The 55,364-nt window shown below is 70.8% G+C and carries 50 protein-coding genes and 2 pseudogenes; 28 read left to right on the top strand and 24 right to left on the bottom strand.

Going from position 1 to position 55,364, the window contains the following annotated elements; genetic code table 11:
* The first annotated feature begins 89 nt into the window (after window positions 1-89).
* Window positions 90-1,097 (top strand): sensor histidine kinase, encoded by a 1,008-nt coding sequence (locus ACFVYE_RS36530; RefSeq protein WP_389608325.1) that lies wholly within the window; start codon window positions 90-92, stop codon window positions 1,095-1,097.
* A 25-nt stretch (window positions 1,098-1,122) separates the two neighbouring features.
* On the opposite strand, the gene ACFVYE_RS36535 is transcribed toward ACFVYE_RS36530, so the two are convergent.
* Window positions 1,123-1,878, bottom strand: a complete 756-nt coding sequence (locus tag ACFVYE_RS36535; RefSeq protein WP_383979581.1) for an SIS domain-containing protein — start codon at window positions 1,876-1,878, stop codon at window positions 1,123-1,125.
* A 210-nt stretch (window positions 1,879-2,088) separates the two neighbouring features.
* Here ACFVYE_RS36535 and ACFVYE_RS36540 point away from each other — a divergent pair, with 210 nt between their 5' ends.
* Both ACFVYE_RS36540 and ACFVYE_RS36545 read left to right on the top strand, forming a co-directional pair.
* The gene (locus ACFVYE_RS36540; protein ID WP_093899867.1) at window positions 2,089-2,781 is read left to right on the top strand and encodes a metal-dependent transcriptional regulator; all 693 of its coding nucleotides are present in this window, start codon (window positions 2,089-2,091) and stop codon (window positions 2,779-2,781) included.
* A 643-nt stretch (window positions 2,782-3,424) separates the two neighbouring features.
* Entirely contained in the window at window positions 3,425-4,318 is an 894-nt protein-coding gene (locus ACFVYE_RS36545) for an alpha/beta fold hydrolase (protein ID WP_383962783.1), read from the top strand.
* Window positions 4,319-4,345: 27 nt separating this feature from the next.
* On the opposite strand, the gene ACFVYE_RS36550 is transcribed toward ACFVYE_RS36545, so the two are convergent.
* Genes ACFVYE_RS36550 through ACFVYE_RS36560 form a run of 3 tightly spaced genes read right to left on the bottom strand, consistent with a single transcriptional unit; the run spans window position 4,346 to window position 7,544 of the window.
* Entirely contained in the window at window positions 4,346-5,998 is a 1,653-nt protein-coding gene (locus ACFVYE_RS36550; protein WP_383962780.1) for a transporter, read from the bottom strand.
* Complete coding sequence (locus tag ACFVYE_RS36555; protein WP_383962777.1) at window positions 5,995-6,834, bottom strand: ABC transporter ATP-binding protein; 840 nt, start codon at window positions 6,832-6,834, stop codon at window positions 5,995-5,997. The genes ACFVYE_RS36550 and ACFVYE_RS36555 overlap by 4 nt, the downstream gene beginning before the upstream one ends.
* A gap of 53 nt (window positions 6,835-6,887) precedes the next feature.
* Window positions 6,888-7,544, bottom strand: coding sequence for a bifunctional DNA primase/polymerase (locus ACFVYE_RS36560; protein WP_389608326.1), 657 nt, complete (start codon window positions 7,542-7,544; stop codon window positions 6,888-6,890).
* Window positions 7,545-7,875: 331 nt separating this feature from the next.
* Between ACFVYE_RS36560 and ACFVYE_RS36565 the strand changes: the two genes are divergently transcribed.
* Both ACFVYE_RS36565 and ACFVYE_RS36570 read left to right on the top strand, forming a co-directional pair.
* The gene (locus ACFVYE_RS36565) at window positions 7,876-9,258 is read left to right on the top strand and encodes a transcriptional regulator (RefSeq protein WP_383962771.1); all 1,383 of its coding nucleotides are present in this window, start codon (window positions 7,876-7,878) and stop codon (window positions 9,256-9,258) included.
* Window positions 9,259-9,430: 172 nt separating this feature from the next.
* Complete coding sequence (locus ACFVYE_RS36570) at window positions 9,431-10,873, top strand: hypothetical protein (RefSeq protein ID WP_389608327.1); 1,443 nt, start codon at window positions 9,431-9,433, stop codon at window positions 10,871-10,873.
* A gap of 69 nt (window positions 10,874-10,942) precedes the next feature.
* Here ACFVYE_RS36570 and ACFVYE_RS36575 read toward each other — a convergent pair whose 3' ends face one another.
* Window positions 10,943-12,223 carry an ABC transporter substrate-binding protein gene (locus ACFVYE_RS36575; protein ID WP_383962765.1) on the bottom strand — a complete coding sequence of 427 codons (1,281 nt, stop codon included), beginning with the start codon at window positions 12,221-12,223 and terminating at the stop codon, window positions 10,943-10,945.
* A 174-nt stretch (window positions 12,224-12,397) separates the two neighbouring features.
* Between ACFVYE_RS36575 and ACFVYE_RS36580 the strand changes: the two genes are divergently transcribed.
* On the top strand, window positions 12,398-12,844 hold the full coding sequence (locus ACFVYE_RS36580; protein WP_093899874.1) for a hypothetical protein: 447 nt from the start codon (window positions 12,398-12,400) through the stop codon (window positions 12,842-12,844).
* A 28-nt stretch (window positions 12,845-12,872) separates the two neighbouring features.
* Window positions 12,873-13,751 (top strand): formyltetrahydrofolate deformylase, encoded by an 879-nt coding sequence (gene purU, locus ACFVYE_RS36585; RefSeq protein ID WP_383962762.1) that lies wholly within the window; start codon window positions 12,873-12,875, stop codon window positions 13,749-13,751.
* Window positions 13,752-13,784: 33 nt separating this feature from the next.
* On the opposite strand, the gene ACFVYE_RS36590 is transcribed toward purU, so the two are convergent.
* Both ACFVYE_RS36590 and ACFVYE_RS36595 read right to left on the bottom strand, forming a co-directional pair.
* A complete protein-coding gene (locus ACFVYE_RS36590) occupies window positions 13,785-15,140 on the bottom strand; it encodes a zf-HC2 domain-containing protein (protein ID WP_383962759.1) in 1,356 nt (451 codons plus the stop codon).
* Window positions 15,137-15,727, bottom strand: coding sequence for an RNA polymerase sigma factor (locus ACFVYE_RS36595; RefSeq protein ID WP_383962756.1), 591 nt, complete (start codon window positions 15,725-15,727; stop codon window positions 15,137-15,139). The genes ACFVYE_RS36590 and ACFVYE_RS36595 overlap by 4 nt, the downstream gene beginning before the upstream one ends.
* A 334-nt stretch (window positions 15,728-16,061) precedes the next feature.
* On the opposite strand from ACFVYE_RS36595, the gene ACFVYE_RS36600 reads away from it, so the two are divergent.
* Both ACFVYE_RS36600 and ACFVYE_RS36605 read left to right on the top strand, forming a co-directional pair.
* Window positions 16,062-16,430: an STAS domain-containing protein gene (locus ACFVYE_RS36600; RefSeq protein ID WP_383962796.1), complete on the top strand. Its 369-nt coding sequence runs from the start codon at window positions 16,062-16,064 to the stop codon at window positions 16,428-16,430.
* 80 nt (window positions 16,431-16,510) lie between these two features.
* Window positions 16,511-17,032, top strand: coding sequence for an EF-hand domain-containing protein (locus ACFVYE_RS36605; protein WP_383962753.1), 522 nt, complete (start codon window positions 16,511-16,513; stop codon window positions 17,030-17,032).
* Between the two features lie 55 nt (window positions 17,033-17,087).
* Here the strand turns inward: ACFVYE_RS36605 and ACFVYE_RS36610 are convergent, their stop codons facing one another.
* Window positions 17,088-18,683 (bottom strand): class I adenylate-forming enzyme family protein, encoded by a 1,596-nt coding sequence (locus ACFVYE_RS36610; protein ID WP_389608328.1) that lies wholly within the window; start codon window positions 18,681-18,683, stop codon window positions 17,088-17,090.
* A gap of 157 nt (window positions 18,684-18,840) precedes the next feature.
* Between ACFVYE_RS36610 and ACFVYE_RS36615 the strand changes: the two genes are divergently transcribed.
* From ACFVYE_RS36615 to ACFVYE_RS36630, 4 genes are all read left to right on the top strand, one after another.
* A complete protein-coding gene (locus tag ACFVYE_RS36615; protein ID WP_383962748.1) occupies window positions 18,841-20,034 on the top strand; it encodes an amidohydrolase family protein in 1,194 nt (397 codons plus the stop codon).
* A 7-nt stretch (window positions 20,035-20,041) separates the two neighbouring features.
* Entirely contained in the window at window positions 20,042-21,196 is a 1,155-nt protein-coding gene (locus ACFVYE_RS36620; RefSeq protein WP_389608349.1) for an acyl-CoA dehydrogenase, read from the top strand.
* Window positions 21,197-21,203: 7 nt separating this feature from the next.
* Window positions 21,204-22,187, top strand: coding sequence for an acyl-CoA dehydrogenase family protein (locus ACFVYE_RS36625; protein WP_389608329.1), 984 nt, complete (start codon window positions 21,204-21,206; stop codon window positions 22,185-22,187).
* A 518-nt stretch (window positions 22,188-22,705) separates the two neighbouring features.
* Complete coding sequence (locus ACFVYE_RS36630; protein WP_389608330.1) at window positions 22,706-23,242, top strand: ATP-binding protein; 537 nt, start codon at window positions 22,706-22,708, stop codon at window positions 23,240-23,242.
* 50 nt (window positions 23,243-23,292) lie between these two features.
* Here the strand turns inward: ACFVYE_RS36630 and ACFVYE_RS36635 are convergent, their stop codons facing one another.
* Window positions 23,293-24,219 (bottom strand): cyclase family protein, encoded by a 927-nt coding sequence (locus ACFVYE_RS36635; RefSeq protein WP_383962737.1) that lies wholly within the window; start codon window positions 24,217-24,219, stop codon window positions 23,293-23,295.
* 83 nt (window positions 24,220-24,302) lie between these two features.
* Between ACFVYE_RS36635 and ACFVYE_RS36640 the strand changes: the two genes are divergently transcribed.
* The 3 genes from ACFVYE_RS36640 to ACFVYE_RS36650 all read left to right on the top strand — a co-directional run bounded on the left by ACFVYE_RS36640 (window position 24,303) and on the right by ACFVYE_RS36650 (window position 27,500).
* Window positions 24,303-25,217, top strand: coding sequence for an SDR family oxidoreductase (locus ACFVYE_RS36640; RefSeq protein WP_383962734.1), 915 nt, complete (start codon window positions 24,303-24,305; stop codon window positions 25,215-25,217).
* An 82-nt stretch (window positions 25,218-25,299) separates the two neighbouring features.
* On the top strand, window positions 25,300-26,454 hold the full coding sequence (locus ACFVYE_RS36645) for an acyl-CoA dehydrogenase family protein (protein WP_383962731.1): 1,155 nt from the start codon (window positions 25,300-25,302) through the stop codon (window positions 26,452-26,454).
* Window positions 26,451-27,500, top strand: a complete 1,050-nt coding sequence (locus tag ACFVYE_RS36650; protein WP_383962728.1) for a Zn-dependent alcohol dehydrogenase — start codon at window positions 26,451-26,453, stop codon at window positions 27,498-27,500. The genes ACFVYE_RS36645 and ACFVYE_RS36650 overlap by 4 nt, the downstream gene beginning before the upstream one ends.
* Before the next feature lie 104 nt (window positions 27,501-27,604).
* On the opposite strand, the gene ACFVYE_RS36655 is transcribed toward ACFVYE_RS36650, so the two are convergent.
* The 3 genes from ACFVYE_RS36655 to ACFVYE_RS36665 all read right to left on the bottom strand — a co-directional run bounded on the left by ACFVYE_RS36655 (window position 27,605) and on the right by ACFVYE_RS36665 (window position 29,343).
* Window positions 27,605-27,850: a hypothetical protein gene (locus ACFVYE_RS36655; protein WP_383962725.1), complete on the bottom strand. Its 246-nt coding sequence runs from the start codon at window positions 27,848-27,850 to the stop codon at window positions 27,605-27,607.
* The gene (locus tag ACFVYE_RS36660) at window positions 27,834-28,085 is read right to left on the bottom strand and encodes a DUF6400 family protein (protein WP_383962722.1); all 252 of its coding nucleotides are present in this window, start codon (window positions 28,083-28,085) and stop codon (window positions 27,834-27,836) included. The genes ACFVYE_RS36655 and ACFVYE_RS36660 overlap by 17 nt, the downstream gene beginning before the upstream one ends.
* Before the next feature lie 274 nt (window positions 28,086-28,359).
* A complete protein-coding gene (locus ACFVYE_RS36665) occupies window positions 28,360-29,343 on the bottom strand; it encodes a GlxA family transcriptional regulator (protein ID WP_383962719.1) in 984 nt (327 codons plus the stop codon).
* Window positions 29,344-29,485: 142 nt separating this feature from the next.
* Between ACFVYE_RS36665 and ACFVYE_RS36670 the strand changes: the two genes are divergently transcribed.
* Window positions 29,486-30,715 (top strand): MFS transporter, encoded by a 1,230-nt coding sequence (locus ACFVYE_RS36670; RefSeq protein WP_383962716.1) that lies wholly within the window; start codon window positions 29,486-29,488, stop codon window positions 30,713-30,715.
* 27 nt (window positions 30,716-30,742) lie between these two features.
* Here ACFVYE_RS36670 and ACFVYE_RS36675 read toward each other — a convergent pair whose 3' ends face one another.
* Entirely contained in the window at window positions 30,743-31,081 is a 339-nt protein-coding gene (locus ACFVYE_RS36675; RefSeq protein WP_383962713.1) for a hypothetical protein, read from the bottom strand.
* A gap of 188 nt (window positions 31,082-31,269) precedes the next feature.
* Between ACFVYE_RS36675 and ACFVYE_RS36680 the strand changes: the two genes are divergently transcribed.
* Window positions 31,270-32,601: an MFS transporter gene (locus ACFVYE_RS36680; protein ID WP_383962710.1), complete on the top strand. Its 1,332-nt coding sequence runs from the start codon at window positions 31,270-31,272 to the stop codon at window positions 32,599-32,601.
* 13 nt (window positions 32,602-32,614) lie between these two features.
* Here the strand turns inward: ACFVYE_RS36680 and ACFVYE_RS36685 are convergent, their stop codons facing one another.
* A complete protein-coding gene (locus tag ACFVYE_RS36685) occupies window positions 32,615-33,346 on the bottom strand; it encodes a DUF6585 family protein (protein WP_383962707.1) in 732 nt (243 codons plus the stop codon).
* 251 nt (window positions 33,347-33,597) lie between these two features.
* Between ACFVYE_RS36685 and ACFVYE_RS36690 the strand changes: the two genes are divergently transcribed.
* Window positions 33,598-34,497 carry a LysR family transcriptional regulator gene (locus ACFVYE_RS36690; RefSeq protein WP_389608331.1) on the top strand — a complete coding sequence of 300 codons (900 nt, stop codon included), beginning with the start codon at window positions 33,598-33,600 and terminating at the stop codon, window positions 34,495-34,497.
* A 76-nt stretch (window positions 34,498-34,573) separates the two neighbouring features.
* Here the strand turns inward: ACFVYE_RS36690 and ACFVYE_RS36695 are convergent, their stop codons facing one another.
* Window positions 34,574-35,188, bottom strand: coding sequence for a flavin reductase family protein (locus ACFVYE_RS36695; RefSeq protein ID WP_383962792.1), 615 nt, complete (start codon window positions 35,186-35,188; stop codon window positions 34,574-34,576).
* A gap of 261 nt (window positions 35,189-35,449) precedes the next feature.
* Between ACFVYE_RS36695 and ACFVYE_RS36700 the strand changes: the two genes are divergently transcribed.
* The gene (locus tag ACFVYE_RS36700; protein ID WP_389608332.1) at window positions 35,450-35,587 is read left to right on the top strand and encodes a hypothetical protein; all 138 of its coding nucleotides are present in this window, start codon (window positions 35,450-35,452) and stop codon (window positions 35,585-35,587) included.
* Between the two features lie 38 nt (window positions 35,588-35,625).
* Here ACFVYE_RS36700 and ACFVYE_RS36705 read toward each other — a convergent pair whose 3' ends face one another.
* Window positions 35,626-35,835, bottom strand: a complete 210-nt coding sequence (locus ACFVYE_RS36705; protein WP_389608333.1) for a DUF397 domain-containing protein — start codon at window positions 35,833-35,835, stop codon at window positions 35,626-35,628.
* On the bottom strand, window positions 35,832-36,710 hold the full coding sequence (locus ACFVYE_RS36710; RefSeq protein ID WP_389608334.1) for a helix-turn-helix domain-containing protein: 879 nt from the start codon (window positions 36,708-36,710) through the stop codon (window positions 35,832-35,834). The genes ACFVYE_RS36705 and ACFVYE_RS36710 overlap by 4 nt, the downstream gene beginning before the upstream one ends.
* Before the next feature lie 157 nt (window positions 36,711-36,867).
* Between ACFVYE_RS36710 and ACFVYE_RS36715 the strand changes: the two are divergent.
* Window positions 36,868-37,307, top strand: a pseudogene (locus ACFVYE_RS36715) (ATP-binding protein).
* Between the two features lie 340 nt (window positions 37,308-37,647).
* Here the strand turns inward: ACFVYE_RS36715 and ACFVYE_RS36720 are convergent.
* Window positions 37,648-38,340, bottom strand: a complete 693-nt coding sequence (locus ACFVYE_RS36720) for an anti-sigma factor family protein (protein ID WP_383962696.1) — start codon at window positions 38,338-38,340, stop codon at window positions 37,648-37,650.
* Window positions 38,337-38,846, bottom strand: a complete 510-nt coding sequence (locus tag ACFVYE_RS36725) for a sigma-70 family RNA polymerase sigma factor (RefSeq protein ID WP_218105610.1) — start codon at window positions 38,844-38,846, stop codon at window positions 38,337-38,339. The genes ACFVYE_RS36720 and ACFVYE_RS36725 overlap by 4 nt, the downstream gene beginning before the upstream one ends.
* 514 nt (window positions 38,847-39,360) lie before the next feature.
* On the opposite strand from ACFVYE_RS36725, the gene ACFVYE_RS36730 reads away from it, so the two are divergent.
* From ACFVYE_RS36730 to ACFVYE_RS36745, 4 genes and pseudogenes are all read left to right on the top strand, one after another.
* On the top strand, window positions 39,361-40,056 hold the full coding sequence (locus tag ACFVYE_RS36730; protein WP_383962693.1) for a hypothetical protein: 696 nt from the start codon (window positions 39,361-39,363) through the stop codon (window positions 40,054-40,056).
* 667 nt (window positions 40,057-40,723) lie between these two features.
* The gene (locus ACFVYE_RS36735) at window positions 40,724-41,992 is read left to right on the top strand and encodes a vanadium-dependent haloperoxidase (protein WP_389608335.1); all 1,269 of its coding nucleotides are present in this window, start codon (window positions 40,724-40,726) and stop codon (window positions 41,990-41,992) included.
* Between the two features lie 651 nt (window positions 41,993-42,643).
* The gene (locus tag ACFVYE_RS36740; protein WP_383962688.1) at window positions 42,644-43,561 is read left to right on the top strand and encodes a helix-turn-helix domain-containing protein; all 918 of its coding nucleotides are present in this window, start codon (window positions 42,644-42,646) and stop codon (window positions 43,559-43,561) included.
* Window positions 43,562-43,572: 11 nt separating this feature from the next.
* A pseudogene (locus tag ACFVYE_RS36745) lies at window positions 43,573-44,443 on the top strand (hypothetical protein).
* A gap of 115 nt (window positions 44,444-44,558) precedes the next feature.
* Here ACFVYE_RS36745 and ACFVYE_RS36750 read toward each other — a convergent pair.
* The 3 genes from ACFVYE_RS36750 to ACFVYE_RS36760 all read right to left on the bottom strand — a co-directional run bounded on the left by ACFVYE_RS36750 (window position 44,559) and on the right by ACFVYE_RS36760 (window position 48,968).
* Window positions 44,559-45,407: an enoyl-CoA hydratase/isomerase family protein gene (locus ACFVYE_RS36750; protein WP_383962685.1), complete on the bottom strand. Its 849-nt coding sequence runs from the start codon at window positions 45,405-45,407 to the stop codon at window positions 44,559-44,561.
* Window positions 45,408-45,474: 67 nt separating this feature from the next.
* Window positions 45,475-47,703: an acetate--CoA ligase family protein gene (locus ACFVYE_RS36755; RefSeq protein WP_383962682.1), complete on the bottom strand. Its 2,229-nt coding sequence runs from the start codon at window positions 47,701-47,703 to the stop codon at window positions 45,475-45,477.
* Window positions 47,704-47,894: 191 nt separating this feature from the next.
* Window positions 47,895-48,968 carry a serine hydrolase domain-containing protein gene (locus ACFVYE_RS36760; RefSeq protein ID WP_389608336.1) on the bottom strand — a complete coding sequence of 358 codons (1,074 nt, stop codon included), beginning with the start codon at window positions 48,966-48,968 and terminating at the stop codon, window positions 47,895-47,897.
* A gap of 301 nt (window positions 48,969-49,269) precedes the next feature.
* Here ACFVYE_RS36760 and ACFVYE_RS36765 point away from each other — a divergent pair, with 301 nt between their 5' ends.
* Window positions 49,270-50,142, top strand: a complete 873-nt coding sequence (locus ACFVYE_RS36765) for an NAD(P)H-binding protein (RefSeq protein WP_383962676.1) — start codon at window positions 49,270-49,272, stop codon at window positions 50,140-50,142.
* A 16-nt stretch (window positions 50,143-50,158) separates the two neighbouring features.
* On the opposite strand, the gene ACFVYE_RS36770 is transcribed toward ACFVYE_RS36765, so the two are convergent.
* Window positions 50,159-51,142: an AraC family transcriptional regulator gene (locus tag ACFVYE_RS36770; protein WP_383962673.1), complete on the bottom strand. Its 984-nt coding sequence runs from the start codon at window positions 51,140-51,142 to the stop codon at window positions 50,159-50,161.
* Window positions 51,143-51,281: 139 nt separating this feature from the next.
* Here ACFVYE_RS36770 and ACFVYE_RS36775 point away from each other — a divergent pair, with 139 nt between their 5' ends.
* Window positions 51,282-52,646: a hypothetical protein gene (locus tag ACFVYE_RS36775; protein ID WP_389608337.1), complete on the top strand. Its 1,365-nt coding sequence runs from the start codon at window positions 51,282-51,284 to the stop codon at window positions 52,644-52,646.
* 146 nt (window positions 52,647-52,792) lie between these two features.
* On the opposite strand, the gene ACFVYE_RS36780 is transcribed toward ACFVYE_RS36775, so the two are convergent.
* Window positions 52,793-53,509: a TetR/AcrR family transcriptional regulator gene (locus tag ACFVYE_RS36780; protein ID WP_389608350.1), complete on the bottom strand. Its 717-nt coding sequence runs from the start codon at window positions 53,507-53,509 to the stop codon at window positions 52,793-52,795.
* A gap of 99 nt (window positions 53,510-53,608) precedes the next feature.
* Here ACFVYE_RS36780 and ACFVYE_RS36785 point away from each other — a divergent pair, with 99 nt between their 5' ends.
* Window positions 53,609-55,294 (top strand): CocE/NonD family hydrolase, encoded by a 1,686-nt coding sequence (locus ACFVYE_RS36785; RefSeq protein WP_389608338.1) that lies wholly within the window; start codon window positions 53,609-53,611, stop codon window positions 55,292-55,294.
* The last annotated feature ends 70 nt before the right edge of the window (window positions 55,295-55,364 follow it).

The following is a 55,364-nucleotide window of genomic DNA, read 5'->3' on the forward strand; positions in this document are numbered from 1 at the left end:
GCGCACGCCGGCCCCCCCCCTGATTGGAAGTCTCGGGGGGGCGGAGGTGTGTACACGCCGGGGCCACCGCCTCCGCCGTCCGGTCGGGCATGGCCACCGCGCCCGCGCTGCCGTCGTCGGACTGGGCGCAGACCGTGGTCATGCAACCCGGGCAGTACGCGGTGGCGCAGAGGGTCAGTACCGCCGCCGGGGACGCCGCGCTCAACCAGCTGCTGACGGTCTCCGGGGTCTCCCTCGCCGTCTACTCGGCGCTCTCCGTCGCGCTCGCCTGGTGGATGGCGGGCCGGGTGCTGCGGCCGGTCGGCGTCATCACCGCCCGCGCCCGCCGGCTCTCCGGCAGCAACCTGCACGAACGCCTCGCGCTGAAGGCCCCGCCCGGCGAGCTCAAGGAACTGGCCGACACCTTCGACGGGATGCTCGACCGGATCGAGGAGCTGGTCGCCGCCCGGCAGCGGTTCGCCGCCAACGCCGCCCACGAGCTGCGCACCCCGCTCGCCGTGCAGCGGGCCGCAGCCGAGATCGGCCTCGCCGACGACCCGTCGCCCGAGAAGGTCGCCTGGATCCGGTACAAGCTCATCGACACCGCCGCCGACAGCGAGCAGCTCATCGAGGGGCTGCTGCTCCTCGCGGTCTCCGACGAGGGCCTGCGGCGGCGCGAACGGGTCGACCTGGACGCGACCGCGGCCACGGTGACCGAGGCACTGGCGGCGGAGGCGAAGGAACGGTCCATCACCGTCGAGGCGGAGGCCCGGCCGGTGTCGGTCGAGGGCGACCCGGTCCTGCTGGACCACCTCGTGCGCAACCTGTTCGCCAACGCGCTGCGCCACAACCACCCCGGCGGGACAGTAAGGGTCCGGGTGGGGCCGGACGGTCTGGAAGTCGCCAACACCGGGCCGGTGGTGGACCCGGCGACGGTGCCGCTGCTGTTCGAGCCGTTCCGCCGGGCGCAGGCCCGCCGTCACGCTCCCGGTGAGGGGGCCGGTCTGGGGCTCTCCATCGTGGCGTCGATCGCGAGGGCGCACGGCGGCGAGGCGAGTGCGACGGCGAACCCGGGCGGCGGACTGACGGTCCGGGTCGTGTTGCCGACGTGCCCGTAGCGGGGCGGCCGGCGGCCCGGCGCGATCAGTGGCGGTAGAAGATCCGGTCCCGGTACTCCGCCATGATGCGCCCGTTCCACTCGTGACCGCCGTCGACGTTTCCCGACCGCAGCATCGGCGGTTCGACCCCCCGCTCCACGAGCTGCTCCACCGCGGCCGCCATCATCGCCTGCATCACCGCACTGGTGACGACCGTCGACGCGGGTGCGAACGGCGCCTCGACCCCCTCGGCGGTCAGCTCCGCGTCGCCGATGGAGATCTTGCTGTCGAGCACGATGTCGCAGTGGTCCCGCAGGAAGCCGCCCGAGCTGTGCCGGGACCGGGTGCCGTCCGCGTACGCCACCGAAGTGACGCCGATGACCTTCAGGCCGAGCGCCCGCGCATTCATCGCCATCTCCACCGGAAGCGAGTTGCGCCCGGAGAGCGAGATGATCACGAGGACGTCGCCCGCCTTTGCGGGACTGGAGTCGAGCACCGCGCCCGCAAGCCCGTCGACCCGCTCCAGTGCCGAGCCGAGGGTCGCCGGCATGACGTCGACGCCGACGCTCCCGGGCACGGCCAGCAGGTTCATCAGGGCGAGCCCGCCCGCTCGGTAGACGACGTCCTGCGCGGCGAGCGAGGAGTGTCCGGCGCCGAAGGCGAAGAGCCTGCCGCCCGCGGCGACGGTGTCGGCGATCGCGGCACCGGCGGCCGCGATGTTGCCGGACTCCTCGTCGCGTACGCGCTCCAGCAGGCCGATCGCTGCATCGAAGAACTGACCGGCCAGCTTGCTGTCGCTCATCGAGGAGGCCCTTTCCAGCGGGGAGAATTGTCCGTGGGGTGTCCGTGCCGCGGATCACGTTGCGGTCTGGACCAGTGGCCTGTCAATACCGCCCACTCCGCTCCGCTGTACAGCGTTCGGTCGGCACGGCACGGTTGTCGGCGGTATGCGTCAGAATTGGGTCAGGGCCAGCGCACGACGTTTTTCATGTCACAGCATCGAGGGGCACGAATGTCCGGACTGATCGACACCACGGAGATGTATCTCCGCACCATCCTCGAACTCGAAGAGGAAGGCGTGGTCCCCATGCGCGCCCGGATCGCGGAACGGCTGGACCAGAGCGGTCCGACGGTCAGCCAGACGGTGGCGCGCATGGAGCGCGACGGCCTGGTGCAGGTCGCGGGCGACCGCCACCTGGAACTGACCGACGAGGGGCGCCGCCTCGCGACCCGCGTCATGCGCAAGCACCGGCTCGCCGAGTGCCTGCTCGTCGACGTGATCGGCCTGGAGTGGGAGCAGGTCCACGCCGAGGCATGCCGCTGGGAGCATGTGATGAGCGAGGCCGTGGAGCGGCGGGTGCTGGAACTGCTGCGCCACCCGACGGAGTCCCCGTACGGGAATCCGATCCCGGGCCTGGAGGAGCTGGGCGAGAAGGCCGAGGCCGACCCGTTCCTCGACGAGGGCATGGTGAGCCTGTCGGAGCTCGACCCGGGCGCCGAGGGCAAGACGGTGGTCGTGCGCCGGATCGGTGAGCCGATCCAGACGGACGCCCAGCTGATGTACACGCTGCGGCGGGCGGGTGTTCAGCCCGGTTCCGTGGTCAGCGTGACCCAGTCGCCCGGCGGGGTGCTGGTCGGCAGCAGTGGCGAGGCGGCGGAGCTGGACGCCGAGATCGCCTCGCATGTTTTCGTGGCCAAGCGCTGACGGGCGCCGCGACGGGCACCGCTGACGGGCGCCGCCGACAGGGCGCTGAAGCGTAACGTCCGCATTCCGTTTTTCCGCCCGGAATTGCAGCGCCCGGGCGGATCACGTGCCAGGCTGTGGCTGAGGCATACCTGAGAGTGTCGGCCACCTGGTCACGCGGTCGGGGAGGGAGCAGGCGCATGCGCCCGTCGTACTGGCATGTCCGGCATGTCTGGCACGCCCACCGGAAGGTCGCTGCCGCGGCCCCGGCCGCCCACGATCCGCGCCCGGCCGCCCGCGGTACCCGTGCCGCCGCCCGCGAAGGCGTTTCGGCGTCGGCCGCTCCCCGAACGACCGCTCCCCGAACGGCAGAGGGCCCCGGCGCCTTGCGGCGCCGGGGCCTGCCCTCCCCTGTTTCGACCTGGAGCCCCGAGCTCTCAAGGTCGATCCCCACGGGCCCTCATCCCCGAGTGGCCCGCCTCCTGGAGAAGATCTCCCCTCCGGGGCCGCCGTCAATCCTTGGAGCCGGTCACTCGAACGAGGGGTGTTGGATGCCGGAACCCGGTTTTCGAATAAAGGTTCGATAGTCTGGCGTGACGCGACCACACGGTGATCGAGCAGTGATCAAGCGGTGATCGAGGACCAGAAGGAGGTGCCAGAACATATGGTGCGGCGCATCGATGTGACCGGGACCGGCGGCGTACGCCTCGCAGCCTGGGAGTTCGCCGACCCGCCCAAAGGGCGCACGGAGGGCGAACGCGCCCCCGGGGTCTTATTGCTCCACGGGTTGATGGGCCGGGCCTCCCACTGGGCCTCCACCACCCGCTGGCTCGCCGAGCGGCACCGTGCCGTCGGCCTCGACCAGCGAGGGCACGGCCGCAGCGAGAAGCCGGCCGAAGGCCCGTACACCCGTGATGCGTATGTCGCCGACGCCGAGGCGGCGATCGAACAGCTCGGCCTCGCCCCCGTCACCCTTGTCGGGCATTCGATGGGAGCGCTCACCGCCTGGCAGCTCGCCGCGAAGCGCCCCGATCTCGTCCGGGCCCTGGTCATCTGCGACATGCGGGCCTCCGCGCTCGGGGCGGCCTCGCAGCGGGAGTGGGAGGACTGGTTCAAGTCCTGGCCGGTGCCGTTCGCGACGCTCTCCGACGTACGGAAGTGGTTCGGCGAGGACGACCCCTGGGTGGAGCGGCCCAACCCCGCCCGCGGCGAATTCTTCGCCGAGGTGATGGCCGAGCGGGCCGACGGCTGGCGCCCCGTCTTCTCACGTCGCCAGATGCTCCAGTCCCGCGCGACGTGGGTGTTCGACGCGCACTGGGAGGAGCTGGCACAGGTCCGGTGCCCGACCCTGGTGCTCCGCGGCCTCGACGGCGAGCTGGGCCGGGCGGAGGCCCAGGAGATGGTCCGCGTACTGCCACGCGGGCAGTACGCGGAGGTGGCCGACGCCGGCCATCTCGTCCACTACGACCAGCCGGAGGGCTGGCGAGCGGCGGTCGAACCCTTCCTGGAGCAGTTCGCCGAGGACCCCCAGGACGACCGCGAGCCCGTCTCCCCGTAGGAGAGACAGGCCCTGCGGAGGAAGCTCTCAGCCCTTGCTGACCGCCGCCAGGATCTCCGGGAGCCGGTTCGCCGTTCGGGGAGCGGCGAGCCGTAGCCCCGCCCAGGAGATCAGCGCCCCGTACACGGCCCCCGCGGGCAGCAGCAGCCACAGCCACTGCTCCATGTCGGCGACATGCAGCCAGATCGTCACCGCGATCACGGGTGCGCAGAGCAGCGCCGCCGAGATCATGCCGCCGAAGATCGAGATCCAGGCGAGCCCGGCCTGCCCCGGTGCCACGTTCTTGAACGCCCCGTCCTGCGGGATCGAGTACGGGAAGTTCGCCGACGCCACCGCACCCGTCGCCAGCATCGCGCCCAGCATGGCGAACGACAGCCCCATGACCCCCGGCAGAGCGTCCCAGTCGTCGAGCACCGCCGCCGTCACCACTGTCACCAGAATCGTGTACGGCAGTGTGATCAGCAGCAACGCCAGCGCCCGCGCCCGCAGTTCGAGGTACGCGTCCCGGGTGGAGGAGATGGTCAGCGCCACCATCCAGAACGCGGAGGTGTCCTGCCCGAACTGGTTGTACATCTGCATGCCGAGCATCCCGGCGGCGAAACAGGCGAAGTAGAGAGAGCCGGTGCCCTGCAACGCGTTGAGCATCGGCACGATCAGCCCGATCGCCAGCGCCGTGACCCAGGCGGCCTTGGTCTTCGGGTCGCGTGCGACGTACCGCAGACTGCGCTCCATCACCGGGCCCGTACGCCCCTGGGGCAGCAGTGCGGAGAGCCTGGAGCCGACCTTGCCGGCCTTCTCGCGGCTCGGCTCGGCGGCCGCCAGGGTCGAACCGTCCGGGGCCGTCATCAGCTTCACCAGGCTCCGCTGCCACAGCCACAACAGCGCGAACAGCGCCGCCACGGACAGCAGCAGTTGTACGGCGGCCTGCCCGTACGAGCCGTGCGACGCCGAGTCCACCGCCCCGATCGCCGAGGCGGGCGGCAGCCAGCGCACCACGTCCGCGGCCGGATCGAGGGCGGAAAGCCCGCCCGCCCGGCCGAGCCGTTGCGCACCGAAGTTGACGACCTGGAAGCCCACCGCGATCACGAGCCCGCTGAGCACCGCCAGATCGCGGCCCTTGCGTGATGTCAGCAGCCGGGTGTTGGCCGTGGCCACGGCTCGCGTCAGCGCGACGCACACCAGCAGTGTGAGCGGTGCGGCCACCACGGCGAACACCGCACCGGCCACCCCCTGCGCCACCGCGAACACCGAACCGGCCGCCAGACAGAGCGTGAACAGCGGACCGATGCCGACCAGTGACGCCATCAGCAGCGCGGCGATCAGCGGGCGCGGCCGCAACGGCAGCATCACCAGACGGCTCGGGTCGAGGGTTTCGTCACCGCTGGGGAAGAACAGCGGCATCACGGTCCAGCCGACCGCCAGCACCCCGGCCAGCAGGACGACGAGGGAGTCGGCATGGGCGTTTCCGCGCAGCGCGATCAGCGCGATCAGTTGGCCCGCGGCGATCAGCAGGGTGAGGACGACGGAGGTGATGTACGCGGCCCGTCGGCCGGCCGACTGCCGCAGCCCGTTGCGCAGCAGGGTCAGCTTGAGCCGTACGAAGACGGGGACGAGCCCCTCGCCGCCGCTCGTGCCGTCCCGGCCGGGGGCGGCTCCCACGGGGGCGTCGAGCACGCTCATCGGTCGCCGCCCAGCCAGTCCAGGGACTCGCCGGTGGTCCGGGAGCCCGCGCCGACGAGTTCCAGGAAGGCGTCCTGCAGCGAGGACGCCTCGCCGCGCACCTGGGCCAGGGTGCCCTGGGCCCGGATCGTGCCGGCGGCCATGACGGCCACCCAGTCGCAGAGGGACTCCACGAGCTCCATCACATGGCTGGAGAAGACGACGGTTGCCCCCGAGCGGGTGTACCGCTCCAGAACCTCGCGGATGGTCTGTGCCGACACCGGGTCGACGCCCTCGAACGGCTCGTCCAGGAAGAGCACTTCGGGGTTGTGCAGCAGCGCGGCGGCGAGCCCGATCTTCTTCCGCATGCCGGTCGAGTAGTCGACGACCAGCTTGTGCTGGGAGCCCGCCAGATCGAGTACATCGAGCAGCTGGGTGGCCCGTTTGTCGACCTCGGCGCCCGGCAGCCCGCGCAATCTTCCGGTGTACGCGAGGAGTTCGCGTCCCGAGAGGCGTTCGAAGAGCCGCAGCCCCTCCGGGAGCACACCGATCCTGGACTTCACCTCGACCGGGTCGCGCCACACGTCATGGCCGCCGACCTCGATCAGTCCCTGGTCGGGGCGGAGCAGTCCGGTGACCATCGACAGAGTGGTGGTCTTGCCCGCTCCGTTGGGCCCCACCAGACCGATGAACTTGCCTGCGGGCAGCTCCAGATCGATTCCGGCGACCGCGGTCTGCTCGCCGAACCGCTTCCACAGCCCCTGTACGCGAACGGCGGGCGGCGCCGTCGGCGCTCCGCCCGCCTCTCCCGCTTCCCCCGCCCGCACTGTTCTGTCGGTCTCTGTCCGGTCCTGCATGATGTAAGCCTTTCGCTGTCCCCGTGTATGGGGACAGCCTACGAAAGGGCGCCTCAGGAAAGGCGTGCTCGTGCGTCGGCTGCTTCCCTTGCGCAGGCGTAGGCGAGCGGGCTGATGAGCTCCTCCGCGTCCGGCAACCACCGGTTGACGGACGCGGGACGGCGGGCCCACTGCACCGCCCCGCGTCCGCCGACCCGGGTCGGCGGTGCCGTCACGTAGTGGCCGTCGCCGCGGCCGACGAGGTCGATCGCCGCTGCTCGCCAGTCCAACTTCCCTACCAGGGCGTCTACTCCGGTCGTCGTGCCCGGCAGGACGAAGAAGAGCATCCGCCGGTCGGGGGTGCGGGTGACGGGCCCGAGCGGCACGCCCATCCGCTCCATCCGGGCCAGGGCGAGGAAGCCGGCGGACTCCGGTACGTCGATCGCGTCGAAGGTGCGACCGGTGGGCAACAGGATCGACGCCCCGGGGTGCTTGGACCACATCCGGTGGGCCGCGGCACCGCTCCCGGTCGCCCGGCCCGCCCAGCCGGGTCCGGCGGGGTGCGCGCCGGGGGAGGCGCAGCCGGCGTCACCGCACGAGCACCGCTCGGCTCCTCCGGCCGCCTCCAGCCAGGTGCCGGGGCACACGGCCCAGTGCCGCTCCTCCGCGTACCGCACCGCGGCGTCGAGCAGTTGCTCGCCCCGCTGTCGGAGGATCTTCGTGACTTCCATGACTCCGATGGGCTCTTCGACTCCGATGGGCTCTTCCACGAACAGCACAACTACCGTCACCACATGGGGTTACGGGCGTGGCGGGCGTGGTCACGGCTCATCGATCCGGCACGCGGGGCGCATGGATGCATGGGTGGGGGCGCGCGTGAGGCGGTGCCCGATCGGGCGGGTAGCCGTTTAGGGGTAACTCCGGAACGGTCGGCCTCTGTCATATGCCGTCATGAATGGCAAGGAACACGACGTACGTGATGAACACGATGAATGTGCGCATTTTCCGTGTATTTGCCGGGCAGTGATCCGCTCATCGATCACTGCGGCCTCAGGGGGAAACATGGCAGCCAGGCCTCTCGTCGCCCGCCAGCCGAACGAACGGCTCCAGGCGCTCATTCAGGAAGCCGGATGCTCCAACGCCGGCCTCGCCCGCCGCGTCAACATGGTCGGCGCGGAACGCGGGCTCGATCTGCGTTACGACAAGACCTCCGTGGCCCGTTGGCTGCGTGGACAGCAACCACGCGGCAGGGCACCGGGAATCATCGCCGAGGCGCTCGGCCGCAAGCTCGGCCGTACGGTCACGATCGACGAGATCGGCATGGCCAACGGCAAGAATCTGGCGTCCGGCGTCGGCCTGCAGTTCGCCCCGACCGTGATCGGGGCGATCGAGCAGGTCTGTGAGCTGTGGCGCAGCGATGTCGGCCGCCGCGACTTCCTGTCCGGTTCGACGATCGCGTCGTCGGCGCTGGTCGAGCCCAGCCGCGACTGGCTGATCACCGGCGCCGACCCGCAGGTGGCCCGGGCCGCCGGGGCCCGCGTCGGGATGTCGGACGTGGAGGCGGTACGGGCGATGACGGCCGCGCTCGTCGACCTCGACCACCGGTTCGGCAGCGGACATGTGCGGCCGGTCCTGGTGCACTACCTGAACAGCGTGGTCTCCGGGCTGCTCTCGGGGGCGTACCGCGAATCGGTCGGGCGGCAGCTCTTCGCGGCGGTCTCGCGGCTCACCGAACTCGCCGGGTACATGGCGGTCGACACGGGCCAGCCGGGGCTCGCCCAGCGCTACTACATCCAGGCGCTGCGCCTGGCTCAGGCGGCGGGCGACCGGGCGTACGGGGGTTACGTACTGGCCGCGTCGATGAGCCATCTCGCCGCGCAGCTCGGCAATCCGCGGGAGATCGCCCAGCTGGCTCGGGCGGCACAGGAGGGCGCGCGCGGGCGTGTCACACCGAGGGCGGAGGCGATGTTCTACGCGGCGGAGGCGCGCGGACACGCCCTGCTCGGCGACGCCCGCACCTGCCAGGCGGTGACGGGCCGGGCGCTGACGGCCATGGAGAATGCCGAAGCGGGCACCGGGGACGACCCCGACTGGATCGCCCACTTCGACCACGCCTATCTCGCCGACGAGCTGGCGCACTGCCACCGCGACCTCGGGCAGGCGGAGGCGGCCGCGCTCCGGGCGAAGGAATCCCTGGACGGCCACCCGGAGTCCCGGACCCGCCGCCGCGGCATCGGCCTGGTGCTCCTCGCCACGGCCCAGGTCCAGCTGCGCGAGGTGGAGCAGGCCTGCCACACGGGCACCCGGGCGATGGAGCTGCTGGGGTCGGTCCGCTCCAGCCGGGGAGCGGAGTATCTGGACGATCTGCAGCAGCGACTGATGCCCTATGGGGACGAGCCGGCGGTACGGGAGTTCGGGGCGCGGCTGGAGCTCCAGGCGGCGTGAGCAGGGCTCGACCGGCGGAGTGTGACCGGCCGCCCCTTAACTGCGTCTTAAGGGCGCTGGGTGTTACAGCGCCTGTGAAGGGGTGGTGAGTGACATCACGCGCTTGGCGAAGGGCGGCAACCACCCGATAGCGTGAGCCGACGATTCCGTAGGTTGACACGTAGGAGTCCCGGTGACGCAGAGCGGACAGGGTGACGAGCAGCAGCTCCCTGCTGTACGGCCCGCGCACGAAGGTGTCGTGCTGCCCGCGGGTGGCGGCGAGCCCTGGATACCGGGGGGGCCCGCGGATCAGGGCACCCCGGCGGGCGGCCAGCCGTGGGGGCAGCCCTGGGGGCCGCAGGCGGCGCACCAGGACGCCTCGTCGCAGCCACAGGCAGATGCTCAGGGGCACGGGGCGTACGGGCAGGGACAGTACGGGCAGGCACAGTACGGTCAGGGGCAGCCGGCGCAGGCGTACGGACAGCCGCAGCCGCAGCCGCAGGCCCAGCCGCTGCCTCCCGTGCAGCCCCAGCAGCCGTACGCGCAGCCGTTGCCGCCCGAGGCCGTGCCCGGCATGGGCATGAACGGGGACGCGGCTGCCACGCAGTACATCGCGCCGGTGTCCGCCGGACCCGCGCCGGGCGGGCTGCCGCCGGAGAGCCCGGCGGAGGCCACCCAGTTCCTCGGCCACGGAGCGCCGCAGCCGCAGGCGTACCAGCAGCCCCAGGCGCCTGCGCACGGCGGTGACGCCGAAGCGACCCAGTTCATCCCGCCGGTTCCCGGTGGCGCCCCGTACGGCATCAGGCCCGGGACCCCCGGCGACCGGCAGCCTCCCGCCGAGTTCGACAACCTGTTCCGCAACGACGGTCCCGCGGGCGCGACCCAGCAGATGCCCCGGTTCGACCCCGCGCAGCAGCACCAGGGCGCCCATCAGCCCCCGCAGGCCCCGCAGCCCCAGTACCAGCCCGTGGACGAGGATCCGCAGGGGCGGACCGGGCAGCCCAAGAAGCGGGCGCACGTCACACTCATCGCTGCGGTCGTCGTCGGCTGCGCCGTCATCGGCCTCGGCGCGGGCGCGTTGATGAGCGGCGGCGACGACAAGGGCGCGGACAACAAGCAGCCGGTGGCCGCCGCCGGTTCATCCGCCGGCGAGCCGTCCACACAGGCCGCGGCCGACCCGGCGAAGCCGCAGGCCGAGGCGCTGGACAAGTTGCTGGCGGACAGCAACAACAGCCGTGCCGCGGTCGTCGGGGCCGTCGAGAAGACCAAGAGCTGCACCGACCTGGACCAGGCCGTGACCGATCTGAAGGGCGCTGCCCAGCAGCGCCGTGACCTGGTGACCCGGCTCCAGGGGCTGACCGTCGACAAGCTGCCGGGCCACGAGCGGCTGACCACCTCCCTCACCAAGGCCTGGCAGGCGTCCGCCGCCGCCGACGAGCACTACGCCGCGTGGGCGGGCCAGGCCAAGGACGGCAAGAAGGTCTGCAAGCACGGCAAGGCCCGTACGACCTCCGCGACGCAGCAGGCCACCGCGAAGAGCGTCGAGGCGAGCAAGGCGAAGCAGGAGGCGTCGGGGCTGTGGAACTCGATCGCGTCGAAGTACGGGCTGACCCGGCGGGCGGCGACCGAGCTCTGACCCGGGGCTCGGTATCAGGCCCCTCCGGTGATTGAGGAGCGGGGGTCCGGGGGCCCGGCCCCCGGTACCTCACCCCTTCGCGCTCGCATCCGACAGAGTCTTCGTCACGTCCACGAACCCCTTCTTGTCCGCGACGAGCCGCCCGTCACGCACCACCTGAAACGTCACCCTGGTGTTTACGACGCGCGGATACGCGGACGAGCCGAGCATGTCCTTGAAGCGCCAGCGCAGCACCGGCGTGAGGCCGCCGGTGTCGACGGGGGTGCCGCGGTTGAGGGCGGAGGTGAGCTTCCAGGCGGTGATCTGCGGGGCGTCGATCGCCTTCACGAGTTCGTTCAGCGCGGTGTACGCGATCCAGGTGGTCTGGACGCCCGTGTCGTCCGGGTCGATCCGGTTGTCGCCGAAGGCGTGCTTACGGATCACCTCCCGCATCCGGTCCCAGCGGGCGTCGCCCGACTCCGGGTACCAGCCGGTGATGTACGCCCCCTCGAACGGGCTGTTCCGGCCGCCGGTGCTGTTGATCAGCGGCTGCCCGACACTGCCGAGGACGGACGAGATCCCCACGCTCCCGTCCGACGGTTCGAGCCGGCGGAAGGAGTCGAAGAACGTCTCCGTACCCTCCCCGAGCACGCTCGTCACACAGCCGCCGCTCGTCCCCGCAGCCTGGAGCGCCCGCCCGGCGGCCTCGTCGTACGAAGTGGCCGACTCCGCCGCCCGGATGTCGGCGGGCTCGGGCCGACGGGCCTCGGTGAGTCCGGTCCTGAGGAGCCAGGCCTGGCCGTCGCCGGCCAGGGTGTCGGGCCGTACCACGGACACCCGCTCGCAACTGCGGGCGAGCTGCTGGGCGTTGCCCGCGAGCAGCGCCGGCTGGCCGCCGTTGACGGGGTAGGAGACGTAACTGCTGAACTCCTCGTCGGAGGCCCCGTACCCGCCGATGTAGGGGATTTGGGCGGTCTCCAGCGGCGCCATGAACGAGGACCCGTGCCGGCTGTACGAGCCGACGACCGCCACCGCCTTCTCCTTGACGGCCAGCCGGGCGCAGTTTGCCGCGCCGATCGAGGTGTCCTGCTCGTCGCAGGTGACGACGCGCAGCTTGTGTCCGTCGAGCCCGCCGCTGTTGTTGACCCAGCGGGCGTACGTGCGCGCCATGGCGGTCATGCCCGCCATGTTCACCGTGTCCGGTTCCGTGGCGCCGCCCGGGGCCCACGTCACGACGGTGAGGGGCTCCCTGGAGTCCCCCGAGGCCCCAGGGAGCACACCGCAACCGGTGACCAGCAACGCCCCGACCGCCGCCGTACTTGTGAGGAGCTTGTAGGGGCGGGGGGAGGAGAGGCGTCGCCGTCCGGTCATGGGCCTGAACATTTCCGGCTGTGGGGTAACGCCGCTGTGTGCTCCGCACAACGCTCGGTGACATCCAGGTGAATTCCGGGGGCCTGTGCGGGGAGCTGGGAAGGGAACGTACGATCGACAACCGTGCAGCAAGGTTCGGAGAACACTTCCCGTCGCGGCCGTCGCTCCTCCACCATGGGCGGCATGCCGCTGAATGACATGCCTTGGTGGCGCTGGCGCAGCAACGTGCGCTCGGCGCTGCACATGCTCTCCGACCCCGTCTTCCACCACGAGTGCTGGCTGGCCGGCCAGGAAGGGTACGGCGACGTCACCGACGCCGTGTACCGCCTGGTCGAGGACACCTGGCTGGACAACTGGTCCGCCGAGAAATACGTCGGGACGATCTTCCGCGACTCCGGCGAGTCCGCCCTCGTCGACGTCGCCGTGCTCCGGGTGCTGCGCATCATGCACCAGGTCGGCGCGGACGCCCCCGTGTCGGCGTATCTGGAGCACCACGGCTGGCCGGAGGCCGTACGGGCCGCCCGCGAGGCCCATGTGCTGCTCGCCACCAACGACGGCGACGACCCGGACGCTCCGCCGCGCTCCCTGGATGTGCTCCGCATCATGACCAGGACGGCCTGACAGCGGTCCGGTATGGCACGCTACGGGCATGACCGCGCCGCAGCCTGCTGAGACCACCCCGGACCAGTACGTCCTCACACTCTCCTGCCCGGACAAACAGGGCATCGTGCACGCCGTGTCGAGCTATCTCTTCATGACCGGCTGCAATATCGAGGACAGTCAGCAGTTCGGCGACCACGACACGGGTCTGTTCTTCATGCGCGTCCACTTCTCGGCGCACAGCCCGGTGACCGTGGAGAAGCTGCGGGCCAGCTTCGCCGCGATCGGCGACTCCTTCCGGATGGACTGGCAGATCCACCGCTCCTCGGAGCGGATGCGGGTCGTGCTGATGGTCAGCAAGTTCGGGCACTGCCTCAACGACCTGCTGTTCCGCTCCCGGATCGGGGCGCTGCCGATCGAGATCGCCGCCGTCGTCTCCAATCACACGGACTTCGCCGAGCTCGTCGCCTCGTACGACGTTCCCTTCCGGCACATCCCGGTGACCAAGGAGAACAAGGCCGCCGCGGAGACGGAGCTGCTGGATCTGGTCCGCGAGGAGAACGTCGAACTGGTCGTCCTCGCCCGCTACATGCAGGTCCTCTCGGACGATCTGTGCAAGCAGCTGAGCGGCCGGATCATCAACATCCACCACTCATTCCTGCCGAGCTTCAAGGGCGCGAAGCCGTACCACCAGGCGCACGCCCGCGGTGTGAAGCTGATCGGTGCGACGGCGCACTATGTGACGGCCGACCTCGACGAGGGGCCGATCATCGAGCAGGAGGTCGAGCGGGTGGGCCACGGCGTGACGCCGGACCAGCTGGTCGCCATCGGCCGCGATGTGGAGTGCCAGGCGCTGGCGCGGGCGGTGAAGTGGCACGCGGAGCGCCGCATTCTGCTCAACGGCCGCCGCACGGTGGTCTTCTCGTAGGACGCGGGCCGGGCGGGACTTTGCGGGCCCCGCCTAGAGCCGGCTCAGCGACGCGGCCGCGAACAGCACGTCGCGGATCGCCTCGCGGTCGCCCTCCTGACCGGCCGCAGCCTCCACCGGCGGCACATGCCCGGCCACCAGCCGGCAGAACTCGACGCCGTCCAGCGCGACCTGCGCCACCGCGTGCGCGGGCGAGCCGACCGCGGCCGGGGAGTCCAGCGGGATGTACCAGTCACCTCCGCCCGAGCCCTCGACCTCCAGATGCAGCGAACGGCCCGGTGAACCGGCCGTCACCAGATGGCGGGCCGGGCCGGCCAGCCCCGACCTGCGGCGCTCGGCAAGAGCGGCCGGAAGGAGCCGGGCCGCCAGGTCGATCATCCGGTTGAGATGGGCGGCCGACGGCGCCTCGTACGGATAGTCCACCGCAGCCGCGATGTCGCCGCCGTGCACCCAGCACTCGAAGGCCCGGTCCAGCAGCGAGTCGTGCATCGGAAGGGCGAAGTCCCCGTACGAGACGGAGAGTTCGGCAACTTTGCGACCGGCGAAGGACACCGTACGGATGAGGGTGTGGCTCTGCTCGCGCCATGGCTCGCGGATCGCACGGGTGAGTGGCCGCCGGGCTCCCGACCAGTACTTCTCCGTGCGTGCGCCGGGCGAGAGCGGCCAGTCGACGCCCCGGCCCATGGCGCCGTCGCCGAGCGGTACGTCGATGCCGAGGGCGGTGCCGACCAGCCCGTCGACGGTCATGAGGTGGCCGATGACGCCCGCGACCGTCGTCTTGCGATTGACCGCCTGCTCGCCCTCGAACCACTTCAGCCGCACCGGGGCGTGCCACTCCGAGCCGCCGATGTCACGCAGCAGCGCGTCGAGCCGCGCGGTCTCCGCGTCGTACGGGGCGGCCCAGTCCGGCACCGGGATGTCGGCCGGACGGCGGCTCAGACAGGTGTCGATCACCCGGGAACGCAGCGCCGGATCGAGATCCAGGCTGCGGTCGGTCTGCAACAGGCCGACCGCGTCGCGCAGCCGCAGGGCCTCGTCCGCACACGCGGCGCACACGGTCAGATGCGCCTCGACGGCCTCGGTCTCCTCCGCCGAGCAGGCGGCCAGGGCCCAGGCGCCGAGGAGGGCCTTGAGGACGCGATGGGGCAGCACCAGCGCCGGTGCGGCGGGCGGGTCCGAAGGTCCCGGTGGTGCCACGGCAGATTCCGGTTCCGGTGTCGTCGGCCGCGGCTCCTCGGGCTCGGTCGCGGGCACGGGCGGCGGCAGGGGGAAAGCGCCGAGGTCGAAGTCGTCCGCGGCGGCCCGGGGTCCCGGTATGCGCGGCGCGCCCCGCAACTCGTCGTCGCGTCCGTCCCCCTCGTGTCCGTTCGAGTCGTCGTCACCGGTCACAGCGGCCGTCCGTATCCGGGCGGCGACGACCCCTCCAGAGGGCGGGTGTGCGCGGTGGAGAGCAGTTGCAGCCCGAGCCGCAGCCGGCGGCGGGCCTCGTCCTCGGTGACCCCGAGGTCGGCCGCCGTCTGCCGGTAGTCCCGGCGCTGGATGTACGCGAGCTCCAGTGCGGCCCGTAGCGGGGCGGGCATGGACGCCACGATGTAATCGGCGCGGGCGGCGGCCGTGGCCCGGCGCACCCGCTCCTCCAGACCGGCCCGGGCCGCGGCCCCGGTCTCCTCGTCCGTACCGCCCGGGAGGCCGTCCTCCTCGCGCAGCCGCCGCACGGACTGGCGGTGCGTGAGCCGGGCCACCCAGGACCGCATCGAGCCCTGCTTCGGGTCGTACGCGTCCGGGTTCTCCCACACGTAGCCGAAGACCTCGCGGGTCACGAGATCGGCGGCGGTCTCGTCGTCGAGCATCCGGTGGGCCTGGCTGTGCACGAGCGAGGCGAACCGGTCGTAGAGCTCGCCGAGAGCAGCCGCCTCACCGCGCGCCAGCCGCTGCTGCATCTTGCGGTCCCAGCGGGGTGGTGCGTTCTTCGGCATACGACCCCCAGCCCTGTTCCCCCCGTCACATCGAATGTAGTCGGCGGCACCGACGATGCACGCCCTTTACGGCAAGTACGCCCCTGATGAGGCCCGGGATGATAGGGAATGCGCCATCCACCGACGACGGTTCCGATTGTGTCCCGCCGGGCGGCTCGGTGTTTCATGGGGCTGCGGTGGGGGCAGCCGCGATGAGGAACGGAAACTTCCGGAACGTCGGAATCCCCGCAACGAGAGGCCCAGTCGCGTGAGGAATCCTTGCCTCAGTGGAAACCACCCACCAGCTGCAGCCACCCACGCCCCCCGGCTCACCCAGGATCGTTCCCGGACGCCACTGAAAGTGGCCGAGACCGCGCAGGGCGACTGGACCGTGCTGCGCATACGGGGCGAACTGGATCTGGTGACGTCGCCCCTCGTGCGCCAGTCCGTCCATGACGCGGTCGCCGTCGGCCGCCACGATGTGGTGCTCGACCTCTCCGAGGTCCTGTTCTGCGATTCCAGCGGCGTCGGCGTACTGATCGCGGCCCGCCGTCTGATGCGCTCCTGCGGGGGCCGGCTGCGGCTGATCCTGCCGGCCCGCGGTGCGGAAGAGGGTTCTCACGTCAACCGGGTGCTCGCCGCCCTCGGTGTACGCCGTCTCTTCGACGTCTACCCCGACCGGTACGCGGCCGTCGACGACGAGGCCCGGCCGCTCTCGGCGTGAAGCCGGTCCATGACCAGGTTGTAACACCGGTGGCGCGCGTAAGTGACACGTGACGCCTGTCGGCGCCGTAGGCTCCCCGCATGGACAGCGCAGAGTATGAGCGCAAGATCGCCTTCCGCTTCGCCGCCTTCGACCAGGACGGCAACGGATACATCGATCGCGCGGATTTCAGTGCCGCCGCGGCCCGTCTGCTCACCGAGTTCGGTACGACGGCCCGCTGCGACAAGGGGCAGGCCCTCTACACCGGGGCCGAGGCCTTCTGGCAGGGCATGGCGGGCATCGCCGACGTCGACGGGGACCAGCGCGTCACCCGTGAGGAGTTCGTGGGCGGGGCCGTGAAGCGGCTGCGCGACAACCCGGAGCGCTTCGCGGAGATCGCCCGCCCCTTCCTGCACGCCGCGATCGCCGTGGCGGACCAGGACAACGAGGGCGCGGCCTCCGTACCCGCTGTGGAGCGAGCACTCAAGGTGCTGGGCGCGAGCGCGGAGACGGCGGCTTTCGCGGCGCGGAGCCTGGACGCGGACCAGGACGGCAAGGTCGGCGAGAACGAGGCGGTGGCGGCGTTCGCCGCCTATTTCACGGTGATCGCGCCGGACATGTAGCCAGGGGCACGGGTGGCTGGAACGGGGCCGGGTTCGCCCGGCCGCCGTTGTGTTCTCAGTCGCCGGACGGGCTCGTGAGACGCCCTCGAACGGCGGGCGGGACGGGGGCGGAGAACCGCTCCCGCAGCCGGTACTTCAGTACCTTCCGCAACGCCTCGTTGCGCGGCAGTGCCGCCACCACCTCCAGCTGTTCCGGCAGCTTGTGCACGGAGAGGCCCTCCGCCCGCAGGTAGCCGGTGATTTCCGGCAGGGTCAGGAGGTCGGCGCCCGCCGGCTGTTCCACGACCGCGCAGACGCGTTCGCCGCGCTCCGGGTCCAGAAGCCCGATCACCGCCACGTCCCCGACGCCCGGGTGCCGGTGCAGCAGGTCCTCTATCTCCTTGGCGGAGATGTTCTCGCCCTTGCGGATGATGACGTCCTTCAGCCGCCCGGTGAGCACCAGATGTCCGCTCGCCTCGACATGGCCGATGTCGCCGGTGACCAGGAACCCGTCCGCGTCGAAGGCCGCCGCCGACGCCTCGGGGTTCAGATATCCCTTGCAGACGGCCTCGCCGCGCAGCCGTACCTCGCCGTCCGTGCCGTACGGCAGTGGCTTGCCGTCCTCGTCGGTGATCCGTATCTCCATGCCCTCGGGCGGGCGCCCCTCCGTCTCGGCGAGGTGTTCCGTCGTGTCGTCGGGGGCGCCCATCGTGATCATGGGGACCTCGGTCATGCCGTACCCGTGGGTGAGCTGGATGCCCATCTCCCGTACCACCGCGTGGTAGATCTCCGGCGGTTTCGGCGCCCCGCCGCCCGCCAGCAGCCGCAGGGTGGGGATCAGCTTCAGGTCCGGGGCCTTGCGCTGTTCGGTCAGGAACATCGAGTAGAACGCCGTGGAGCCGCCCGCTACCGTCACCCCGTGGTGCCGGTAGCCCTCCAGCGCGTCCGGCATCGCGAAGTGCTCGAACAGGACTGCCGGGAAGCCGTACAGCAGCAGCATCACCGCATAGTCCGGCCCGCCGACATGGGCGAACGGGAAGGCCACCGAACCGACGTCGTCCGCCGACAGGCGCAGCGCGTGGGCCAGGCAGGAGCCGCCCGCGATCAGGCTGCGGTCGGTGTGGAGGACCCCCTTGGGGTCGGAGGTGGTGCCCGAGGTCCAGTAGATCCAGCGCACCGCCGTCCCGTCGGCGGGCGGCGGCGGCAGTACGGACGGGTCGCCGTCCGGCAGTGACCCGTACGCCTCGAAGACCAGCGGCGGGTGCTCGGCCTCCGCGGCCAGCCGGTGCGCCATCGCCGTGTGGTCGAAGCCGCGCCAGGCGCCCGGCACGGCGAAGAAGCCGGCCTTCGACTCGCGCAGGGCGAATCCCGCCTCGCGGTCCCGGTAGAACGGGATGACGGGCGACTGCACGGCCCCGATCCGGGTCAGCGCGAACGACAGCAGCACCGTCTCCAGCCGGGTCGGCAGCTGCCAGGCGACCACGCTGCCGGGGCGCACGCCCATCCCCCACAGCCCGGCCGCGACCCGCTCGCAGCGGTTGCGCAGCTCGCCGAAGGTGAGGGTGCGGTCGTCCTGGATCAGGACGGGGCGGTCCGGGGTCAGTGCGGCCCGGCGTTCGATGAGTTCCCAGAAGGTGGCCGATGCGCCCAGGGCGTGCGCGGTCTCGTTCACTGCGTTCCCCGCTCCCTCGTAACTGACGGTCAGTCAGATCGTGCCGAGAGCGTAGAGCGCCGCGCCTTGTCGGTCCAGGGGTGCGGGGCTAGCCTGAGTGCTGAAACCGAATCTGACGAACCATCAGATGCGTGCAGTGTGCGCCGAAGGGGACACCATGACGGAACTGCCTCGGATCGTCAGCGTGGACGACCATGTGATCGAGCCGCCGCACCTCTTCTCGACCTGGCTGCCCGCCAAATACCGCGAGCGCGGCCCGCAGCCGCTCACCGCGGGCATCGGCGAGCTGGCGTACACAGGGGGCAAGTACGTCATCACGATGGACCCGGACGGGCCGCCGACCGACTGGTGGATCTACGAGGACCTCAAGTTCCCGTACAAGCGGAACATCGCCGCCGTCGGCTTCGACCGCGACGACATGACACTGGAGGGGATCACCCGGGCCGAGATGCGGCCCGGCTGCTGGGATCCGGCCGAGCGCCTGAAGGACATGGACCTCAACCATGTCGAGGCGAGCCTCTGCTTCCCCACCTTCCCGCGCTTCTGCGGCCAGACCTTCGCAGAGGCGCACGACAAGGAAGTCGCGCTCGCCTGCGTCCGCGCCTACAACGACTGGATGGTGGAGGAGTGGTGCGGCGACAGCGGCGGCCGGCTCATCCCGCTCTGCATCATCCCGCTCTGGGACATCGACCTGGCGGTGGCGGAGATCAAGCGGAACGCGGCGCGCGGGGTGCGGGCGGTGACCTTCTCCGAGATCCCCACCCACCTCGGGCTGCCGTCGATCCACACCGGCTACTGGGACCCGTTCTTCGCGGTCTGCCAGGAGACCGGCACGGTCGTCAACATGCACATCGGGTCCAGTTCGCAGATGCCCGCCGCCTCTCCCGATGCCCCGCCCGCCGTGCAGGCCAGCCTCTCCTTCAACAACGCCATGGCCTCGATGATGGACTTCCTGTTCAGCGGGGTGCTGGTGAAGTTCCCACGGCTGAAGCTCGCCTACAGCGAGGGCCAGATGGGCTGGATCCCGTACGCCCTGGAGCGCGCCGACGACGTCTGGGAGGAGCACCGGGCCTGGGGCGGGGTGCGCGATCTGATTCCCGAGCCGCCGTCCACGTACTACTACCGGCAGATGTTCTGCTGCTTCTTCCGTGACAAGCACGGCGTCGCCTCGCTCGATGTGGTCGGACGGGACAACGCCACCTTCGAGACCGACTACCCGCACGTCGACTCGACCTTCCCGCACACCAGGGAGGTCGCCCTCGACCACGTCAAGGGACTGGACGACGAGACCGTCTACAAACTGATGCGCGGAAACGCGATCCGGATGCTCGGTCTGGACCTGGACAAGTAGGCGCGTGGTGGATCTCGCGTACACGGAGGCCGAGGAGGAGTTCCGGGCGCGGCTGCGCGAGTGGCTGGCCGCCGTGCTGCCCTCACTGCCCGCGAAGCCCGGCCCCGACGACTGGCCCGGGCGCCGCGCATACGACACCGCCTGGCAGCGGATGCTGTACGACGCGGGCTACGCGGGCCTGCACTGGCCCGTCGACGCCGGCGGGCAGGGCGCCACCCCGACCCAGCATCTGATCTTCCTGGAGGAGACCGAGAAGGCCGGCGCCCCGTACGTCGGCGCGAACTTCGTCGGGCTGCTGCACGCCGGGCCCACGATCGCGGCCGAGGGTACGGCCGGACAGCGGGCACGCTGGCTGCCTCCGGTGCTGCGCGGCGACGAGATCTGGTGCCAGGGGTTCAGCGAGCCCGACGCAGGCTCGGACCTCGCCTCGCTGCGGACCCGGGCGGTGCGCGACGGCGACCACTATGTGGTGAGCGGGCAGAAGATCTGGACCTCGCACGCGGAGGTCGCCGACTGGTGCGAGCTGCTGGTGCGTACGGACCCGGCGGCGCCCAGGCACCGTGGGATCAGCTGGCTCGCGATGAGGATGGACGCTCCCGGTGTCACCGTCCGCCCGCTGCGCACGCTCGCCGGGTCCACCGAATTCGCCGAGATGTTCCTCGACGAGGTGCGGGTGCCGGTCTCCCACCGCATCGGCGCGGAGAACGACGGCTGGCGGGTCACCATGGTCACCCTCTCCTTCGAACGCGGTACGGCATTCGTCGGCGAGGTCGTCGCCTGCCGCCGCACCCTGGCCGCCCTGGCAGCCGAGGCGCGGGCGAACGGCCGCTGGGACGACCCGGTCCTGCGCCGCAGGCTGGGCAGGCTGAACGCCGAATTCCGGGCGTTGTGGCGGCTCACCCAGTGGAACGTCAGCGAGGCGCAGAACAGCGGGGGCGTCCCGGGCACCGGCGGCTCGGTCTTCAAGCTGCGCTACTCGCACGCCCGCCAGGAGCTGTACGAGGCGGCAGCCGAGGTGCTCGGCGCGGACGCGGCCGATCTGGACCGGGAGTGGGCCTTGGACCGGCTCTCCTCGCTCTCGTACACCATCGCCGCGGGCACCTCGCAGATTCAGCGGAACATCGTCGCCGAGCGGATTCTCGGCCTGCCGAAGGGGCGGTGAGCGGACTGTGGACTTCCAGCTCTCGGACGACCAGCGGGCCCTGCGGGCGGGGGTACGGGAACTCCTCGCCGGGCGCTTCGGCAGGGACCGGATGCGGGCGGCTCTCGATGGCGGCACGGGCATCGACCGGGCCCTGTGGCGGGAGCTCGGCGAGGCCGGGTTCTTCGCGCTGCGGCTGCCGGAGACGGAGGGTGGTGTGGGGCTCGGGCTGCCCGAATCGGTCCTCCTCTTCGAGGAGGCGGGGCGGTCGCTGTTGCCCGGACCGCTGATCGCCACCCATCTCGCCGCCGGTGCGGTGAAGGGGGCGGCGGAGGGCGAGACGGTGGTCGCGGTGCTGGACGCGGGGCAGCCGGTGGGGCACCTGGGGGATGCGGACGGCCTGCTCGTACTCGGACCGGGGGAGGCGCGGGCCCCGGGGTCGGAGCCGGGGCCGGGGGAGGTGCGGGCCGTGACCGGCGGGGCGCTGCGGGATGTCGTACGGGAAGCCGCCAGGCCCGTACGGTCGCTCGACCCGTTCACACCCCTGTGGCGGGTCACGGGCCCCGTCGGGCCCGGCGAGCTCCTGTCCGGCGGGGCGCGGCTGCGCGACGAGGGCGCCCTGCTCGCCGCCGCCGAACAGCTCGGCAGCGCCGCCCGTACGACAGAGATGGCCGTCCAACACGCCGGTGAACGCGAACAGTTCGGTTCGCCGATCGGGTCCTTCCAGGCGGTCAAACACCTGTGCGCCGGGATGCTGGTCCGCGCCGAGCTGGCCCGCAGCGCCGTCTACGCGGCGGCCGTGACCGGAGACGGGGCCGAGATCGCGGGCGCCAAACTGCTCGCCGACGACGCGGCGGTCCGCAATGCGCGCGACTGCCTTCAGGTGCACGGCGGAATGGGCTTCACCTGGGAGGCAGACGTCCATCTGCACCTCAAGCGGGCATGGCTGCGGTCCGGGCAGTGGCTGACGACGGCGGCGGCCGAGGAGGCGCTTGCAGCCGACCTGTGCTGATTGCGCATGGGTTCCGTGGAGGCTTCGGGCGCGCGGCAGGCGAGTGGATGCGGGACGCACGCATGTGACAGGCAGGCCGCTGAGCCTCACGCTGCGGAGTTACGCAGCGGAGTCGGCAGGTTCCGATGCCGGCTTGTGTCCTTTGCGTAATTCGTCACGGGGTGGAGTCGGCGCCGGGCTCAGGTACGCTCCGTTGGATGCGAGAGGTTCTGGAACCGGATGATCCGGATGTTGCCCGTGCGGCGACTCCGGTCCGGAAGAGGTGCCCTGGTCGCATTCCACGCAGAAGCGCCGGGCCTGCCCGGGAGACGACTCCCGCGGTCTCGATGCGCCTCTGTTCGACTCCCCGCAGCGCGCGTCGCACAGTATGCACCACGCGTACTCCTTCGCGCTGGAATATGCCCGAAGCGCTTGTTGCGGTGACTGTACGTCAACCATGCTGTCTCGTAAGGGAATCACGTTCCGTGACCCTGAGGAGGCGCGAGGCGATGTGTCCGCCGGTTCGGATGGTGTGAGCGGTGCAGGTGCTTCAGGTTCAGCTGGAGGTCGGGCCGGATCCCGCGGAGGTCGGGAGGGCCCGTAGATGGGCGCGATCGAGACTGGTCGGGTCCGGGATAAGAGACGACGAGCCGCTGGCCGAGACGCTCATCCTGCTGATCTCGGAGCTGGTCACCAATGCGGTGGTCCACACCGGATGTCCGGCCGTGCTGCGCATGCTGTTCGGCGCGGCGGAAACGGCGGGGGTGACCGGGACCGTGCGGGTCGAGGTGGCCGACACCAGCTGCCGCCCGCCGCAGCAGCGCCACGCGGCGGGCGAGGACACCGGCGGCCGGGGCCTGGAGCTCGTCGACGGCCTCGCGGACCGCTGGGGCTGGCAGCCGGAGGGTGCCGGGAAGCGCATCTGGTGCGAGGTCGACCGGGGCGCCCCGGTGATTCAGGTGGTGCCGGTGCACCCGGGCGTGCAGAGTGCACAAGGTGTTCATGGCGCACCGGGCGCGGTGGATGCGGACCGCGAGGCGTACGAGCCGTCACGAGTCGTTACGAATCACGCATAAAGGCTGAAGCGGACGGTCCGGGTTGCGGTACGGCGCCGGCCTGAGCCCCTTCAGAGGACGGCGACCGGGGCGACCGGGGTGCCGGTCGCGCCGACGAACGGTTCCGCCATCGCGGAGAGCAGGAAGCTGTACCGCTTCTCTTCCGCACAGGCTGTGGACAACTTTTCCAGATTCCAGTTCTGGCCCTGCAGCATGCCCATCTCGACCAGGTCCAGCGCATGCACTCCCAGCCACAGATCCTCGATCTCGGGCGGGAAGATCTCGAAGGTCAGGGTGTCATTGGCGACCGCCGCGACATCGCGCGCACGGAACCACTCGGGCGTCCTGATCGAGAGACCGGGCGACGGATAGGCGTACGCATGCTTGTCGCCCGCCAGATGGACCTGCATCTGCCCCGTCCGTACGAGCACGATGTCACCGGCCCCGACCCTGACCCCCGCCAGCTCCTCGGCCGCGTCCAGGTCCTCGGGGGTGACGGCATGGTCGCCGGGCAGCCTGTCCGTGCCGTGTGCGCGTGCCACATCGAGCAGTACCCCGCGCGAGACGATGTGCGGTGCCTTGTCGATCCCGCTGAACTGCGCGCCGCCGTGCGCGGTGATCGTGGCAGCCGGGCGGCCGTTGTAGATCATTCCCGAGTGCGAGGCGTGGGTGAGGGCGTCCCAGTGGGTGGCCGTCTGCAGGCTCAGGACGGCTGTGTCGTCGCTGGTGGCGACGGTGCCGGGGCCGAAGAGTTCCTGGTTGATCTGGACCATGGTGTGCAGCGGATTGATCCGCCCCGGGATCAGCCCGCTCTGGACGCCGTCCTGCTGGAGGGGGAGCGCGAGCGGGATGCGCAGCCCGGTGCGGACGGCGGCTGCCGCCTCGCGTACGACCGCGTCGGTGATCAGGTTGAGCGTGCCGATCTCGTCGTCGGCGCCCCAGCGGCCCCAGTTGTTGACCCGCTTGGCGATGTCGTGGAACTCGGCCGGCAGTGACATGGAGCCTCCCGGGGCTTGTGTTCGTGGACCTGATGGCCCATAAAATCTAACGGTCCGTCAGAAACCGCGGGAAGGGGCCGGACATGGGGAACTTCTTGGCAGGCAAAGTGGTCGCCGTGACGGGTGCCGGGCGCGGCATCGGGAGGGCGGTCGCACTCGCGGCGGCGGCCGAGGGGGCGAGAGTCGTCGTCAACGACTACGGCGTCTCCATCGAGGGCGGCGAGCCGAGCAGCCGGATAGCGGAGTCCGTCGTCAAGGAGATCGAGGCGGCGGGCGGCGAGGCGGTGGCCGTCGCCGACGACATCTCCACGATGGCGGGCGGGCAGCGGATCGTGGACACGGCGCTCGCACAGTACGGGCGGATCGACGGGGTCGTGTGTGTGGCCGGGATCCTGCGGGAACGGATGCTGTTCAACATGTCCGAGGAGGAGTGGGACCCGGTGGTCGCCACCCACCTCAAGGGCACCTTCACCGTCTTCCGGGCCGCGTCGGCGGTGATGCGGAAGCAGGAGGACGGCGGCACGCTGATCGGCTTCACCAGCGGCAACCATCAGGGCAGTGTCGCCCAGGCCAACTACAGCGCCGCCAAGGGCGGGATCATCTCGCTGGTACGGAGCGCGGCGCTCGGCCTGCACAAGTACGGCGTCACGGCGAATGCTGTCGCCCCGGTCGCCCGCACCCGGATGTCCGCCAATGTGCCCATGGAACTCAAGGAGATCGGCGAGCCGGAGGATGTGGCGGCGCTCGTCGTCTACCTGCTCAGCGAACGGGCCCGCAAGGAGAGGATCACCGGCCAGGTGTACACGATCGCAGGGCCGAAGATCGCGGTCTGGGCCCAGCCGAGGGAGCTGCGGGCGGGGTACGCGGAGGGGACCTGGACCCCGGAACGGATCGCGGACTTCCTGCCGGGGACGGTGGGCACGGACCCGATGCCGATGCTGGCGCAGTTGGAGGAGATGGCGGCTGCTGCGGCGGCGAGGGCGCGGCCGAACGCGTGACCTCCCGCCGGGGCTCCGCCCCGGAACCCGCTCCTCAATTGCCGAAGGGGCTGGATCTTCCGCCCGATCCCAAGGAGTTGACGTGGACTTCGCATTCGACGCGGCGGACGACGGCTTCCGCCAGGAGGCCCGGTCCTGGCTGGAGGCCCACCTCACGCAGCCCTGCGCCACCGAGGGCGGCCGTGCCTGGGAGCAGGAGTTGGGTCGTGCCGGCTGGATCGGCCTCGGCTGGGACAACCACGGCGCCGGCCACGGCAACCGGCACGCAAGCCTCACCCAGCAGGTCGTCTGGGCCGAGGAGTACGCCCGCGTCAACGCCCCCGCCCGGGTCGGCCACATCGGCGAGAACCTCCTCGCCCCGACCCTGATCGCCCACGGCTCCCAAGCGCAGAAGCAGCGCTTCCTGCCCGCCGTGGCGCGCGGCGACGAGCTGTGGTGCCAGGGATACAGCGAGCCGGGCGCCGGATCGGACCTCGCCGGGGTGCGGACGGCCGCCGTACCCGACAGGAGCCGCGGCGGCCACCGCGTCACCGGGCAGAAGATCTGGACGTCGCTCGCGAGGGACGCCGACTGGTGCTTCGTCCTGGCACGTACGGAGCCCGGCTCCGGCCGCCACCACGGCCTGTCGTTCCTGCTGGTGCCGATGGACCAGCCGGGCAGGATCGAGGTGCGGCCGATCCGTCAGATGTCGGGTGCCAGCGAGTTCAACGAGGTCTTCTTCGACGGGGCGCACGCACAGGAATGTGTCGGCGGCGAGGGCAACGGCTGGGCGGTTGCCATGGGACTGCTGGCCCTGGAACGCGGCGTCTCCACACTCGTCCAGCAGATCGGGTTCGCCGCCGAACTCGACCAGGTGGTCCGCGCCGCCGTCGACGGCGGCGCCGTCACCGACCCGGTACTGCGCGAGCGCCTCGTGAGGCAGTGGGCGGAGCTGCAGACCATGCGCTGGAACGCCCTGCGCACCCTGGGCACCGCGGGCGACCCCGGCGCACCGAGCGTGGCGAAACTGCTCTGGGGCGGCTGGCACAAGCGCCTCGGCGAGCTGGCCGTGGAGATCAGGGGCGCGGCGGGTGCCGTCGGTCCGGGCGACTGGTCGGCGCAGACACCGTACGAACTCGACGAGGCGCAGCGCCTGTTCCTGTTCACCCGGTCCGACACCATCTACGGCGGCTCGGACGAGATCCAGCGGAACATCATCGCCGAGCGGGTGCTCGGCCTACCGAGGGAGCCGAGATGAGAGGCGTCGTCTTCGACGGCAAGCGGACCGAGGTCGTCGACGATCTGGAGATACGCGATCCGGGCCCCGGTGAGGTGCTGGTGGCGGTGGCCGCGGCCGGGCTGTGCCACAGCGATCTGTCGGTGATCGACGGGACGATTCCGTTCCCGGCGCCGGTGGTGCTCGGGCACGAGGGTGCGGGCGTGGTGGAGGCCGTCGGTGCGGGCGTCGGCCATGTCGCGCCCGGCGACCATGTGTCGCTGTCCACGCTGGCCAGCTGCGGGGCGTGCGCCCAGTGCGACCGGGGCCGGCCGACGATGTGCCGCAAGGCGATCGGGATGCCGGGACAGCCGTTCAGGCGGCGCGGGACACCGCTCTACCAGTTCGCGTCGAACTCGGCCTTCGCCGAACGGACCCTGGTCAAGGCCGTGCAGGCGGTGAAGATCCCCGCCGATCTGCCACTCACCTCGGCGGCCCTGATCGGCTGCGGGGTACTGACGGGAGTCGGAGCCGTACTCAACCGGGCGAAGGTCGACCGGGGCGACACGGTTGTGGTGATCGGCACGGGCGGCATCGGACTCAATGTGATCCAGGGCGCCCGGATCGCGGGCGCCCTGACGATCGTCGCTGTCGACGCCAACCCGGCGAAGGAGGCGGTGGCGCGGCAGTTCGGCGCGACGCACTTCCTGACATCGGCAGAGGGCGTACGGGAGATCCTGCCCAGCGGCGCGGACCACGCCTTCGAGTGCGTGGGTCGGACAGAACTGATCCGTACCGCGATCGATCTGCTGGACCGGCACGGCCAGGCGATCCTGCTGGGCGTCCCCGCGGCGACGGCGGAGGCGTCGTTCCTCGTCTCGTCGATGTACCTGGACAAGTCGATCCTGGGCTGCCGGTACGGCTCCTCACGCCCGCAGCGGGACATCGCGCTCTACGCGGACCTGTACCGGGAGGGCAGGCTGCTCCTGGACGAACTCGTCACCGAGACCTACGCGGTGGAGGACTTCGCCGAGGCGGCGGACGACGCGCACCACGGCCGGGTGGCACGGGGGGTGCTGGTGTTCTAGGCCCTGCGAAGGTCTTTGGGGGCCGGCGTCTTCCCGGACCGGTGAATCCCTGGCCCTCTGCCTGGCCCTTTTCTCCGGATCGCGCCCGGCCGCGTTGCCGTCGGTCAGTCGCCGAAGGCGCTGCTGTCGCGCCGGGTGACGCCGGGCCGCGTGTTCACGGACCACATGTGGGTGCACTGCGGACACTGGAGGTGGACGACCGGTCCGTTGTTGGATATCAGATAGCGCCAATGCTCACGGCAGGTACGGAGGTCGGCGCAGTGCTCGCAGTGACGGGCGTCGTCGCAGACGGGGCAGGGCATCCAGGCGCGGCGGGCCACGTCCGCCTGCGGATCAATGGGCAGTCGCACGGCCCGGCCCCCTTCCCGGCAGGACGCCGGTCGCCACCAGCAGGTCGTAGGTGCGCTGCTGTTCGGCGTCCAGGCCCGAGTAGAGGAGCGCGTACGCCTCGTCCTCGCCCTGGAGGGCGGCGATCGGGTCCCAGTCGGGTCCGAGTGCGGCCACGACCTCGGCCCGGCGCCGAGCTTCCTCGAACGTCAGATCGATCGTGAAGGGCATGAGACTGTCTGGATTTTCCTTTTTCATGGTGAAACTTCCGAAGTGCCGGTGGAACTCCACATGCCTATCAGGCGGGAGCGGCGACAGGGAAGGGTGACCTAAGTCGCTCCGGGGCGAAGCGCCCCCGGCCTCCGGGGGAGGAACCCTCGGATCGGTCGGCAGGGGTGGGGCGTTGCCGGCGCGGGGGCCCGACGGCGGACGCGGTCCACGGGCGGCACTGTGACGTACTTCATGCGGTCGTCCCAGGGCGTCGGGCGGGGTGAGCCGGGTGATGCGGAGGGGGAGCGGCCGGAGCGCCCGGTCAGGCCCTCCCGGCGCGGAATGTGCGCCGGTACACCGTGGGGGACACCCCCAGCGCCGCCTGCAGATGCTGCCGCAGTGATGTGGGCGTCCCGAAGCCCGCGTCCCTCGCCACCTGGTCGATCGACAGGTCCGTCGACTCGAGCAGTTGCCGGGCCCGTTCGACCCGCTGCCGGGTCAGCCACTGCACGGGGCTGACCCCGACCTCCTCCCGGAACCGACGGGTGAACGTCCGTACGCTCATCGACTCCTGCTGCGCCATGTCGCGCAGCAGGATCGGGCGCTCCAGCCGGCCGAGCGCCCAGGTGCGCGCGGAGGTGGTGGTCGCGAACTGGGTCTCGGGCACGGGGCGCTGGATGTACTGCGCCTGCCCGCCGTCCCGGTGCGGGGGCACCACCGTGCGGCGGGCGACGTCATTGGCGACGGCGGTGCCGTGGTCGCGGCGCACGATGTGCAGGCAGAGGTCGATTCCGGCGGCGACCCCGGCGGAGGTCAGGACGTCCCCGTCGTCGATGAACAGGACGTCCGGGTCGACCTGGACCTTGGGGAAGAGCTGCTGGAAGTGGTCGGCGGACGACCAGTGGGTGGTGGCGGGGCGCCCGTCGAGATATCCGGCGGCGGCCAGCACATAACTGCCCGTGCAGATGGAGACCATCCGGGTGCCGGGCCTGATGTGCGCGAACGCGGCGGCGAGCTCGTCGGTGAGCCTGCCCTCCGTGTAGACGGGGCCGAGTTCGTAACTGGCGGGGATCACGACGGTGTCGGCGGTGGCCAGGGTCTCCGGGCCGCGTTCGACGGTGATCGTGAAGTCCGCGTCGGTGCGGACCGGGCCCGGCGGCCGTACGGAGCAGGTCACGACTTCATAGAGTTTGCGGCCCTTGTTGCGCGGCTCGGAACCCAGTGAAAGGCCGAAGATCCTTTGGGGGATGCCCAGTTCGAAGGGGAGCAGCCCGTCGAGGGCCAGGACGGCGATTCGGTGCGGCATTGGCGGACTCCCTTCACCCCTAGCTGGTATAGACCTTAAGCTGATACATGTCACTGCTGTGAAGGAAAAGTCAGCAGAGCACGTGCGCATTCCCGCCGCGGACCGCGAGGGTGCACCGCCCCTTTTGCCTCGTTCGTCGAGTATGGGGCCGATGGGTGACGGCCTGGGCGGCGGCCGGTCGGCCGAGCTCTGGAACCGTAACTTCCGGCTCTTCTTCGTCGCCCGTACCGCCGCGCTCTTCGGCGACGGAATGATCCCGGTGGCGCTCACCGCGGGCCTGCTGGGGGCGGGCCGGCCGCACTCGTCGGTGGGGTTCGCGCTGGCGGCCTGGATGGGCCCGCTGGCGCTCTTCGTGCTCTTCGGCGGCGTGCTGGCGGACCGGTTCACCCCGCGCCGGATGATGATCATCGCGGATGCGCTGCGGCTGGTCGGGGCCTCGGTGCTGGCGGTCTCCTTCGCCATGGGGAACCCGCCGCTGTGGGCGGTGTACGCGCTCAGCTCGGTGGCCGGTGTGGGCGCCGCGCTCTTCCAGCCGGGCGTCGCGTCGACCGTGCCCCGGGTGTCCTCGGACGTGCAGCGCGCCAATGCGGTGCTCCGGGTCTCCGAGGCGCTGATGACCATGGCGGGCCCGGCCTTCGCGGGCATGCTCGTCGGACTGGCCAGCGCCGGGGCGGTCTACGCGGCGAACGCGTCGACGTTCCTGGTCTCCGGCCTCTGTCTCTTTCTGCTGCGGCTCGCCCCGGCCCCGTCGGACGCCGTGCAGCGCGGCACCTTCGTCGCCGAACTGGTCGACGGATGGCGGGAGTTCCGGGCCCGCAGCTGGCTGTGGGGGGTGATCGCGATCTGGACGGTGTACGGCTTCACGGTGCTGGGCCCGATGCTGCCGCTCACCGCGGTCGAGGTCACCGAGGCGCACGGCTCGGGGACGTACGGCGTGATGATGGCGGTGAACGGCGCGGGCAGCGTCGTCGGCGGGCTGCTCGCCCTGCGCCTGAGACCGCGCCGCCCGCTCGCGGCGGGGGCCGTCGCGCTGACCGCGGTCTGCGTGAACCTGGTGGTTCTGGGCCTCGGGCTGCCGGTGGCCGCGCTCGGGGCGGGGCAGTTCGTGGCGGGTGCGGCGTTCGCGTTCTGGCTGGTGATGTGGTCGACGACGGTCCAGACGCATGTCCCGCCTCAGGCGCTGAACCGCCTGCACGCGTACGACGTGGCGGGCTCGCTGCTGATGCTGGCGGCGGGCCGGGCACTGGCGGGCCCGGTCGCGGACCGGCTGGGCGCATCGGAGGTGCTGCTGGCCGGAGCGGTGATCAACCTGATGGTGGTGGCGGCACTGCTGGCGGCCCGGCCGATCCGGCGGCTGGAGCGGATCGGGTGAGAGCGGACCGGGTGGCGGTGGTCCCGGCTACTTTTCCCGCTTCGCCCGGTCGCGCTCCTCGGACTTCTGCATCTCGATGACCTGCAAGACATGGGCGCTGGTCTGCCTGCGCACACTGCCGCCGACGAGCAGCGCCGCACCGAGGACGGACAAGGGGGCGGAGATCCCCAGCATGGCCAGCTGCTTCGGCCACTCGGTGACCACCTCGCACTCCATGGTGACGCGGTAGCAGTACGCGTCCTGCTGGTCCACCAGCAGGAAGCCCAGCCGGATCCACAGGGCGCAGGCGACGAGCAGCAGCACGGCGCCCCAGGTCTGCATCAGCACGGAACGGTGGTGGAACTGCTGGCGTGTTGCCCACTGCATGAGATCCCCCGGTTCGGCACGCGACGAAGTCGAAGGGGCGGACGCACCGCCCGCCGACCGACAGGTGATCGTACGCGCATACGAACTCGTCCGGGCCGGAAGGCGTCGGTCGCCGTGGCCCGATTCCTGCGAAGCGTGTCCCTCCGGCCACTCGTGAGGGTGCACGCCAGGACCCGATGCTGAGTGACGTGACCCAGACAACCGAAAGCGCCGCCCGGGACGACGACCGGCAGGCCACCTCCGCAGCTCCCGACGGGCGCGCCCGCCGGCGCATTCACCGCGCCTGGATCGTCGCCGTCGTCACCTTCGTGACGATCATCGGCGGCGCCGCCTTCAACTCCCTGCCCGGCCTCCTCATCGACCCGCTCCACACGGAGTTCGGCTGGTCGCGCGGCGAGATCGGACTCGCCGTCTCCATCGACATGGCGCTGTACGGGCTCACCGCACCGTTCGCCGCCGCGCTGATGGACCGATTCGGCATCCGCCGGGTCGTCGTCGTGGCCCTTTCCACGGTCGCGGCGGGCGCCCTGGCCAGTGTCTGGATGACGGCCTCCTGGCAGCTGATGATCTATTGGGGGCTGCTCGTCGGTCTCGGCACCGGCTCGATGGCGTTGGCCTTCTCGGCGACGGTCACCAACCGCTGGTTCGTCGCCAGGCGCGGCCTGGTCACCGGCATCCTCACCGCGGCGGGCGCCTCCGGCCAGTTGGTCTTTCTGCCGCTGTGCGCCTGGATCGTCGAGGAACACGGCTGGCGCCCGGCCTCGGTGACCGTGGCCCTCGCCGCCCTGGTCGTCGTCCCGTTCGTCTGGCTCCTGATGCGCGACCACCCGGCGGATGTGGGCCTCGCCCCGTACGGCGGCACCTACGTGGAGAAGCCCGCACCCGCACACGGGGCGGCGAGGCGCACCGTACGCGTCCTGTTCGATGCCGCCCGCACCGGGCCGTTCTGGCTGCTCGCGGGCACGTTCGCGATCTGCGGGGCCTCGACCAACGGCCTGATCCGTACGCACTTCGTGCCGTCGGCCCACGACCACCACATGCCCATCACCGCCGCGGCCTCGCTGCTCGCCGTCATCGGGGTCTTCGACATCATCGGCACGGTCTTCTCCGGCTGGCTCACCGACCGCTTCGACGCCCGCCGGCTCCTCGCCGTCTACTACGCGTTGCGCGGCGTCTCGCTGCTCTTCCTGCCGATACTGATGGCGCCGACGGTGCATCCGCCGATGGTGTTCTTCATCGTCTTCTACGGTCTGGACTGGGTCGCCACCGTCCCGCCGACGCTGGCCCTGTGCCGCGAGCAGTACGGCGAGGACAGTGCCATCGTCTTCGGCTGGGTCCTCGCCTCCCACCAGGTGGGTGCGGCGCTGGTGGCGTTCCTGGGCGGTGTGGCGCGCGATGCGTTCGGCTCGTACGACATGGTCTGGTACGCGGCGGGGGCGCTGTGCGCGATGGCGGCCCTGATGGCGCTGGCGATCCGGCGGGTCCGGGAGCCGTCGGGCGTCGCCGCCGGGCTCGGCTGACGGTTCCGGCCGGTCAGGCGGAGAGGTTCTCGGCGACCGTCAGGAAGACGGAGAAGTTCGCGATGTCGCTGACCGCGACGCTGCACCAGCGGCCGGATCCACCGGTCCTCATGATGTGCACCCTGCCTGCCCCGACCTGGATCTCCTGGACGTCGGACCAGGGAAGGCGGCCGTTCCTGGTGGTGGCCATGCCGGTGCGGGAGAGCGAGAAGTCGCCGAAGTTGACCGTCTGGCCTGCCAGGATCGATTCCAGGACCGTCGGTCCCTGGGCACGGAGGATGGCCCCCTGCATATGAGGACCCCAGGTTCCGGGGCCTTCGTAGAAATCCGTGATCGTCGCGTTGACGCGGCCCGGGGCGACCGCGGAGTAGACGTATTCGACGGGGCCGGGGACACCGTTGATGATCTTCTGGCTGATGTTCTGGTAGAGCCGCACGGAGTCCCAGCGGATGGCGATCACGCCATCGCCGGACTGCGGGTGCACGATCATTCCGTTCTCGAACAGGTGGAGGCGCTTGGCGGCCTGCTTTCTGCTGAAGTTCGGATACCGGCGCAGCCACCAGAAGAACAGCAGGCCGGGTATCACGAAGATCGCCAGGAGGTGGACGATCGTGAAGATGTAGAGGGCGAACATCGGTTTGCTCAGGCGCTTGGGAGTGAACGTGCCTTCCAGCGCGCCGAGTTGATGACGGGCGGCCAGTTCGGCGGCCTCGGGTGACACATGGGGCGGCGCCGGTCTGGTCATCGCCGGGTCCTCTCGATCAGTTGGGCGAGCAGGCGGGTGTGGGGGATCGGTCGTCCGACCGCGAGGTGCGCGGTCACCGGCGCCGCCGTGGATCGACCCCTCGTCGGTAAAGACACGTTTCCCCCACGGAGTTGATGCCGGAGAAGTCGCGGGGCGGCGGTGCCGTCCGGCCCTGTCCCGAAAGCGCGACCACGTGATCGACGCTAGGGCGGGACAAGGCATTCCACCAGCGACTAGATTGCATGCGAGCCATGCTTGGGGGGAATGTGTTCGAGATCGACGCACTGCGTCTGCTGGTGACGGTGGCCGAGACGGGATCGTTCACGAAGGCCGCGGTCCGGCTCGACTACACGCAGTCCGCGGTGTCCCGGCGCATCGCCTCGCTGGAGAAACAGGCGGGCGGGCCGTTGTTCGAACGGCTCGCCCGGGGCGTACGACTGAACCCCGCCGGGCATGCGCTGCACCGTCACGCCGTGGAGGTGCTGGACCGTCTGTCGAGGGCGGAGCACGAGCTGACCGTGATCCATGCGGGGCACGGCGGGACCCTGCGCGTAGGGGCGTTCGCCACCGCCAACATCTCGTTGGTGCCCGCCGCTCTGCGGGCGTTTGCGCAGTCCAGACCGGATGTGGAGGTCATCGCGGCCGAGGGCCGGAGCGGTACGTTGATGCAGCGTCTCGCGCAGGGAGCGCTCGACCTCGCCGTGGTCAGCGACTACCCGTCCGGACTGCCGTCGGCCGACGGCGTCACCACGGAGGCTCTGCTGGCGGACGAGCTGCTCGTCGTTCTCCCCCGCAGCCATCGTCTGGCCGGATCCGGGACGATCGATCTGCGTGAACTGCGCGACGAGGCCTGGCTCCAGGACGCGCCCGCGGACCGGCCCATGCTGCTCGCCGAGATCTGCGCACGGGCCGGATTCAGGCCCAGGAAGACCGTCCGAATCGCGGAGTGGACCGGGAAGTTCGGCTATGTGGCCGCTGGGCTGGGGGTCGCACTCGTCCCCTCGCTGGCCGCCTGGGCGGTTCCCTCCGAACTCTCCCTCTGCCGCCTCGGCGACCTGGCCCCGCGCCGGACCATACATGTCGCGCTGCCCGCCGCCCCGCTTCCGGCGGCACTGAGGCTGCGGGATCTGCTGCGCGACGCTGTCGGCTGAACCGCCATCCGCCGGGCACGATCGGGGCCGTGGTGCGCGTTCACCCGCCGGTCCGGGCCGGGGCCACGGTCAACGATCACCCACCGAGCGGACCGAACCGCCCGAACACCCCCCGGTGGAACAGCAGCGGACCGTCCCCGTCCGCCGCCCCCAGCGCCTCCACCCTGCCCACCACGATCAGATGGTCGCCCCCGGTGTGGACGGCCTGGATGCGGCAGTCGATCCAGGCCGGTACGGAGTCCAGCAGTGGCGACCCGGTCGCGGGAGCCGCCTCGTACGCCACCCCCGCGAACTTGTCGGCCCCGCTCACCGCGAAGCTCCGGCACAGTGCGCCCTGGTCCGCGCCCAGGATGTTGACGCAGAATGCCCCGGCGCGGGCGATGCGCGGCCAGGTCGTCGACGTACGGGCGACCATGAAGGTGACCAGCGGCGGGTCGAGCGAGAGCGATGCGAACGACTGGCAGGCGAAGCCCGCCGGACCCTCGGCGTCGTCCGGGCCGTGTGCGGTGACGATGGTGACGCCGCTCGCGAAGTGCCCCAGTACGCGGCGGAATTCGGCCGGGTCGACCGGCAGCCGCTCGTCGTCGGCGACGGCCCGAAGATCCGGGCGCGGCAGTGGGTCGACCGGCGCCGGCCCTGCGGTGGTGGCGGCGCCGACGGACCTGAGGTACCGGACGGCGGTGGCGGCCATGCCTGCGTGTCCCATCACGCCTTCCATTGAAACTGACGAAACGTCAGATTGGAAGGGTGGGGCAAGGGTTCCGCGTGCGAAGGGGGCCCGCCCCCGGGCCGGGGCGGGCCTTCCCGGTGCGCGAGGATACGCACGAGGAAGGGGGGCGCCACATGCCTGTATCAGCTGCGGGAGACGAGGGGACGACGACCAGGGGCGCGCTGCACAGGGCGGGGGACGTGGTCCTACGAGCCCGGTGATTCCACCACGTGGGAGCAGAGCGTGCGGCTCGACATCGAGGGCTGCTCCTTCGGCGGCGACTTGGACGGCTGGCTGATCAGCGGCACGCAGGACCGGCCCGAACTCAACCGGGAGTACGGCGATCCCGACTCACCGGACTGGTACACACTCAGCCGGTGAGGGCCCGAACTGCCCGGGGGGCGGAGGGTGCTCGACGGTCAGCTTGCGGCGGCGTACGTCACGAAGTCGGTCCAGGTGTCGGGGGTGACGGTGAGCCGGGGGCCCTGGGGAGCCTTGGAGTCGCGGACGTGGACTGTTTTGGAAGTGGCCGCTACCTCGACGCATTCGCTGCTGTTGCTGCTGTCGCTGTAGCTGCTCTTGAACCACTCCAGAGTGGAGGCTTCCCCGGCAGAGGCCTTGCGGATCATGTTTCTCCCAGCACTTGCTCGATGAAGGCCATCGACTCCCGTGGCGTGAGAGCCTGGGCCCGGATCATGCCATATCGCAGCTCAAGGATTCGAAGCTGTTTGGGATCGGAGACTGCGCGGCCTGCGAACGCCCCTTCAGAGCGTCCCACTGCCGTTCCGTCCCCGAACTTCAGCACCTGAGTCTCCCCCTGCATTCCGGCGTGGTCTTCGAGGGAGGTCGGCATAACCTGGATTGCGACGTTCCTCAACTGCCCTACCTCCAGCAGGCATTCGAGTTGTCGACGTAGCGCCATTCTGCCTCCGAGCGGGCGGCGCAGCGTCACTTCTTCCTGCACAAAGCTGAGCGCGGGAGCGGGCGACCGTTCGAAAATGGACCGCCTGGCTACGCGAGCAGCCACGGCCCGTTCGATCTCATCCCGTGCATACGCGGGTTGCCGCATCTCGAAGAGTGCCCGCGCGTACTCCTCTGTCTGCAACAGTCCATGCAGGTTGTGGTCGCCGTACGCCAGCAGCTCGACCGCCTTCGCCTCCATCCGCGCCAGATCCCGAATCTTCTTCGGGTACCGGACCTCCGCCACGTCCTTCTTCATCGCGGCGATCAGCCCACCCGCCCCCAGCACCTCGTCCGCTCTGTCCAGATACTCCGGACGCGGAATCCGTTTCCCGGCCTCGACCTTGTAGACCTGGTCCTCCCCGTACCCGATCGCCACACCGAACTCGGCGGCCCGCATCCCGGCCGTCTCCCGACGCAGCCTCAACTGCCGCCCCACCGTGGCGACGACCGCCGCACCCGACTCGTCATCGGGGTCGACCTCCCAACCGGGCTCGTCCGTTTCGCCGCCCGACCGCTCCGCGCCGTCCGGGTCCACCTGCATCCGCGCCACCTCCGACGTGCCGTCACATCTCGGCACACCCTCTACCCGCACGCCCCCTCCGGACGGCCCGGACAGCTCCGGACAACCACCGGACAGTCACCGTACGCAGCCGACTGATCACTGGTCAGCGTAGGCGTGCTCGGCCACTCTGAGTGACGTGAAACAAGAAATCACCCTCCCCCAACCCCCCGCCCCCAGCAGCACGTTCACCGTGTTGCTCTCGCCCACCCGACGGGGAGCCAGGCTGGCCCGGCTGCTCACCGCCGCGCATCTGGGCGAGTGGGGGATCCCGTCTGAATCGGCCGTGCAGATCGTCGCCGAACTGGCCGCCAATGCCATGGTGCACGGCCGCGTACCGGGCAGGGACTTCCGGCTCGACCTCACGATCCACAACGGCGGCGCGCTGCTGCGGATCGAGGTGAGCGACGCCCGTGGCGAGCGCCTTCCGCCGGTCCGGGCGGCACGGTCGTCCCGGATGACGACTGCGAGTCCGGGCGCGGCCTGTTGATCGTCGAGGCGCTCGCCGACCGTTGGGGCGTCAGCCCCGGTCCCGTCCCCCGCAAGACCGTCTGGGCCGAGCTCGACCTCGTACCGTGACCGCCGCCACCGGGTCGCGGATGTTCACGATCCGGTGGGCTCCGGGGGCGCCGCTCGGCCGGAGCGCGAGGCCGCCCCGGCCGTCGTACGACACGCCCTGACCAGCGAACTTCCACCCGAAGGGCTGCGTCGGCAGGCCGGTTGAACAGGAAGGAGAAATTCCGGTGAGGTGGCTTGAGTGCGGCGCCGCGCCCGGTTGCCCCGGGCCGCACGTGCCGGGGCAACTGCTCTGCAGGGGCAACGGTGTCTGGTCAGTGGTGTTTCGCGCCGCGTCAGGGCAGGCGGGACCATCCCGCGGGCTCGGCAGTGGAGCGGACCGCGGGATGGTGGTCGAGGCAGGTCAGAGTGGTCGGGTCGTGGCGACCATGCGTCCCGCCTGGTCCATCACGGAGATGGACCGGATGTCGGGAAGGTGCAGGGCACTCGCCCCCGTCACGGCGGCGCTGCCGTTGGGAGTGATCGCCCAGGTGGCCGCCTGCTCCTTGCGGCCGTCCACCGAGGAGACCTGGAGGATGAAGGGTCCTGGTCCTCCTGCGGGCAGGTCGGCCAGGGTGACGCTCACCGCAGTGCCCCAGGGCTTGGCCGTGAGCGTGGCACGGCCGGACACGGAGTACCCGGCGGCCGAGGTGAAGGCCGTGGACGGGCCGGTCGACTGCCGGAACGGCAGCATCAACCCCAGTCCGAGCCCGGCAACCACGATCAGGGCCGCAGCCAATGCCAGCCACTGCCGACGAGCCCGGCGCCTGCGTGCGACATCGGCGGCGCGGACCTGCTCCAGCAGGCGTTCGAGCCCGGTCGGCGAAGCCGGGGGCGCCGCATCGGTGTCGGTCTCGCGCGTGGCCTGGGGGCGGGGCGCGGACATGCCCGGGGCGCGGCGGAGCAGTCCAGCCAGCGGGGCCGAGCGCGCGAGCTCGTCACGGCATTCCTGGCACGTGGGCAGGTGGGACTCCAGGACGCGGCGGTCGGTCTCGCTGAGACCGCCCAGCACATACGCGCCGATCAGCATGCGCACGTCATCGTGGTCGGTGCTCACCGTAGAACTCCCATTTCTTCAAAGGCTGCGCGCAGGTTGCGTACGGCGTAGTAGGCGCGGGACTTGACCGTTCCCTCCGGGATCGTGAGCCGTGACGCGGACTCGGCGGTGGTCAGCCCCTCGAAGTACAGCGCCTGGATCACGTCACGGTGCTCGCTGGACAAGCGTTCCAGCGCTGCGGCGATCACGTGCCCCTCCAGCGCCGCCTCCACATCATCGGCAGAAGGTACAGCCGCGAGTGCCTCGTCGTCGTAGAGCGGTTCCGGACGCCGCTGCTCAGCGCGCCAGCTGTCGGTGAGCACGTTGCGGGCGATCGTGAAGAGATAGGAGCGGATGGTGGCGTGGCGAGGCTCGATCCTGGTGATGCTGCGCCACGCCCGCAGCAGCGTCTCCTGCACGACGTCCTCCGCCTGCTCAGGACTGCGCACGTACCTGCGCACGAAGGAGAGAAGCACATCGTGGTGCTCGGTGTACAACGCAGTCATCAGCTGTTCGTCCGGCGTCACGCTCGATGTCCTCGTCTCGCAGGCTGGGGTCGCTCGGAGCATCGCCGGGCCCGAACTGCAGGCGGCGGACAGTCCGCGCCCTGGGGAGGCGCGGAACCAGATCCGATCCATCCGACTCACTTCCAGACATGACCGCATCGGCTGCGCCGTCTTCGAGGACGGCTGCGACATGCGGCTTCTTGTGTCCTGAGGCACTGATCGTGTGCCCTTGCCGCTGCGTATACGACGAGCCGGGGGTTCGAGTTCACCCACAGGCAGCGGACGAACTCGGGTTCTCGCCGTCCGTCGGAACGAAGGCCTGCCGACGCTCTTTGTAGCAGGGGTGTGCACGGGAGCGCGGACACGGGTCGGGAGTCGGGACCACGGGCACGCCGGACGGCATCCTCGTCCCCGCAGCCTTGACGGACGCCGGACGATCCGACCTCGTGCGACTTGGCCGACCTGCGGGCTGAACCGAGTGCCGCAGGTGGTCGTACACATGACCGCAAGCCTCCCAACACTCAGGAGACAAGTCATGAGGAAGAAGAAGCTCGGCTGGACCCTCGGCGCGGGTACGGCCGTGATCCTCGGCCTGGGCGTCGCGGCCTCCGGGCTGTCCAGCGCGAACGCCTCGAGCCTGGACAAGTCCGCCTCCACCGCAAGGCACCCGGTCAAGGTGGAGGTCCTCTCACCCGGGCGCGGGGACAACGCGGGTGTGGAGGGCAAGGGCTGGATCGTGGACCTGAAGCTCTCCTTCCGGGGCAAGAGCCTGGCTGGGACCGGCTACAACGGGCTCCAGCTCACCGGCCCGGCCGCGCACAACAACATCGCCCCCTTCCCCGGCACGTTCTCCACCGGCCAGGACGACAAGATCCCTGGACTGGTCGTGCTGGACTCCACCACCAACAGCACCCTCCCCGGCTTCTCCGGGCCCGGCACCAACCTGGCCAACCTGTTCAACCTCTCCGGCGTCACCGACCGCACCCCGCACAAGACCGAACTGTGGGACACCTGGATCGTCGGCGCCCCCATCGTGGGGCAGAACGTCGACACCACCCTGACCGTGGCCGTCGTCGACGACCTCAACCACGACGGCGTCTACAACGACGCACCCGGCGTCGTGAAGGACCTCAACGGCGATGGGAAGATCGGCGCCAAGGACCTGGATCTGATGGGCGTCGCCTCCAACGTCGTCACCGTTCCCTTCCACATCAACGCCGACCCCGCCTGAGAGTCCGTCGGGTGACCTTCGTCCGGAGAGCGGACGCGGCATGGTGCGTGTGATTCCAAGGCGCCGGGCGGGCCTCGGACGGGGGCTCCCCAGCTCGAACGAAGTGGAGAGCTCGGGGAAGGAGCTACTGGGGCATTTCGGCAATGCCGGAGGGTGCCCCTGGCCCTCAAGGCCTTGGGGGAGTGCATGCCAGGGCGCGGCCGCCCGATCAGAGGTCACCCGACAGGCTCTGAACCCCGCCGGGTCAGGAGGGCGCCGCTGCCGGGCCTGTGAACACCTGCACGTGTGCCGCAGTGCGCGCCGGCGCTGATGAGACGCAGCGGCGACGATGTCGTCTCGCCCGTCTTCGTCCGCTGCTCCGTACGCGGTCCCCTGCGGACACCCGTTGTCCGGCTGCGGACATGTCCGGGCACTTCCCGGGCTCGCCGGCTCCCGGGACACATCATTGCCGGCGCCCGTCCGGCCACGCCGAAGGCCGCCCCTGCCCGCAGCGGCGTCCCCGCACGGCACCGTGCTCCGCAGGTTCCCGGGCCAAGGCCCCACGGCTTCGTCCGGGAACCTGCTGCGGCCCGTGCAAGGTCCTCGATTCTCTGCGTCCCGTCGCACATGACTGCCAGACGGACGGGCCGACACCCGGCCCCCCACCCCACCATGAGGAGCTACCTCCATGAACTCCCCGAAGACCCGTGCGGCCCTGGCGGCCTCCACGGCACTGCTGGTCGCCTCCGGCGCGGCGCCGAGCGTCGCCGCCGCCCCTGCGCCTGCGCCTGGGCACGGTCGCACCTCCGTGGCGCTCGCCTGGTACGACACCACGGCCGACACGGTCGCGGCGGCCGGATCGTCTCTCCCTCCGGTTACCAACAGCCGCACCTGGGCAGTCAGTTGGATCGCGGCGGCACGGGCCTTGCGCCATGTGCCGTCCGGGGTCGACCGCAGGGACTACCAGGACGTGGCCCTGGCTGCCGCGGTGCACCGCGCCCTGGTCGAGCTGGTGCCCGCCCGTGCCCCGGAGCTGGATGCCGCCCTGCAGCAGACCCTGGATCTGACCCCCGACGGCCCAGCCGAGACCTTGGGCGCCGCAGCCGGCGAACGCCAGGCGCTGGAGGTCCTGCACGACCGTGAGGGAGACGGCCTCGACGCGGCCTCGGTGAACGCCCCGTTCAACGTGCCGCCGGCCGCGCCCGGCGTCTGGCAACCCACCCCGCCCGCGTTCGCCCCCGCCATTCAGAACGGCACCCGGTTCGCCCGGCCCTTCCTGCTGAAGAGCGCCGGCCAGTTCCGGCTGCCCGCGCCTCCCGCTCCGACGTCCAAGCGGTACCGGACCGACCTGAAGGAGGTTCGAGACTTCGGCGAGCTGAACAGCACCGTGCGCACCGCGCGGCAGACCGACACGGCCAACTTCTGGTTCGACTCCTCGCTGACCCTGTGGACCAAGCCGATTCGCGTCGCGCTCGCCGCCACCTCCCACCAGCCGCTGCGCAAGCAGGCCGAACTCGTCGCCCTGGCCAACGCCACGCTGGTGGACACCCAGATCGCCACCTCCGACAGCAAGTACACCTACCCGCTGTGGCGCCCCGTCACCGCGATCCGAACAGGCGTCGGCGAGGTCCCTGCCGACCCGTCATGGAACCCGCTGCACACCACCCCGGCGCACCCGGACTACCCCAGCGGCCACAACACCTACGCAGGCGCGGCGGAAACCGTTCTCACCGCCCTCGCAGGACCGTGCACGGCCCCGTTCACCCTGACCAGCGGCACCGCACCAGGCGTCGTCCGTACCTACACCGCATGGCACCAGCTCACGCTGGAGAACATGGACGCGCGGGTCTGGCTGGGCATCCACACCCGACTCGCGGACGAGGCCGGGGTCACACTGGGCACCGATGTCGCCAAGTACGGCCTGAACCACGCACAGGCGCTGTTCCAGGAGCACTGAATCGGCCGGGCGAACACCGCCTCGACCAAACGCAGTCCGCGGTGTCCCGGCGTATCGCATCGCGCTCGCTACGCCCCGCCGGGCCGCCGATTCGTGCCCGCTCACCCGCCGAGCAGCCCGAAAGCGTCCGAACGCCCTGGTGGAACAGCAGTGGGGACCTCACGGTCCACGACGGAGGCGCGCTCCTGCGGATCTAGGTGAGCGATGCCCGTGGTGAGTGCCTTCCGCCCGATTCGGCGGGCGCGGCGGTCCCGGACGGCGTCTCCGAATCCGGCGCGGTCTGCTGATCGTCGAGGCGCTCGCGGACCGTCGGGGCGCCAGCCCCGGACCCTCTCCCATAAGGCCGTCTAGGCCGAACTCGATCTCGTACCGTGACCGCCGCCACCGGGTCGCGAATTTCCGCGATCCGGTGGTCCGCGACGCGGCTCCGCGCGACATCAAAAGCCTTGAAGAACTCGGGAAATGAACCTTCCCAACCCCACCCTGCCGCCCGTCACCCACATGGGTGAAAATGGCCAACTTAGCTGGATATCGGGCTGATTGGCTGGCATATGCTCGCCGCGACGAACATCCCCCAGGCATGCGACGGCCCCCGGCCGGGACTGGCATCCCGATCGAGGGCCTGACCAACGAGGAAGAGTGACCTTCCCGATGGATACCCAGCAGATTAGCGCGCCCGCGCGCGCCTCGTCCGGTGTCGTGCACGACAACTCCCGGCACTCCACCCGTTTCACGGTCGTGGGCAATCACCTCACCCAGCACCGCGATCTCTCCCTCACCGCGATCGGGCTCGCGGCGCACATCCAGTCGCTGCCCGCCGGGGCGAAGATCGGCATCAAGGACCTCGCCGACCGCTTCCCGGAGGGCGAGGCCCGGATCGCCGCAGCGTTACGCGAACTCGAAGCCCATGGCTATCTGCGACGCACCCGGACGCGTCTGGCCAACGGCCGGATCGTCACCCGTACGGTCTCCTGCAACCAGCCTTCGGACCAGCGGCGCACGGACGCCCTGCCGGGCCGCGACTGCCCGCAGCGTACGGTCCGTCCGCCCGCGCCCGCCCGGCCCTGTAGCGAGCCCGAGGCCGACAACGCGCATCCGGCCAGGCCCAGGCCCCGGACCCATGCCAAGCCCGCGCCCCGCAGTGAGCCCGCGCCTCTGCTCGTACCGAAGCCGGCCTTCCCCGTCCCGTCCCTCCTGCGGACCGCCACCGACCTGCTCGCCGGGCTGCACCACCAGGACCCGCGCCTGCTGCTCTCCGCACAGGACGTGGATGTCCTGGCCCCGGGGGTCGCCGCATGGCTGGAGCGCGAGGTCGGCCCCACCGCCGTACAGCACGCCCTGACCAGTGACCTCCCGCCCGAAGGGATGCGCCGCCCTGCCGGTCTCCTCGCTCATCGGCTCACCGCCCGGCTTCCGCCACCGCCGCCGTTCCGGGCCCCGGCCGCTTCCTCGTCCCGGCCGCTCCCGCTGCAGAACTGCGAGGGCTGCGACCGGGCATTCCGCGCGGCGGAGCCAGGAGAGTGCCCCGACTGCCGGACCAACTCCCATCCGACCGTTCAAGAGCTCTAGGGAAACCACACATGGTCGGCTCGTCCCACGAGGCGATGCACCGCATCTTCCAGGAGTACCCGGGCCTTTTCTCCCGCGTCTCCGAGGTGCTGGGAGTCTCGATCGGACCACCCGCCTCAGCGACCGTCATGCCCACCGACCTCACGGAGAACCGGCCTCTCGAACGCCGTGTCGACACGCTGCTGCGTATCGACATGGAGGACGACCGGTCCTATCTCCTGGCGATCGAGGCCCAGGGCAAGAAGGACCCGGACAAGCCGGCGAGCTGGATGTACTACCTGTCGTACCTCCAGGCGAAGTACAAGCTGCCGCCCATGCTGCTGGTCGTCTGCCAGGACCGAGCCACCGCCGAATGGGCCGCGCGCCCGTTCCCCGTCGGCCACCCGCAATCGCCCGTGCTCACCCTGCAAGCACTCGTTGCGGGCCCGCACAACATGCCGGTGATCACAGATGTGGCCGAGGCCCGCAAGGACCTGGCATTAGCCACGCTGGCCGCGATCACACACGCAGGCGATCCGGACATCGGTGTCATACTGAAAACGCTGTCGACCGCTCTGCGGGACGTACCGGAAACCATTGCCGACCCCATCGTCGAACTCACCGCACAGGGCCTGGGCAACCCCGGCCGCACAACAGTGGAGGAACCTGGTGGCCGTGGACCTTTCTTTCTACAAGTCAACGCTCTCGGAAGAGATCCGGGACGAAGGACGCGCAGAAGGTCTCGCGAGGAGCATCCTGCTCCTCCTCGCCCAGGCCGGTGTCGACGTACCCGACGAGGCGCGCGAACGCATCATGGGCTGCACGGACCTTGACGCTCTGAGCCGCTGGCTCCTGCGTGCTCCCGCTGCCACATCGGTCGAGGACGTCTTCACCGAGAAGTAGGCGGACTGCGGCCGGGACCCGCCGATGGTTCGTACGAACCGATGGGTCCCGGCCGCACAGCGTTGAAGGAGCCTCTCCGTGGCAGTGGAGGGCGACGTGAGCGCCCCCGGAGTCCTCACAGCCCCCGGTACTTCGGTGTACGCCGCTCGACGAAGCTCGCCACGCCCTCGTTGGCGTCCTGCGTCGTCATGTTGATCTCCTGGGCCATCGCCTCGGCCGCGTACGCCGTCGCCCGGTCGGAGTCCAGAGAGGCGTTCACCAACTGCTTGGTGAGGGCGATCGCGCGGGTCGGGCCGTCGGCCAGGCGCTGGGCCCACGCGCGGGCCGTCGCCGTCAGTTCCTCGTCCGGGAGCACCCGGTTGACCAGACCCAGACGCTCCGCCTCCCTCGCCGGGAGCGAGTCGCCGAAGAACATCAGCTCCTTGGCGCGCTGCGGGCCGATCAGGCGCGGCAGCAGATACGCGCCGCCGCCGTCCGGTACGAGGCCGCGGCGTACGAACACCTCGATGAACTTCGCCGAGTCGGCGGCCAGCACAAGATCGCAGGCGAACGCGAGGTGGGCGCCGATACCGGCCGCCGTGCCGTTGACGGCCGCGATCACCGGCTTCTCGCAGTCCAGGACCGCGGCGATCAGGCGCTGAGCGCCGAGCCGGATCGTACGGGCGACATCGCCCGGCACCCGGTCGCCCGTCGCTGGGGCCCCGCGCAGGTCGGCGCCCGCGCAGAAGCCGCGGCCGGTGGCGGTGAGGACGACGGCCCGGACAGCCGGGTCGGCGGAGGCCTCGGTGAGCAGGGCGATGACGCGTTCCCGCTGGTCCCAGGTGACGGCGTTCATCGCCTCGGGGCGGTTGAGCGTGATCCAGGAGACGCCGTTGTCAGTGGCGTGGAGTACCAATGAATCAAGTGGGTCGGCCGACGCGGCGGGCTCGGTGTGCTCGTCGGTGTCTTCGGGGGAGGACGGCATGAGGCAGCTCCTGGGTAAGTGGTGTGGCCGGTGGCGCGGCCATCGAGGCGGCAGGCGTGGTGACCGGTCAGCGGCAGACGGCGAGCGCGTCCAGCGCGACCGCGCCCTGCCCCCGCCCGAGCACCATCAGCGGGTTGATGTCCAGCTCGGCGAGGTCGTCGCCCAGTTCCAGCGCCATTCGCTGCACCCGCAGCACGACCTCGACGAGCGCGTCCACATCCACCGGCGGGCCGCCGCGTACGCCCTCCAGCAGGGCCCGGCCGCGCAGTTCGCCCAGCATCGACCGCGCCTGGTCCTCGCCGAACGGCGGTACCCGTACCGCCGCATCGTGCAGCACCTCGACCAGTACACCCCCGAGCCCGACCGTCACCGTCGGCCCGAACAACGCGTCCTGCGTGACACCGACCATCATCTCGACGCCCCGCTCGACCATCTGGCAGACCAGGATTCCGTCCAGCTCGACGTCCTCGTACCGTGCGATGTCGGTCAGTTCGCGGTACGCGTCACGCACCTGGCTCGCGGAGGTGAGGCCGACCTTGACCAGACCCAGCTCGGTCTTGTGCGCGATCCGGGCGCCCGACGCCTTCATGACGACGGGGTAGCCGACCAGCCCCGCGGCCCGGACGGACGCCGCGGCGCTGGTCACCAACTGCTCGCGCGGGACACGGATTCCGTATGCCCGCAGCAGCTGCTTCGCCGCGTGCTCGCTCAGCTGCCGGCCCGGGCGCATCAGTGCCTGCGCCTTGCGGAACGAGGGCGACGGCGTGCGCGGCGCCTCGTCGAAGGGGGAGCGGTAGGAGGCTGCGAACCGGTGGTGGTCCAGATAGGCCTTCACAGCGGTGATGCAGTTGCCGAAGGTACGGAAGGTGGCGACGCGGGACGAGCCGAGCAGCGTCGTACGGTACGCGTCCTCCGTGCCGACGGGCGAGCCCCACACCACGCACACCAGCTTGTCCGTGGCCTCCGCCGCGTCCACCAGGTCCTGCGCGAGCCTGTCGCTCATCGGGGGGAAGGGGCCGGTGATCGGACAGATCAGCACCCCGACGGCGGGGTCGGCGAGGATCGCGTCGATGATTTTCCGGCCGCGCCAGTCGCCGACCGGATGGCCGCCGTTGTCGACCGGGTTCGCCACGTTCAGATAACCGGGGATCCACTCGTGCAGCTCGCGCTGCTTCTCCTCGGACAGGGTGGGGATCTTCAGCCCCGCGCCGGTCGCCAGGTCCGAGAAGTGTGCGCCCGTGCCGCCCGAGATCGAATACACGACGACCCCGTCGGCCTGCGGCTTTCGCGCCCGGGCCAGCAGGGCCGCAGTGTCCTGGAGTTCGTCGAGCCCGTCCACCCGGATCACGCCGAACTGCCGCATCGCCGCGTCCACCACCTGGTCGGCGCCGGTCAGCTTGCCGGTGTGTGAGGCGGCCATCCGGGCCCCCGTCTCCGTGCGTCCCACCTTGACCGCCACCACGGGAACGCCGGCCCGTGCCGCCCGGTCCGCGGCCAGCAGAAAGGAGCGCCCGTCCTTCAGCCCCTCCACGTAACAGGCGATGGCCCCGACCTCTGGGCGCTGCGAGAAGTACGAGACGAAGTCGGCGGTCTCCAGATCCGCCTCGTTGCCCGTGGGCGCCCAGTGCGAGAGCCGCACGCCCAGCTCCTGAAGGGTGTAGACGGGGCGGCCCTGGTGACCGGACTGAGTGATCAGTGCGATGGCAGGCCCGTCCAGATCGTCCCGGAACTCCTCGAAGGCGTTGAGGTTGGTGTTCGGCCCGAGCAGCCGCAGCCCGGACCGCTCCACCGCCGCGGCCAGCCGCGCCTGGGCGGCGGCGCCCTCCTCGCCGGTCTCGGCGAACCCGGAGGCGAAGGCCACGGCGAACTTCACCTTGGACTGCGCGAGTTCCTCGATCACCGGGAGCGGATCGCCGACCAGCAGCACAGCCAGATCGACCTGCTCCGGCAGGTCCGCGACGGAAGGAGAACAGGCCCGCCCGAACACGGACTCCCGGCTGGGATGCACGGGATACAGCCGCGCCCCGACCCGCTCGGCCCAGCCGATCAGCTGTCGGGTGATCCCGGTATTGGGCCGCCCTTCGGTGTCGGACGCGCCGATGACGGCGACGGACTCGGGCCGGAAGAACCGGTCCAGATCCGGCACGGGCGCGTGCAGCGGGCGGCCGCTGACATCGAGATCGCCCTCCGCGGCGGCGGCCGCCATGCTGTGGACGATGGCATGCGGCTCTTCGCCGCAGGCCACCACCCTGGCGCGGAAGTCGGTGGTGAGGGTGCCGTGAGTCGATCCAAGCATCGTTCCGCCCACTCCTGCTCGAAGTCCGTCGGGTGCGTGCCCGGCCAGCCCGAAGCTGACGCCCTGTCAGGTTACTGAACTGACGGCCCGTCAGGAATGGGTGTGCAGGCAAAGGCTGATCCGGACACACGGAAGAGGAGTGGGCGGGACCGCAGGAACTGTGCCGCCGCACGGTTCCCAGGAGGCGCGGTTCAGCGGCACAGGGCCGTGTCCACGACACGGTCGACACGCGCCCTGGCTGCCTCGTCGGTCAGCTGCATGGTCACCGCGACGTTGGCGGCGCGGCCGTCGTCGGTGGCCCCGCCCCGGGTCTCGTATCCCGGGAAGCTGCCGCCGTGACCCCAGTAGACGCCGCCGCACGGCAGGGGCTTGCTCACGAGCCCCAGTCCGTAGCGGGCGCCGGGGCCGAAGGTGGTTTCAGCGGGGAGGGTGGCGCTGCGCATCTGGGCGAGCTGGGCCGCCGGGAGGAGGCGGCCGGACAGGAGCGCGGTGAAGAACCGGTTGAGGTCGGAGTTGGTGGAGATCATCTGACCTGCCGCCCAGCCCCAGGAGGGGTCGATTTCCGTCACGTCGAGCAGGGGCGCGCCGGCCGAATCCCTGTAGTAGCCCTTGGGATGGGGTCCTCGGATGGTCGCGTCACCGGGGGCGGGGAAGTAGGTGTGGCGCAGCCCGATGCGCTTGATGACGCGCCGGTCCATCTCCTTGGCGAGGGGGCGGCCGGTGACCTTCTCGACGATCAGGCCTGCCAGCACGTAGTTCGTGTTGCTGTACTCCCATTTCTTCCCGGGGGCGAAGTCGGCCTTGTGCTGGAGAGCGATGTCGAGGAGCTCGCGGGGTTCGAAGTACCGGACTTCGTCCCCGAGGTAGTTGGTGTAGTTGGGGAGTCCGCTGGTTTGCTGCAGGAGCTGACGGACGGTGATGCGGCGTCCGTCGATCCTCTTCCCGCGTACGAGGCCCGGCAGATAGGTGTCGACCTTGGCGTCGAGGGCGATCTTCCCTTCACCGACCAGTTGCAGCACGACCACCGCGGTGAACACCTTGGTGTTGCTGCCGACCCGCACCCGACCGTCCTTGGGCACCTTCGAGCCGGTGGCCAGGTCGCCCACCCCCGCGGTGTAGGTACGGGTGCGGCCATCGCGGTCCTTGGTGCTCGCCAGCGCAGCGGGCAGGCCATCGGAGTGCACCAGCGCGCTCAGGCCCTGCTGGACGGTGTCGGGCCTGGCGGCAGCGGACGCCGCGGGCGGCGCCAGGACGCCCAACGTCATGACGCCCACGGCCACCGCGGCCGCGGCCGGTACGGCTCTGCGTCGACCGCCCCGCTGCCGCCTGGAAGAACGGAACCTTTGCCATGCCTGCTCACGCACGAGCCAACTCCTACGGGACCCTTGGGAAACCAGCGATATGTGCCGGGCCCAGCATGTCCGGATGCGACCGCTCGGGACGATCCTGCTACCCGCCCGGCTCCAGGTAGGGCTAACCCCCCGGTACGAGCGGCCGGACGCACGGACATCCATGCCGGATTGCGGGACATGGCCGGTGGGCGGGGCGCCGGGACAGGCTTCTCGTATGACACAGGAAGCACAGAACGTTCGTACAGACCGGCCCGTACTCGTCATCGGAGGTACCGGCAAGACCGGGCGCAGGGTCGTGGAACAGCTGCGGGAGCAAGGGGTGGAGACGCGGGTGGCGTCGCGGTCCGGGGAGACACGGTTCGACTGGGACGACCGGGGGACCTGGGGCGCGGCGTTGGAGGGGGTCGCGGCGTTGTACATCGTTCCGCTGGACCTCGCTCCCTCCCGGACCCCCGCCCTGGTGGAGCAGGCCGTGGCGGGCGGGGTCGGGCGGCTGGTGCTGCTGTCCGCCCGGGGCGCCGACGTGCCGGGGTACTTCGGGGATTCCTACGACGGAACCGGGCCGCACCTGGAGGGGGAGCTGGCAGTGCGGGCCTCGGGGGTGCCGTGGACGATCCTGCGGCCCGGCTGGTTCGCGCAGAACTTCAGTGAGGGGGTTTTCCGCGACGGGGTGATGGGCGGTGAGCTGGCGCTGCCCGCCGGGGACGGGGCCGCCGCGTTCGTCGACGCGGACGACATCGCGGACGTCGCCGTCGCCGCGCTCACCCGGCCCGGCCACGAGGGCCAGGTGTACGAGCTGTCCGGGCCGCGGGCGCTCACCGTCGACGACGCGCTGGCCGAGATCGCGAAGGCCACCGGGCAGCGGGCCGGGTATGTCCCGGTCCCCGAGCAGGAGTTCGTGGCGGGACTGGTCGCCCAGGGGATGTCTCCCGAGGAGGCGGCGCTGTGGACGGATGCGATGAAGCCGATCCGTACGAGCCGGGAGGCTCCGGTCGCCGACGGTGTGCAGCGTGCGCTGGGGCGCGCGCCGCGGGACTTCGGTGCGTTCGTACGCAAGGCGGCCGACGCGGGCGCCTGGACCGGCTGAGCCCGGGGGAGGGGCGTCAGCCTGCCGGGGCCTCCCGGTGCAGCTCGCCTTGTGCCGCGGGCTCCCGGCGGTATGTGCTCGGGCTGACGCCCCGGACCCGTTTGAACGCCGCGCTGAAGCCGAACGCATCGGCGTACCCCACCCGGCGGGCCACCGCCGCCACCGTCAGGTCCTGGCGGCTCAGCAGATCGGCGGCGAGCGTCATGCGCCATTCGGTCAGATACGCCACCGGGCCCTCCCCGACCAGTTCGGTGAACCGTTTGGCGAACGTGGTGCGTGAGACCCCGGCCCGTGCGGCCAGCTCCGCCGTCGTCCACGGATGCGCCGGCTCCTCGTGCATGGCACGCAGCGCCGGGCCCGCCACATCGTCGCCGAGCGCGCGGTACCACAGGGGCGGGGCGGCCTCCGGGCGGTCGAGCCAGTCGCGCAGCGTGCACACCAGCAGCCAGTCCAGCAGCCGGTCCAGCACGATCTGCCGGCCCGGCCGCGCCCCGCCGATCTGCGTCTGCAGATAGTCGCGCAGCGGCGAGCAGTCCTCTTCGTCCGGTACGACGAGCACCGGAGGAAGGACCCGGAGCAGCCGTCGCGGAACCTCGGCGTGCACGTCGTAGGCGGCGGCCAACAGTACGGTGGGGCCGCTGAGTTCGTCCGGCGGTGCCGGGTCGGCTCCGGGCCCGGTGTCCCAGCGCACCTCGCGTACGGACGCACCCGTGCCCGTACTCGTGTCCGTGGCCGGGTCGTCGGTGAAGACGAACGGGGCCGGCCCCCGTACGATCGCCGCCTCACCGACCCGCACCCGGCGCGCCGTACCGCCGCCGCCCCGGCCCCCGTCCCCGCTCCCGCCCTCCGGGACGATCCAGCCCTCGCCGCGCAGCGGCACGCACAGGGTCAGATACGCGCCGTCCGTGAAGCTCAGCGACCACGGCGGCCACAGCACCGAGCGGCCGAAGACCGCCCCCTTCCCCCGCACACCACGCAACAACTCGTCGAACAGGTCCATGCGTCAACGGTACGCACACGGGGCGGCGGACCAGCCGGACAGCATCGCCGTACAACCTCCTGGTGATCTTGAATGTCCAACCGGCAGGCCGGAGTTCCGGCCGCCGCTCACCATCGTCGGTTCATCCCTGGGGGAATTCATGAGACCTGTATCCGCCCGGCGCACCGCGCGCCTCGGTGCCTGCGTCGCCGCGGCCGCCGGACTGCTGACCGCCGGACTCGCGGCTCCCGCGTCCGCCGAGGAGCAGTCCGACCAGCTGTGGATCCAGGCGCCCTCCGAGCAGAGCCTGCTGCTCGGCAGCGGCGGCGGTGCACCGCAGAGCCGGTCGCTGGACGTCGGGCTCTACCACGACAACGACAACTTCACCGTCACGGACGGCCGTCTCTCGGTCGACATCTCCGGTGTAGCCGGAGTGGCCGACGTGACCTGGCCCGACAACTGCACACCGAGTGGAACGACTGCCGTGTGCAGCGTCCCCGAGGTGCCCACCATCGGCGGCGACTACACCCCGCAGGTCAACCTCACGATCCGTGCCGCGGACGGTGCGACGGCCGGGACCCAGGGGCGCATCACCTACGCCGCCGTGGCCACCGGCGGCCCTTCGGGCACCCTGGAGGCCCCGCTCGACTCGTTCGACACCGCGGTCACGGTCGCCTCGGGGCCCGACCTGTCCCTCGCGGAGATCGCCCCGGTGAAGGGCGCCCAGCCGGGCAGCGTGCACACCGTTCCGTTCGCGGTGACGAACAAGGGCGGTGAGCGGTCCGAGGGCTTCACGGCCACGCTCACCGCGTCGTACGGGCTCGACTTCATCAACAAGTACCCCGAGTGCACGTACGAGACGACGGGTGGCGACGACTACGCCCCGATGACCCACGCCACCTGCACCTTCGACCAGGTGCTCGAACCGGGTGACACCTACACGCTGCCCGAGCCGATGCAGCTGGCCCTCGCCCCGCACGCGTTCGCCGAGCGCCTCGACATCAGCGTCGAGCCCGGCGACGGCGCCACCGACCCGGCGGACGAGGACAACTACACCATCGCCGCCTTCACCGCGGTGAACACGGCGGACTTCGCGGCGGCGGGCGCCGGTGTCACCGGTGGTGCCGGTGAGACCGTCACCGCCGAACTCGGCTTCCGCAACAACGGACCGGCCTGGCTCGGCAACCTCGGCTCCGGCGACCCCGTCGCGGACGTCGACTTCACCGTCCCCGAGGGCGTCACCGTCACCTCCGCCCCTGCCGACTGCGAGCCGCGGACCCTGAGTGGCGGCTACCACCCGCAGCGGACGGGCGCCCCGCGGTACGTCTGCTCCCTGCCGTACTGGGCGCTGCCGGACACGGCACGTTCCTTCCCGTTCCAGCTGCGCGTCGACCGGGTCGTCGCCGACGCCACCGGCCGGGTCGTACTCACCTCCGGCGGCCCCGGGGGCACTTCCTTCCCGTTCGACCCCAAGCCCGAGAACAACACGGCGAAGGTCGTGGTGAACGCCACGCCCGAGGCGTAAGAGACGCTTCACGGAGCAGGGCGGGGCGCGGCCGGTTTCTCCCGGCCGCGCCCCGCGCGTGTGTGTGGCGCGGCCGGGGTCTTGGACAGGCCGAAGGTTTGTTCCTCGGAGTGCCGCGGGCGGGACGCAGTAACAGGTGCGTGGGATCAGTCGGTGCCGAGGCCGTCGATCAGGCGGTTGAGGAACCGGGTGAAAGTGGCTTCGGGGGTGAGGGTGCGTCCGGGGGCGGAAAGGGCTTCGGCGAGTTCCGGGTGGCAGCCGTCGGCCGCGACAGCGGCGAGATAGCGGGCCTCGGCTGCGGCCCGGTCCGGGGATTGTGAGGCTGCGGCCTGCGCGATCTCGTGGGCGACGTGTCCGGCCACGAATGCGGTGAGCTGGGCGAAGGCCTCCAGCTTCGCCGCACCGTCCAGTCCGGTGGGCCGCAGGACTGCGAGCGCGTGTTCCAGGAAGGCCAGCGTGTTGGGGCCCGGAACGCGACGGGTGGACAAGGCGGCGGGCAACCAGGGGTGGCGCAGCATGTGTGCGCGCTGCAGGTGGGCGATGGTCTTCAGATCGGCACGCCAGTCGCCGCTGGGTGGGTCCGTGACCGTCAGTTCGCCGCTGACGTGGTCGACCATCAGTTCCAGCAGTGTCTCTTTGTCGGGGGCGTAGCTGTAGAGCGACATGGCACCGGATCCGACCTGGGCGGCCACCCGCCGCATGGTGACCGCTTCGAGCCCTTCGGCGTCCGCCAGGGTGACGGCTGCCACGACGATCTCCTCCCGGCTGAAGGAGGGCCTGCGGCCCCTGCGGGGCTCGGTGGGACGCAGCCAGAGGTGTTCGGGGTCGACGCCTGCGGCGCCGGGCCCCCCGTCACGGGACACGGTCTCGCGCTCCTTCCCCTGGTTGTTGAGGTGGCTCTTGCCGAGGTCATCCAAGCATCCTCTATTCTCGTACACTGTACGGAATAGAGGAGGGGAACGATGTCACCACGCACGCCCGACGCCGTGGCCGGACCGGCCTGGGTGCCACCTGCCGGAAAACCGCCGCTGTCCTCACGGATGATGAGAGCGACCTGGCGGGGCCTGCCGGCGAAACGGCATGAGGTCGGATGGGAACCGGGGCTGGTGGTGCCGGCCGCCGACAGCAGCCCGTTGATCACTGATCACTACTTCCCGCGTGCGGAGGGCGACTTCCCGACCCTCCTGGTCCGCTCCCCTTATGGCCGCGGCCTGCCGTGGTCTCCCCAGTACGGCCTGCTCTTCGCCGAACAGGGCTTTCACGTGGTCCTGCAGAGCTGCCGCGGCACCGGCGGTTCGGGCGGTGCGTTCGACCTGTGGCGCAACGAGGCCGCCGACGGGCAGGCCACGGTGTCGTGGCTGCGCGAGCAGCCCTGGTTCAACGGAACCCTGGGTACCGTCGGCCCCAGTTACCTGGGCTACGTGCAATGGGCCCTTGCCCTGGACCCGCCGCCAGAACTGAAGGCAATGGTGGTGCAGGTGGGCCTGCACGATCCCTACGCCCTGTTCCACGCGGACGGTGCGCTGCGCCTGGAGAACGCCCTCGCCGTCGGTGTGGGCATGACCTACCAGCACCAGGGCATGGGACCGTTCCTGAGGGCGACGCTGCGCCTTCAGCGCCGCCTGCGTGACGTCACCACCGCGCAGCCCTTGCGCGGGGCGTACGCGTCCGCCCTCGGGGGCGAGGTGCCCTGGTTGGACGACGTCATGACGCACCCGGACCCCAAGGACGCGTACTGGCACGGCGCGTCGCTGGCGGAGCCGGCGGAGCGGCTCGGCGTGCCCACGAGTCTGATCACCGGATGGCATGACGCGCTGGTCGACCAGACCTTCGAGCAGCATGACAGGCTGCGTCGGGCCGGATGTGAGACCGCTCTGCTCGTCGGCCCCTGGACCCACACCTCCGCCCTGCAGCAGGGATGGCCCGAGGTGTTCGCCGAGAGCCTCGCGTGGCTGCGCGCCCACCTGTGCGCCGACCCCTCCGGCCTGCGCCCGACTGCGGTGCGCATGCACATCGGCGGCGAGAACGCCTGGCGGGACCTCGACGAGTGGCCGCCGGCCGCGGCTGCCACCTCGTGGTACCCCATCTCCGGCGGGCATCTCACCCAGCAGGTCCCCACGGACTCCGCACCCCTGACGTCATTGCGCTACGACCCGGCCGACCCCACCCCGTCCCTCGGCGGCCCACTGCTCTCCCGCACCGCCGGCCCACGCGACAACAGCACCCTGGAAGCTCGGGACGACGTCCTGACATTCACCAGCCCCCCACTGACCGAGCCCCTGGACATTCTGGGCCCGGTCTCCGCCCGGCTGAGCATCTCCACGGACACCGGCCACGCCGACGTCTTCACCCGCCTGTGCGACGTGGACCCGCAGGGCCGCTCCGTCAACATCTGTGACGGACTGGGTCGGCTTCGGACGACTGAACACGTGCCGTCGCAGGTCACCGTGCCGATGAGCTCCACCGCCCATCGCTTCGCCGTCGGTCACCGCATACGCTGGCAGATCAGCGGAGGTGCCCATCCGCGCTACGCCCGGAGTCCCGGCACCGGGGAGCCGCCGGTGGACGCCACCACCTTCGCACCGGTGCGCATCGCACTCCACACGGACTCGGCATTGATGCTTCCCCGCAGCTCCGGGCTCACGTGATTCTCCGGCCCTGCGGGAAGCGGCTGACGGGCCGGGCCGCCAGGCCCGGCCGGTTCAGGGCGGGCGCCCA

Origin of the sequence: Streptomyces sp. NPDC058239 (assembly GCF_042882185.1) — a bacterium.
Classification (GTDB): domain Bacteria; phylum Actinomycetota; class Actinomycetes; order Streptomycetales; family Streptomycetaceae; genus Streptomyces.

What these genes read in the sequence shown, in the direction of transcription:
- ACFVYE_RS36530 (WP_389608325.1), top strand. Translation starts at nt 90, where the DNA reads ATGGCCACCGCGCCCGCGCTGCCGTCGTCGGACTGGGCGCAGACCGTG.
- ACFVYE_RS36535 (WP_383979581.1), bottom strand. Translation starts at nt 1,878, where the DNA reads ATGAGCGACAGCAAGCTGGCCGGTCAGTTCTTCGATGCAGCGATCGGC.
- ACFVYE_RS36540 (WP_093899867.1), top strand. Translation starts at nt 2,089, where the DNA reads ATGTCCGGACTGATCGACACCACGGAGATGTATCTCCGCACCATCCTC.
- ACFVYE_RS36545 (WP_383962783.1), top strand. Translation starts at nt 3,425, where the DNA reads ATGGTGCGGCGCATCGATGTGACCGGGACCGGCGGCGTACGCCTCGCA.
- ACFVYE_RS36550 (WP_383962780.1), bottom strand. Translation starts at nt 5,998, where the DNA reads ATGAGCGTGCTCGACGCCCCCGTGGGAGCCGCCCCCGGCCGGGACGGC.
- ACFVYE_RS36555 (WP_383962777.1), bottom strand. Translation starts at nt 6,834, where the DNA reads ATGCAGGACCGGACAGAGACCGACAGAACAGTGCGGGCGGGGGAAGCG.
- ACFVYE_RS36560 (WP_389608326.1), bottom strand. Translation starts at nt 7,544, where the DNA reads ATGGAAGTCACGAAGATCCTCCGACAGCGGGGCGAGCAACTGCTCGAC.
- ACFVYE_RS36565 (WP_383962771.1), top strand. Translation starts at nt 7,876, where the DNA reads ATGGCAGCCAGGCCTCTCGTCGCCCGCCAGCCGAACGAACGGCTCCAG.
- ACFVYE_RS36575 (WP_383962765.1), bottom strand. Translation starts at nt 12,223, where the DNA reads ATGACCGGACGGCGACGCCTCTCCTCCCCCCGCCCCTACAAGCTCCTC.
- ACFVYE_RS36580 (WP_093899874.1), top strand. Translation starts at nt 12,398, where the DNA reads ATGGGCGGCATGCCGCTGAATGACATGCCTTGGTGGCGCTGGCGCAGC.
- purU (WP_383962762.1), top strand. Translation starts at nt 12,873, where the DNA reads ATGACCGCGCCGCAGCCTGCTGAGACCACCCCGGACCAGTACGTCCTC.
- ACFVYE_RS36595 (WP_383962756.1), bottom strand. Translation starts at nt 15,727, where the DNA reads ATGCCGAAGAACGCACCACCCCGCTGGGACCGCAAGATGCAGCAGCGG.
- ACFVYE_RS36605 (WP_383962753.1), top strand. Translation starts at nt 16,511, where the DNA reads ATGGACAGCGCAGAGTATGAGCGCAAGATCGCCTTCCGCTTCGCCGCC.
- ACFVYE_RS36615 (WP_383962748.1), top strand. Translation starts at nt 18,841, where the DNA reads ATGACGGAACTGCCTCGGATCGTCAGCGTGGACGACCATGTGATCGAG.
- ACFVYE_RS36635 (WP_383962737.1), bottom strand. Translation starts at nt 24,219, where the DNA reads ATGTCACTGCCGGCCGAGTTCCACGACATCGCCAAGCGGGTCAACAAC.
- ACFVYE_RS36640 (WP_383962734.1), top strand. Translation starts at nt 24,303, where the DNA reads ATGGGGAACTTCTTGGCAGGCAAAGTGGTCGCCGTGACGGGTGCCGGG.
- ACFVYE_RS36650 (WP_383962728.1), top strand. Translation starts at nt 26,451, where the DNA reads ATGAGAGGCGTCGTCTTCGACGGCAAGCGGACCGAGGTCGTCGACGAT.
- ACFVYE_RS36660 (WP_383962722.1), bottom strand. Translation starts at nt 28,085, where the DNA reads ATGAAAAAGGAAAATCCAGACAGTCTCATGCCCTTCACGATCGATCTG.
- ACFVYE_RS36665 (WP_383962719.1), bottom strand. Translation starts at nt 29,343, where the DNA reads ATGCCGCACCGAATCGCCGTCCTGGCCCTCGACGGGCTGCTCCCCTTC.
- ACFVYE_RS36670 (WP_383962716.1), top strand. Translation starts at nt 29,486, where the DNA reads ATGGGGCCGATGGGTGACGGCCTGGGCGGCGGCCGGTCGGCCGAGCTC.
- ACFVYE_RS36675 (WP_383962713.1), bottom strand. Translation starts at nt 31,081, where the DNA reads ATGCAGTGGGCAACACGCCAGCAGTTCCACCACCGTTCCGTGCTGATG.
- ACFVYE_RS36685 (WP_383962707.1), bottom strand. Translation starts at nt 33,346, where the DNA reads ATGACCAGACCGGCGCCGCCCCATGTGTCACCCGAGGCCGCCGAACTG.
- ACFVYE_RS36690 (WP_389608331.1), top strand. Translation starts at nt 33,598, where the DNA reads ATGCTTGGGGGGAATGTGTTCGAGATCGACGCACTGCGTCTGCTGGTG.
- ACFVYE_RS36695 (WP_383962792.1), bottom strand. Translation starts at nt 35,188, where the DNA reads ATGGCCGCCACCGCCGTCCGGTACCTCAGGTCCGTCGGCGCCGCCACC.
- ACFVYE_RS36705 (WP_389608333.1), bottom strand. Translation starts at nt 35,835, where the DNA reads ATGATCCGCAAGGCCTCTGCCGGGGAAGCCTCCACTCTGGAGTGGTTC.
- ACFVYE_RS36710 (WP_389608334.1), bottom strand. Translation starts at nt 36,710, where the DNA reads ATGCAGGTGGACCCGGACGGCGCGGAGCGGTCGGGCGGCGAAACGGAC.
- ACFVYE_RS36730 (WP_383962693.1), top strand. Translation starts at nt 39,361, where the DNA reads ATGAGGAAGAAGAAGCTCGGCTGGACCCTCGGCGCGGGTACGGCCGTG.
- ACFVYE_RS36735 (WP_389608335.1), top strand. Translation starts at nt 40,724, where the DNA reads ATGAACTCCCCGAAGACCCGTGCGGCCCTGGCGGCCTCCACGGCACTG.
- ACFVYE_RS36740 (WP_383962688.1), top strand. Translation starts at nt 42,644, where the DNA reads ATGGATACCCAGCAGATTAGCGCGCCCGCGCGCGCCTCGTCCGGTGTC.
- ACFVYE_RS36750 (WP_383962685.1), bottom strand. Translation starts at nt 45,407, where the DNA reads ATGCCGTCCTCCCCCGAAGACACCGACGAGCACACCGAGCCCGCCGCG.
- ACFVYE_RS36755 (WP_383962682.1), bottom strand. Translation starts at nt 47,703, where the DNA reads ATGCTTGGATCGACTCACGGCACCCTCACCACCGACTTCCGCGCCAGG.
- ACFVYE_RS36760 (WP_389608336.1), bottom strand. Translation starts at nt 48,968, where the DNA reads ATGACGTTGGGCGTCCTGGCGCCGCCCGCGGCGTCCGCTGCCGCCAGG.
- ACFVYE_RS36765 (WP_383962676.1), top strand. Translation starts at nt 49,270, where the DNA reads ATGACACAGGAAGCACAGAACGTTCGTACAGACCGGCCCGTACTCGTC.
- ACFVYE_RS36770 (WP_383962673.1), bottom strand. Translation starts at nt 51,142, where the DNA reads ATGGACCTGTTCGACGAGTTGTTGCGTGGTGTGCGGGGGAAGGGGGCG.
- ACFVYE_RS36775 (WP_389608337.1), top strand. Translation starts at nt 51,282, where the DNA reads ATGAGACCTGTATCCGCCCGGCGCACCGCGCGCCTCGGTGCCTGCGTC.
- ACFVYE_RS36785 (WP_389608338.1), top strand. Translation starts at nt 53,609, where the DNA reads ATGTCACCACGCACGCCCGACGCCGTGGCCGGACCGGCCTGGGTGCCA.